The sequence below is a fragment of the Micromonospora sp. WMMD980 genome (genome assembly GCF_029626035.1).
GTDB lineage: Bacteria > Actinomycetota > Actinomycetes > Mycobacteriales > Micromonosporaceae > Micromonospora.
In genome coordinates, this window is the sequence record NZ_JARUBE010000003.1 from 3137918 (window position 1) to 3195588 (window position 57671).

Genomic DNA, 57671 nt, shown 5'->3' on the forward strand with positions numbered 1-57671 from the left:
CCATGACCTTCCCGGAGTACGTCCAGTTCTACGGGCTGTCCCGGTCCGAGGGCCTGGTGCTGCGTTATCTCGCCGACGCGTACAAGACGCTGCGGCAGACCGTGCCGGAGGACGCCAAGACCGAGGAGTTGGTCGACCTCATCGAGTGGCTGGGTGAGCTGGTCCGCCAGGTCGACTCCAGCCTGATCGACGAGTGGGAGCGGCTACGCAACCCGTCCGACGTGGCCGAGGTCGCCGCCTCGCTGGACGACCGGCCGCCGGCGGTCACCCGCAACGCGCGGGCGTTCCGGGTGCTGGTGCGCAACGCGCTGTTCCGCCGGGTCGAGCTGGCCGCCCTGCGCCGCTGGGACCTGCTCGGCGAGCTGGACTCCGGGGACGGCTGGCACGCCGACGCGTGGGCCGACGCGCTGGAGCCGTACTTCGAGGCGTACGACTCGATCGGGGTGGGGCCGGACGCGCGCGGGCCGGCACTTCTGATGATCGAGCAGGGCCGGGAGCGATGGACCGTACGTCAGATCCTGGACGACCCGGAGGGCGACCACGACTGGGGCATCAGCGCCGAGGTGGACCTGGCCGCCTCCGACGAGGTGGGCGCGGCGGTCGTCCGGGTCACCGACGTCGGTCAGCTCTGATCTGATCCGACCACACCGCGGGGGCGAGACCTGGCCGGTCCCGCCCCCGCGGTGTCACGCGGACTCTCGGTCAGTCGCGCGGAGCCTGGAACGCCAGTCGCCGGCGACGGAACACGACGAACAGCACCGCGCCGATCGCGAGCACGGCGGCACCCGTACCGGCCAGGGCGGCGGCCGGCGCGCCGGTGACCGGCAGGCCACCGCCGGAACCGCCGTCGCCGCCGCCCGCGCCACCCTCACCGGTGGTGATGACGATGCGGGCGGTGTTGTTCGCCGGCTTCGTCTCGGTGGACGACGTCGCGCCGTTGACCACGATGGTGCCGTCGGACCCCGGCGTCGACTTGATCTTCACCCGGACGCTGGTCTTGATCCGGCCGTAGCCGGACGCGACGCTCGGGAACTCGCTCTCGAAGTTGCACCGCAGCTTCGCCGACTCGGGCAGCGTCTTGCCGGGCTCGCCGTCGGTGTAGCACCACTCGTTGGGCAGCAGCACCGTGCCGCTCGGCGCGGTGATGACCACGCCGGGGCCACCGCCGTCGGAGGGGCCGTTGTTGACGATCTCGTAGCCGAGCTCGACGGTCTGCCCGACCGCGCCCTTGACCGGCGGCGCGGTGACCGCGACGTCGAGCGTGTTCTTCTTGCTCCAGAAGTGGAAGTCGGCGTAGTTGTCGAACTCGTCGATCTCCCGCTCCACGGCCGACCGCTTGGCGAGTCCCGCGCGTACCGCCTGGGCGTGCAGCTTCTCGGCGGCGGCGGCGAACGACGGGCCGGCGCCCTTGGCGGCCGAGACCTTCTTCGCCGCCTCAGCCTCCCCGGCCAGGGCGGTGCTGAAGGACGCCCAGTTCTCGTCCGGACCGGGCAGATTGCGGCCGAAGGTGATGTTGAACAGCGACGCGCCGGTCTCCTCGTCGAACAGCAGCAGGCCCTCACCCGGATTGAGCGTCAGCGGCACGGTGCAGGTGACCTGGCTCGGGCCGTAGACGTAGGGCAGGCCGATGTCGTTCGGGTAGTAGTCGACGTAGGTGCAGTCGCTGTACCGCTCGACGAAGGTCGCGCCGGTGGGCAGGTCGACCCGCACCGTGAAGTCGGTCGCCGGGCTGTCGCCCTCGTTGAGGACACCGCTGCGCAGCGGGACGCGGTCACCCCCGCCGACCGGGTGGGACTTGTCGTTCAGGTCCTCGGCGGCGGCGACCAGGTCGGGACCGGACGCGACGATCGTGACCGGGAAGGTGGTGGTGTTGTCGCCGGGGTTGGCGTCCTCCTCGGCCCCGGCGATGGTCACGGTCACCGCACCGGCGTCGCCGGGGGTGGCACCCGTGCGGCTGGCCAGGTCCACCGAATAGAGGTGGTCGGTCTGGCCGGCGGCCAGCCGGCCGACGGTGCAGGTGACCTTCTTCGCGGCGAGCTTGCAGGCGTCGTTCCACTCCGACACCGAGGGGGTCACGTCGGACGAGAGCTTGCTCAGGTCGAGCGTGACGGTCACCGCCGTCGCGTCGGCCTGGCCCCAGTTGTAGAGGTAGATGCCGACCGTGGTGCCGCTGTTGTCGATCTCCGCGACGGGATCGCGGTCGAAGGAGACCGACAGGTCGGGCAGCTCGTCGGCGGCGTGCGCCGGGGCCGACGGGGCGAAGAGCGCGGTCGTCGCCAGCAGCGCCACACCAGCGGCGAGGCGGGGCCAGCGGGCCGTGAGGGATCTCATGGTTGCTCCGGAAGAGAGGGTTGGAAGACCGCACTCTATTTCAAGATCAGGAACCCCGTTGTCCCGTGTGGTCCGGCTGGCCGATGCCGCTCCGGTCGTCCCGGCAGGGCCGGTGACGCGGCCTCGACGGCCAGCAGGCGGGCCAGCGCCGACGTGTCCGGTCGATCGTCACCGACCCCGAAGACGTTCTGCGCCATCCGCACACGCGGGCCCCTCAAGACCCTGGGCGATGTCAGACCCGTCGATTAGAATGTATGTACTAAACGAGCCGTTGACCTGGGAGGATGCTCGTGACTGCGCCCACCTCCGCCGCCCCTGTCACCCCCTACGCCACCCTTCTCGGGTTCACCCGCTACGTGGACCGCACCGGCCCCACCAAGGCCACGTTCGTCGGCGGTCTGCGCCGGCAGCGGGCGAGCCGGCACGGCTTCAACCCGCACGGCCAGTTCGTCAAGGCGCTCAAGGCCGACGTGGCCTTCCACACCGGCGGCACCCACCTGGCCCAGGTGGCCGACGTGGTCAAGCCACGGTGGCGCCCGCTCTACGAGGCGCTCGTGCCGGGCGCGACCCGCTGGTTGCAGTCGTTGGGCGAGCCGGCCGGCGTCCACCTGGCCCAGGCACGCGACGCCCTCGCGATGCTCGGCGATCTGCCCGTGAAGATCAATCCACAGTTCGGCGTGCGCTACGCCGACGGCCGGGCCGAGGCGATCCGGCTGCACTTCGACGAGGCGCCGCCGAGCGAGGAGGCCACCCTGGCCACCCTGCACCTGATGGCCCGACACATGGACGCCGTGCTGCCGCACGCCGAGCCGGTCCTCGTCGACGTGCGGCGCGGCGAGGCGCACCGGATGCCGGCCGACGCCAAGCCCGAGCAGATCGAGCAGTGGCTGGCCGGCGAGGCAGCCGCGTTCCGCGCCATCTGGTCCACCGCCGCCTGACCGCCACCGACCCCGGACGGCCGTCCCCGATCACGGGGGCGGCCGTCCGGCCGTGTGGAGGAGAGCGCGGACGAGACTCAGGCGGCCAGATACTTCTCCAGGTCGTCGAGGATCTTGTTGGCTGCGCCGACGCCGATGCCGGTCATCCACACCTCGTCGGAGACCACGTGCGCCTTGCCGGCCCTCACCGCGGACAGGCCCTTCCAGAGGCTCCCGGTGGTGACCTTCGCCTGCTCGGCGGCGGCCTTCTCGCCGTACGCGGTCACGAACACCACGTCGCCGTCGACCTCGTTGACCCGCTCGGCGCTGACCAGGTCGAAGCGCCTGTCCTCCTTGCCCTCCAGGCGCTGCCGCTCCGGGCGGCCCAGGCCGGTGTCGCCGACCACGATGCCGGAGAACGAGTCCGGGCCGTACACCCGGATGTTGCCCGGGATGAAGCGCACGATGGAGATCTTGCGCGCGTCCGCGTCGCCGAGCTTCGCGCCGAAGTCCCTCGCCCGCTTCTCGTACGCGGCCAGCAGGTCCTTGGCCTGCTGCTCCTTGCCGAGCGCCGCGCCGTCGAGGAGGAAGTTCTCCTTCCAGGTGACGCCGACCTTCTCGGTGAACACGGTCGGCGCGATGGCGGACAACTCGTCGTAGAACTTCTCCTGGCGGAACTTGCTGCCGAGGATCAGGTCCGGCTTGAGCGCGTTGATCGCCTCCAGGTCGGGCTCGGTGAGCACGCCGACCTCGGTGATGCCGGTGAGCTTCTCCGCGCCGAAGTAGGTGGGCCAACTCTTCGCCTCGCCGGCGGTGGCCGCGCCGACCGGGGTGACACCCAGCGACAGCGCAGTGTCGATCTTGTCGGTGTCGAGCACCACCACGCGCTTGGGCTCGACGGGCACCTTGGTGGCGCCCATGGCGTGGGTGATGTCCCGGGTCTCCCCGGCGCCGGCGCCGGCGACCGGGTCGCTCTCCCCGCAGGCGGTGAGGCCGACGCCGAGGGCGAGGGCGGTGGTGAGTACGGCGGCGAGGCGACGCATCAGGTTCCTTTCCGTGGTGCGGCTGCGGGCCGGCGCGCTCAGGCGTCGCCGACGGGGGCGCCGACCGGGGCCGGCGTGCCGGCCGGAGCGGCCGGGGAGTGGGTGCGTGCGGGCGGGGCGGCCGAGGTCTGGGTGCGGGCGGGCACCACGAGCGGGGCGCCGGTGACCGGGCAGGGCACGACCACGCAGCCGAGCCCGAAGACGTCGCGGACCAGGTCGGCGGTGAGGATCTCGCGTGGCGGGCCGGCCGCGACCACCGCGCCGTCGCGCATGGCGACCGGGTGGTCGGCGTACCGGGCGGCCTGGTTGAGGTCGTGCAGCACGGCCACCACGGTCCGGCCCCGCTCGGCGCGCAGCCGGTGCAGCAGGTCCAGCACCTCCACCTGGTGGGCCAGGTCGAGGAAGGTGGTGGGCTCGTCGAGCAGCAGCGCATCGGTGTCCTGGGCGAGGGTCATGGCGATCCACACCCGCTGGCGCTGCCCGCCGGAGAGCGTGTCCACCGCGCGGTCGGCCAGCCCGGTCACGTCGGCCAGCCGCATGGCCTCGTCGACGGCCCGGCCGTCCTCGGCCGACCACTGCCGCCACCACCGCTGGTAGGGCTGCCGACCGCGCCCGACCAGGTCGGCCACGGTGATCCCCTCGGGCACCAGCGGGCTCTGCGGCAGCACGCCGAGCCGTCGGGCCACGTCCCGGGTGGGCAGGTCGCGGATCTGCGCGCCGTCGAGCAGCACCGCTCCCCGGCGCGGGGTGAGCAGCCGAGCCATGGTGCGCAGCAGGGTGGACTTGCCGCAGGCGTTCGGGCCGACGATCACGGTGAACGCGTCGGCCGGCAGGTCGAGTTCCAACCCGTCCAGCACGGTCCGGCCCTCGTAGCCGACGACCAGGTCGCGGGTGGACAGCAACGCGGTCACGACCGCCTCCCTCGGGTACGCAGCAGCACGAAGATCAGGTACGGCCCCCCGATGGCGGCGGTCAGCACGCCGGCCGGCAGCTGGGTGGGCGCGAACAGGCGGCGACCGGCCAGGTCGGCGAGCACCAGCAGCAGCGCACCGAGCAGCGCGGCGCAGACCATCGGCGGGCGTTCGGCGCGGACCAGCCGGCGGGCCACCTGCGGGGCGACGAGCGCCACGAAGTCGACGGCGCCGACCTGGGCGGTGACCGCGGCGGCAGCGAGCACGCCGGTGCCGGCGAGCCCGATCCGGCGGGCCACCGGCCGCAGCCCGATCCCCCGGGCGGTGTCGTCGTCCAGGGCGGAGGCGCGCAGCGCCCAGCCGGCCCAGAGCAGCACCGGCAGCAGCGCGGCGAGCGTGCCGGCGATCCAGGCCGCCTCGGTCTACCCCTTGCCGGCGAGCGTGCCGATCAGCCAGAGCTGGGCGCGCAGCCCGCCGCCGGCGCCACCAGCACCGCCGCGGCGCCGCTGGTCAGCGCGACGGTGGCGGCCAACCCGGCACCCTGGGTGACGCCGATGACGTCGGGGCTGGCCAGCGGGTTGCGGGCCACGCTCTGGATCAGCGTGCCGGCCACGCCGAACGCCGCGCCGGCCAGCGCCGCCAGCACCGCGCGGGGCAGCCGCAGGTCGCGCACCACCAGGTCGTACGGGGTGCCCGCCCCGGAGAGCGACCGCAGCACGTCGCCCGGCGCCACGTACGGCGTCCCCAGCGACAGGCTGACCACCAACGCGGCCAGCAGCAGCACCGTCAGCACCCCCGCCACCACCACCGCCCGCCACCGGAACGGCACCAGCACCGGCCCGACCCGTAGCACCGCCTTCCCGGCCAGCGCCCCGCCCCCGCTCTGGTCGATCTTGCAGTTGCGGCCCGTCCGACGGGGTACTCGTCCGGTTCGTCGGGGCAGGAACTGCAAGATCGCGGGAGTGGGGGTGGAGGGAGGAGGTCATGCGGTCACGACCCTGGCTCGGCGGACCAGGACGGCGAGGAGGGGGGCGCCGACCAGGGCGGTGACGATGCCGGCCGGGATCTCGCCGGGCGGGGCGACCAGGCGACCGGCGACGTCGGCGGCGAGCACCAGGGTGGGGCCGAGCAGCGCGGCGACCAGCAGGGTCCACCGGTGATCGGCGCCGACCAGGGCCCGCGCCAGGTGCGGCACGGCCAGCCCGACGAACGCGATCGGGCCGGCAGCGGCCACCGCGGCGCCGGTCAACAGCACTCCCCCGCCGCCGGCGGCCAGCCGGACCAGGGCGACCCGGTGGCCCAACCCGCGTGCCACGTCGTCGCCGAGGGCGAGCGCGTCCAGGCCCCGGGCGGCGAGCGCGGCCAGCAGCACCCCGGCCAGCACGAACGGCAGCACCTGACCGGCCACGCCGAGCCGACGTCCCGGCCGGTGAGCCCGCCGACCACCCAGAAGCGGTACTCCTCGAAGGTGCGGGCGTCGATGCTGAGCAGCGCGTACACGATGGCGCCGAGACCGGCGTCGAGGGCGGCGCCGACCAGCGTGAGGGTGACCGGGCTGGCGCCCTCGCGGGTGCGGTTGGCCACGGCGAACGCCAGCATTCCGGCGAACAGCGCGCCGGCGATGCCGAACCAGACGTACCCGGCGAGCGTGCTCACGCCGAACACGGCGATGGCCAGCACCACGCCGAAGGACGCGCCGGCGCTGACGCCGAGGATGCGCGGCTCGGCCAGCGGGTTGCGGGTGACCGCCTGGAACAGCACCCCGGCCAGCGCCACGCCTGCGCCGGCTCGCCGAGCTGCACGCGGCCGACCGGGCGGGCGTCGAGGGCGTACGCCGGGACGCGGTCGCCGTGGTCCGGGAGGAGGTGGCCCCGGCGCTGGCCGCCGGCGTGGACCCCGGCCTCGCCCCGCGCCGATCCGGTCCTGGCCCGGGCCGCGGCCCGCTACGCCACTCTGTGCGGCCGGGCGGACGACGCCGCCCTTCGTGGACGCCTGCTCGACCGGCTGACGGCCGCGCACGATCCCCGGCGGGAGCGGTACGAGAACCTGCTCGCCGTGGTGAACGGGTGGCCGCCGGCCGAGAGCCTCGCGCCGGTGCTGGACTGGGCGATCCGCGCGTTGCGCGCCCGACCGGCCGGCTGACGCGGCGGGTCACTCCGCGCCCGTCACCAGGCCCTCGATGGTGTGCTCCGGTCCTGTCGGCCGCGAGGCCTGGCGTCAGCCCTCCGCGGACTGGCGGCTCCCGGGCACCACGGGCAGCGGCCACACGCCGGTGCGCGGGCCGGCCGGCACCTCGACCTGGTGGTCCGACCAGACGTACGTCTCGGGCAGCAGGTCGGACACCGGCACCGCGCGCAACCCGTCCGGCGGCCCGACGATCACCCGGATCGACGGGAAGTAGTCCAGCAGCACCTGCCGGCAGCGCCCGCACGGTGGGATGACCCCCCGGCCCCGGTCCCCCACCGCGACGATCGCCTCCAACTCGCCCGCGCCCTGGGTGGCGGCCGCGCCGAGCGCCACCACCTCGGCGCACGGGCCGCCGGTGAAGTGGTAGACGTTCACCCCGCTGAACACCAGCCCGTCGGTGCTGCGCACGGCCGCGGCGACGGTGTGGTTGTCGCTACGGCAGCGGAGCTTGGCGACGGCGGTCGCGGCCTGCACGAGCGCCCGGTCGGTGTCCCGCATGATCATCCCCGTCCCTCGTCGACCTCGTCGGCGGCAACTCTAGCCGCGCCGGAGCCCCGGCCCCGGACGGCACGCCAGCGGGCGGTAACCCGGGGGCGGTCCGCCGCGCGGCTGCCTATCCTTGGCGACGACATGCAGAATCCAGCCGTACCCGACGCTCCCGCCACCGCCCGCGACCTGCACCGCCGCCTCGCCGCCCTGATGTTCCGCGACCAGCGCCGCCTCCAGCGGCGAATCGACGGCGTGCGGAAGCTGCGGGATCCGCAGCGGCGGGAGTCGGCGCTCGCCGAGATCGCGACCGAGGTCACCCGCGCCGAGGCGCGGCTGGCCGCCCGGCGGGCCGCGGTGCCGGCGGTCACCTACCCGGCGCAGCTTCCGGTCAGCGAGCGCAGGGACGACATCGCCGCCGCGATCCGCGACCACCAGGTGGTGATCGTGGCCGGCGAGACCGGCTCCGGCAAGACCACCCAGCTCCCCAAGATCTGCCTGGAGCTGGGCCGCGGCGTCACCGGCCTGATCGGGCACACCCAACCCCGACGGCTGGCCGCCCGGACGGTGGCCGACCGGATCGCCGAGGAGCTCGGCACCGAGCTGGGCGGCGTGGTCGGTTACAAGGTGCGCTTCGCCGACCAGGTCGGCGACACCAGCCTGGTCAAGTTGATGACCGACGGCATCCTGCTGGCCGAGCTGCAGACCGACCGGATGCTGCGGCAGTACGACACGTTGATCATCGACGAGGCGCACGAGCGCAGCCTCAACATCGACTTCATCCTCGGCTACCTGCGGCAGCTCCTGCCCCGGCGGCCCGACCTCAAGGTGGTCATCACCTCGGCGACCATCGAGACCGACCGGTTCGCCAAGCACTTCGCCGACGCCGAGGGCAACCCGGCGCCGGTGGTGGAGGTCTCCGGCCGCACCTACCCGGTCGAGGTCCGCTACCGGCCGCTGGTCGAGGTCACCGAGGCCGAGGCGGAGGACGAGGCCGACGAGGAGAACGTCCGCGACCAGATCCAGGCGATCGGCGACGCGGTCGAGGAGCTGGCCGCCGAGGGGCCCGGCGACATCCTGGTCTTCCTCAGCGGCGAACGGGAGATCCGGGACACCGCCGACGCGCTGGGCAAGCTGGTGCAGAACAAGCGGTCCCTGCTCGGCACCGAGATCCTGCCGCTGTTCGCCCGGCTCTCCAGCGCCGAGCAGCACCGGGTCTTCGCCGCGCACAGCAACCGCCGGGTGGTGCTCGCCACCAACGTCGCGGAGACCTCGCTCACGGTGCCCGGCATCAAGTACGTGGTGGACCCGGGCACCGCCCGCATCTCCCGCTACTCCAGCCGGCTCAAGGTGCAACGGCTGCCGATCGAGCCGGTCTCGCAGGCCAGCGCCAACCAGCGCAAGGGCCGCTGCGGGCGCACCTCGGACGGCATCTGCGTCCGCCTCTACGACGAGGCGGACTTCGACTCCCGGCCGGAGTTCACCGACCCGGAGATCCTGCGCACCAACCTGGCCTCGGTCATCCTCCAGATGACCTCGATCGGGCTGGGCGACGTCGCGGCTTTCCCGTTCATCGACCCGCCGGACCGGCGCAACGTCACCGACGGTGTCAACCTGCTGCACGAGCTGGGCGCGCTGGACCCGGCCGAGACCGACCCGGCGAAGCGACTCACCCCGCTGGGCCGGCGGCTGGCCCAACTCCCGGTCGACCCCCGGCTGGCCCGGATGGTGCTCGAGGGCGAACGCAACGGCTGCGCCACCGAGGTGGTGGTGATCGCCGCCGCGCTCTCCATCCAGGACCCGCGCGAGCGTCCCGCCGACAAGCAGGCCCAGGCCGACCAGGCGCACGCCCGGTTCGCCGACAAGGACTCCGACTTCGTCGCGTACCTCAATCTCTGGCGCTATCTGCGGGAGAAGCAGCGGGAGCTGTCCTCCAGCGCGTTCCGCCGGATGTGCAAGGCCGAACACCTCAACTACCTCCGGGTACGCGAGTGGCAGGACATCGTCAGCCAGCTCCGACAGGTGCTGCGGGGCGGCGAGCGGGGCGAGGGCCGGCGCGGCGCCGGCGCCGACCTGCCGGAGGAGATCGACACCCCGAAGGTGCACCAGTCCCTGCTGCCCGGCCTGCTCTCGCACCTGGGGCTCAAGGACGCGCAGAAGCACGAATACCTGGGCGCCCGCGGCGCGAAGTTCGTGATCTTCCCCGGCTCGGCGCTGTTCCGGAAGCCGCCGCGCTGGGTGATGGCCGCCGAGCTGGTGGAGACGTCGCGCCTGTTCGGCCGGGTCGCCGGGCGGGTCGAGCCGGAGTGGGTCGAGCCGCTGGCCCAGCACCTGGTCAAGCGCAGCTACAGCGAGCCGCACTGGGAGAAGAAGCAGGCCGCGGTGATGGCCTACGAGAAGGTGACGCTCTACGGCATCCCGCTGGTCACCTCCCGCAAGGTCAACTTCGGGCGGATCGACGCGGGCCTGAGTCGGGAGCTGTTCATCCGGCACGCCCTGGTCGAGGGCGACTGGCAGACCCACCACCAGTTCTGGCGCGACAACCAGAAGCTCCTGACCGAGGTCGAGGAGTGGGAGAACCGGGTCCGCCGGCGCGACATCCTGGTCGACGACGAGACCATCTTCGGCTTCTACGACCAGCGGATCCCCGTCGACGTGGTCTCCGGCCGGCACTTCGACACGTGGTGGAAGAAGACCCGCCGGGATCAGCCGGACCTGCTCACCTTCACCCGCGAGCTGCTGGTCAACGCCGGCCGCGGTGGCGTGGCCGAGGAGGACTACCCGGACGAGTGGCGGGCCGACGGCGTCACCCTGCCGCTGACCTACACGTTCGATCCGACCGCGCCCACCGACGGCGTCACCGTGGACATTCCGCTGCCGCTGCTCAACCAGGTGCCGGCGGAGAGCTTCGACTGGCAGGTGCCGGGGCTGCGCGAGGAGCTGGTGATCGCGCTGATCCGGTCGCTGCCCAAACCCCTCCGGCGCAACTTCGTCCCGGTGCCCGACTACGCGCGCGCGGCGCTGGCCGCGATCACGCCGGGCGAGGAACCGCTGCTGGCCGCGCTGGCCCGGCAGCTACGCCGGATGACCGGCGTGACCGTGCCGCCCGACGCGTGGGACCTGGCGAAGCTGCCGCCGCACCTGCGGGTCACCTTCCGCGTGCTCGGCGACGACGACAAGCCGGTCGCCGAGGGCAAGGACCTGCCGGCGCTGCAACGCGAGCTGCGCCAGGAGGTACGCCAGGTCGTCGCCGCCGCCGCGCCGGACGTGGCCCGCAGCGGGCTGACCGGCTGGTCGATCGGCACCTTGCCGCGCACCATCGAGCAGGTCCGGGCCGGGTTCGCGGTGACCGCCTACCCGGCGCTCGTGGACGAGGGCGCCACCGTCGGGGTGCGGGTGTTCGACTCCGCCGGTGAGCAGGAGGCCGCACACTGGGCGGGCACCCGCCGGCTGCTCCGGCTGACGCTGCCGTCGCCGGCCAAGTTCCTCCAGGGCCGGCTGAGCAACGAGGCGAAGCTGGCGCTGTCACGCAACCCGCACGGCGGGGTGCCGGCGCTGATCGAGGACGCCACCGGCGCCGCCATCGACAAGCTCATGGCGGACGCGGGCGGCCCGGCCTGGGACGCCGAGGGCTTCGCCGCGCTGCGCGAACGCGTCCGCGCCGACCTGGTCGACACCGTGGTCGAGGTGATGGGTCGGGTGCGGCAGGTGCTGGCCGCCGGGTACGCGGTGGAGCAGCGGCTCGGCGCGACCCGCAACCTGGCCGTGGTGGCCGCCCTGGCCGACGTGCGCGCCCAGCTCGGCGGGTTGGTGCGCGCCGGCTTCGTCACCGAGGCCGGCTACGCCCGCCTGCCGGACCTGCTGCGCTACCTGACCGCGATCGAGCGCCGGCTGGACCGGCTGCCCGGCAACCCGCAGCGCGACAAGCAGCAACAGGACCGGATCGCCGTGGTGCAGAAGGAATATCAGGACATGCTGGCCGCGCTGCCCCCGGCGAAGCGCGCGTCCCCGGCGGCCCGGCAGATCCGCTGGATGATCGAGGAGCTGCGGGTGAACGTCTTCGCCCAGGCCCTCGGCACCCCCTACCCCGTCTCCGAGCAGCGCATCTACCGCGCCATGGACGACGCCGAGGGCCGCTGAGAGCGTCCGGCGGGCCGCGGCTCAGTCGGTCCCGGCGAGGCGCAGTTCCCGCTCGTTCCAACCGTCGCTGGCGCACCAGCCGCGCAGCCTGCACCGGTGCCGCTGCGCCCGCGCGACGGCTTGCGCGTACGCCTGCTCGTCACCGACCGGGATCCCGGTCTGGGCGAGGGTGGTCAGCTTCGGCGCGGGCAGCGGGCTCTCCACCGGCGGGATGAAGGTGTCCTCCAGCGTGTGCACCAGCTCCTGGAGGGCCCGCGACAGCGGCCCCACCGCGCCCGGGTCCGGCCGGTCTTCCGCCCGCACGCCGTGACGCAGCAGCAGCACGGCCCCGTCGAGCACCGAGACAGCGACCGGCGCGGACTTGGCGGCGACGCCGACGTGGAAGTAGTGCAGCACGGGAAACGCCAGGTGCCGCTCCCCGGTCCGGACCACCTCCGGGGTCAGGCTCGTCAGGTGCTGCTCGAACATGGAGGAGAACCGCTGCCCGGTCCACGCGCGCCGCAGGATGTCGACCGGGTCGTCGCCGAGGGCGGCGATGTGGCCGGCGATCGTCCGCTTGTCCACCACCGCCGCCACCACCTGCATCAGGTACGTGATGCCGAGGGTGACCAGGAACAGCCCGCTGAGCACCGCCAGGCTGGTGCATATCTGCGCGGCGGTGGTGCCCGGCACGTAGTCGCCGACACCGAGCGTGAAGATCGAGAAGCCGGCGAAGTAGAGCCGCGACCACGCCCCGGCCGGCCGGTTCAGCGGGTCGAGCACCGCGTCGGGGTAGGCGGTGAAGACCAGGAACCAGCCCAGCCACAGCCCGGCGATCCAGGCCAGGAAGGTCGTCAGGAGCACCAGCGGGCCCGTCCACCGCAGTACCCGGTGCCGGCGCGGCCCCTTCCCGGCCAGCCGGCACAGCACCCGCCACACGCCCTGCCCGAGTCGACCGGTCAGCGGGCCCGCCCCACCGGTCAGCGACAGGGCGGTCAGCGTGGTGTCCACCACGACCGCCGCGACGGCAAGCGTCCCCACGACGACCAGCAGCACTCCCGCCACGTTCTTCCCTCTCCGTCTCCCGGCGTCACCCTCCGCGGACGCGCGGCGGCGTCCACCTGCCAACGTCGGGTACGGCGACCGCCGCCGCAACCCGAGGGCCACCGCCGGCCGCGTTTCAGGCCAGCGGCTCCACGCCGGCCGGGAGCTGGTCGGCGGCGGTCGCGTCGTGCACGTACTCCAGGAGGATCCGGCGCAGCTCGCGGCCGGCGTGGGTGGGCACCACGTCACGGCGGCGGGCCACCGCGATGGTCCGGCGGACCCCGGGCGGGACGAGCCGGGTGACCCGGATGGCCGGACGGCGGGCCACCACGATGCCGGGGACCAGCGCGACGCCGAGACCGGCCTCGACGAAGCTGAGCACGGCGTCCATCTCCCCGCCGTCCACCGACAGGCTCGGCTCGAAGCCGGCCGCCCGGCACGCCTGGAGCGTGGCGTCACGCAGGTCGTAGCCCTCCCGGAACATCACCAGTGGCTGGTCGCGCAGGTCGGTGATGCGCAGTTCGCCGGCGGCGGAGGCGCCGGGCAGCGGGTCCACCGAGGCCACCACCAGGCTCTCCCGCAGGATCGGGTCGACGCGCAGCCCGGGGTCGGCGCCGCCGGACGGCATGATCACCAGCGCCAGGTCGAGGTCGCCGCGGAGCAGGTCGCGGACCAGGTCCTGGGAGCCGCCCTCCTCGACCCGCAGGTCGACGGTGGGGTGCGCGTCGCGGAATCGGCGCAGCACCGGCGGCGCGAGCGAGGTGGCCAGGCTCGGCGTGGCGCCGAGGCGGACCCGGCCGCGGCGCAGCCCGACCAGCTCCTGCACCTCGCGGGTCGCGGTGTCCACGTCGGCGAGGATGCGCTTGGCCAGCGGCAGCAGCACCTCGCCGGCTGCGGTGAGCGCGATGTTGCCCCTTACCCGCTCGAAGAGCGGAGCCCCCAGGTCGGTCTCCAGGGCGTGAATTTGCTTACTCAACGAGGGCTGGGTTATGCCGACGACATCGGCCGCCTGGGTGAAATGTCGTACTTCGGCGACCGCGACGAAGTACCGGAGCTGATGGAGCTGCATCTCTATAGCCTACGGCTATCAAGACTGTGATTTCGATGCATTGGACGCCTGATTGAACTGCTCCTAGCGTCGGTCAGGTGGTAATCACGAAAACTCGGTCGCCCATCCGCTCGAACGTCGGCCTCAAGGCCGTCATGGCGGTGACGGGCATCATCCTGGTGCTGTTCCTGATCCTGCACATGCTCGGCAACCTGAAGATCTTCACGGGCGAGACCTCGTTCGACCACTACGCGCACTGGCTCCGGGACATCGGCACGCCCCTGCTGCCCACCACCTGGTTCCTGTGGATCCAGCGCGCCGTGCTCACCGTCGCGGTGCTGGCGCACATCGGCGCGGCCACCGTGCTGGCCCTGCGCGCCCGGGCCGCCCGCCCGGTGGCGTACGCGCACCGCCGGAAGATCCACGTGAACTACGCGGCCCGCACCATGCGCTGGGGTGGTGTGATCATCCTGCTGTTCGTGATCTACCACATCCTGGACCTGACCACCGGTCACCTGAACCCGCAGGGCGACCCGGCGAACCCCTACGGCAACGTGGTCGCCGACTTCGCCCCGGAGCGCTGGTACGTCACCCTCTTCTACGCGCTGGCCGTCGTGACCCTCGGCTTCCACCTGCGGCACGGCGCGGCCAGCGCGTTCCGCAGCCTCGGCCAGCAGACGCCGAAGGGTGAGCGCCGGGCCCGCGCCGCCGCGCTCGTCTTCGCCGTCGTGCTCTGCGCCGGCTACCTGCTGGTCCCGTTCGCCGTACTCACCGGATTGGTGGCCTGACATGGATCTGTACACCGAGGGCGACCCGATCGCCGACACCCGGGCCCCGGACGGCCCGGTCGAGACCCGATGGGACCGGCACCGCTTCGACATGAAGCTGGTCAACCCGGCCAACCGCCGGAAGTTGACCGTGATCGTGGTCGGCACCGGCCTGGCCGGCGGCTCCGCCGCGGCGACGCTCGGCGAACAGGGCTACCACGTAAAGTCCTACTGCTACCAGGACAGCCCGCGCCGGGCCCACTCGATCGCCGCGCAGGGCGGCATCAACGCCGCCAAGAACTACCGCAACGACGGCGACTCGGTGCACCGGCTCTTCTACGACACGGTCAAGGGCGGCGACTTCCGCTCCCGCGAGTCGAACGTGCACCGGCTGGCCGAGGTCTCGGTCAACATCATCGACCAGTGCGTCGCCCAGGGCGTCCCGTTCGCCCGCGAGTACGGCGGCCTGCTCGACACCCGCTCCTTCGGCGGCGCCCAGGTGCAGCGGACCTTCTACGCGCGGGGCCAGACGGGTCAGCAGCTCCTGCTCGGCGCCTACCAGGCGCTGGAGCGGCAGATCGGCCTGGGCAACGTGGAGATGAACGCCCGCCACGAGATGCTGGAACTGGTGGTCGTCGACGGCCGGGCCCGCGGCATCGTGGTGCGCGACATGGTCACCGGCGAGATCAGCACCGAGATGGCGGACGCGGTCGTGCTGGCCTCCGGCGGCTACGGCAACGTCTTCTACCTCTCCACCAACGCCAAGGGCTGCAACGTCACCGCGTCCTGGCGGGCGCACCGCAAGGGCGCGTACTTCGCCAACCCCTGCTACACCCAGATCCACCCGACCTGCATCCCGGTCTCCGGCGACCACCAGTCGAAGCTGACCCTGATGAGCGAGTCGCTGCGCAACGACGGCCGGGTGTGGGTGCCGAAGGCCAAGGGCGACGACCGCGGCCCGCGCGACATTCCCGAGGACGAGCGGGACTACTACCTGGAACGGATCTACCCCTCCTTCGGCAACCTGGTCCCGCGCGACATCGCCTCCCGCGCCGCGAAGAACGTCTGCGACGAGGGGCGCGGCGTCGGCCCGACCGGCCTCGGCGTCTACCTGGACTTCGCCGACGCCATCGGCCGGCTCGGCCGCAAGGCCATCGAGGCCAAGTACGGCAACCTCTTCGAGATGTACGAGCGGATCACCGGCGAGGACCCCTACCAGGTGCCGATGCGGATCTACCCCGCCGTGCACTACACGATGGGCGGCCTCTGGGTCGACTACGACCTCCAGTCGACCATCCCGGGCCTGTTCGTGATCGGTGAGGCCAACTTCTCCGACCACGGCGCGAACCGGCTGGGCGCCTCGGCGCTGATGCAGGGCCTGGCCGACGGCTACTTCGTGCTGCCCAGCACGCTGGCGAACTACCTGGCCGCCAACCCGATGGAGAAGGTCGAGGCCAGTCACCCGGAGGCGGTCGCGGCGCGCACCGAGGTCGAGGAGCGGCTGCGCCGGCTGCTCGCGATCGACGGCGACCGCACGGTGGACTCGTTCCACCGGGAGCTGGGCCAGATCATGTGGGAGCACTGCGGCATGGAGCGCTCCGAGGCCGGGCTGCGCAAGGCGATCGACGAGATCCGCGCCCTGCGCGAGCAGTTCTGGCAGCGGGCCCGCGTCCCCGGTGACGGCGAGGGGCTCAACCAGTCGCTGGAGAAGGCCGGCCGGGTGGCCGACTTCTTCGAGCTGGCGGAGCTGATGTGCATCGACGCGCTGCACCGCGAGGAGTCCTGCGGCGGCCACTTCCGGGCCGAGCACCAGACCCCGGACGGCGAGGCCGAGCGCGACGACGACCGGTTCGCGTACGTCGCCGCCTGGGAGTACGCCGAGGCAGACGCCCCGGTGCTGCACAAGGAAGACCTGGTTTTCGAATACGTCCACCCCTCGCAGCGGAGCTACAAGTGAACCTGACCCTGCGCATCTGGCGCCAGACCGGCCCCGAGGACAAGGGTCGGATGGTGACCTACCCGGTGCCGGACGTGTCCCCGGACATGTCCTTCCTGGAGATGCTCGACGTCCTCAACGAGCGGCTGATCCTCGACGGCGAGGAGCCGGTCGCGTTCGACCACGACTGTCGCGAGGGCATCTGCGGCGCGTGCAGCCTCATGATCAACGGCGAGGCGCACGGCCCGCAGCGCGGCACCACCGCCTGTCAACTGCACATGCGGCAGTTCTCCGACGGCGACACGATCGACATCGAGCCCTGGCGAGCCCGCGCCTTCCCGGTCGTCAAGGACCTGGTGGTGAACCGGAACGCCTTCGACCAGATCATCGCCGCCGGCGGCTACGTCACCGCGCCGACCGGCAGCGCCCCGGAGGCGCACTCCACCCCGGTGGCCAAGGAGGACGCGGACGCCGCCTTCTCCGCGGCCGCCTGCATCGGCTGCGGCGCCTGCGTGGCGGCCTGCCCGAACGGCTCCGGCATGCTCTTCACCGCCGCCAAGGTCACCCAGCTCTCGCTGCTCCCCCAGGGCCAGCCCGAGCGCTACACCCGGGTGATCGGCATGGTGGACGCGCACGACGAGGCCGGCTTCGGCGGCTGCACCAACATCGGCGAGTGCACGTCGGCCTGCCCGAAGGGCATCCCGCTGAACACCATCGGCCGGCTCAACCGCGACTACCTCAAGGCCACCACGAAGCGCGCCGGCACCCCCGGCTCCTGAGCCCGCGGCGGGCCACCCGCCGCCTTCCACCACCGCCGCGCCCCGCAACCGGGGGCGCGGCGGTCGCCGTTGCGGGGGTACGCGCCGCGCAGCGGTCCGTCGACCCGCCGACCACCGTCACAGGGTCCACGGAAGTCGCTCCTCGACTGCCTTTGGAGCTGAGTCGTTCCTGATATCGCCCGCGAGTCGTTCCTGATGTCAGCTCGAAAGGCGGTGCCGGGAGGTACCTCTGACGCGTGTGTCACGCCGGACACGGCCCGGTCCGACGTCTCCGGTTCAACCCGTTCCTCGCGGGTAGCAGTCCCATGGACGGCACCGAGGAGGGACATTCAGGCATGAAGGCACTGACCTGGCAAGGCAAGCGTGACGTTCGGGTCGAGGACGTCCCGGACCCCCGCATCGAGGAGCCGACGGACGCGATCGTCCGGATCACCTCGACCGCCATCTGCGGTTCCGACCTGCACCTGTACGAGGTGCTGGGGCCGTACCTCAAGCCCGGCGACGTGCTCGGACACGAGCCGATGGGCATCGTCGAGGAGGTCGGGTCGGGGGTGACCCGGCTCAAGAAGGGCGACCGCGTGGTCGTCCCGTTCAACATCTCCTGCGGGCACTGCTGGATGTGCGAGCGGCAGCTCTACGCGCAGTGCGAAACCACGCAGGTCACCGCCGAGGGCAAGGGCGCGTCGCTGTTCGGCTACACCTCGCTCTACGGCTCGGTTCCGGGCGGCCAGGCCGAGTACCTGCGCGTCCCGCAGGCCCAGTTCGGGCCGATCAAGATCCCGGACACCGGGGCGGACGAGCGCTGGCTCTACCTCTCCGACATCCTGCCCACCGCCTGGCAGGCGGTGAAGTACGCGGACACCCCGCCCGGCGGCACCCTCGCCGTGTTCGGGCTCGGCCCGGTCGGGCAGTTCTCCGCCCGGATCGGCCGGCACCTCGGCGCCGGCCGGGTGATCGGGCTGGACCTGGTGCCGGAGCGGCTGGAGATGGCCCGCCGGCACGGCATCGAGGTGCTCGACGTGAGCCAACTCGACGACGTGCCCGGCGCGCTCATCGACCTGGTCGACGGGCGCGGCCCGGACGCGGTGATCGACGCGGTCGGGATGGAGGCGCACGGCGCGCCGGTCGGCAAGATCGCCCAGGCCGCCGCCGGTCTGCTCCCGGACAAGCTGGCCCAGCCGATGATCGACGCGGCCGGCGTGGACCGGCTGGTGGTGCTGCACGCCGCGCTCAAGGCGGTCCGTCGCGGCGGCACCGTGTCGATCTCCGGGGTGTACGGCGGCGAGCAGGACCCGATGCCGCTGATGGAGATGTTCGACCGGGGCATCCAACTGCGGATGGGGCAGTGCCACGTACGGCGCTGGGTGGACGAGATCATCCCGTTGCTGGAGGGCGACGACGACCCGCTGGGCGTCGAGGACCTGCGGACCCACCGGCTGCCGCTGGCGCAGGCGCCGCAGGCGTACGAGATGTTCCAGAAGAAGTCCGACGGCTGCGTCAAGGTCGTGCTCGCACCGTGACCCGGACGGTGGTCGTCACCGGCGCGACCAGCGGGATCGGCCGGGCGGCGGCCCGGGAGTTCGCGGGCCGCGGGGACCGACTGGTCCTCGCGGCCCGCGCCCCCGAGACCCTGGCCCAGGTACGCCGGGAGTGCGTCGACGCGGGCGCCACCGACGTGCGCGTCGTGCCCACCGACGTCACCGAGCCAGGCGCGCTCGACGCACTGGCGGCCACCGCGCTCGCCGAGTTCGGGAAGATCGACGTCTGGGTGCACACCGCGGCGGTGATGGCGTACGGGCGCTTCGAGGAGATCCCGGCGCACGTCTTCGAGCAGGTGGTCCGCACCGACCTGCTGGGCTCCGCCGGGGTGGCACGGGTGGCGCTGCGGCACTTCAGGGAGGCCGACGCGGGCACCCTGATCCTCACCGGTTCCGTGCTCGGTCACATCACCGCGCCCTACATGAGTGGATACGTCACCAGCAAGTGGGGGCTGCACGGCCTGGCGCGGGCGTTGCAGCAGGAGTCCCAGGACCTGCCCGGGGTGCACGTCTGCCTGGTCACCCCCGGCAGCGTGGACACACCGGTCTACCAGCAGGCGGCGAACTACCTCGGGCGGATCGGCCGACCGCCGCTGCCGATCACCACCCCGGAGCGGGTGGCCCGGGCCATCGTCCACTGCGCCGACAAGCCCCGCCGGGAGATCTCGGTGGGGCGGGTCAACCTGCTCATGCGGGTCGGCTTCACCGCGCTGCCGGCCGTCTACGACGTCCTGGTCGGTCCGCTGATGCGGCTCGGTGGGCTGACGAATCGGCCGACGCAGCCGAACCCGGGCGTCGTGTTCACCCCGAACCCGGCCGGCGAGGCGGCGCGGGGCGGGTGGTTGCCCGACCTGGTCGGGCTGGCCCGGTCGATCGGCGGTTCGGCGGGCTCGACCGTCCGGCACGGACTGCGAATGGCGCTCCTGGCGGCCCGGCCCGGGTCGACCGGGGAGTGACCGCTCGCCCACGCGAATCGCGACGGCGGGATTCGCGTGGGCGGGTGGTGGGGTGCGTGACTACCGTGTAGAACGCGGAACACGGCGGAGGGCGGAAGCGATGCGGGAACCGGTGGAACGGGACGTCGAACGGGCCGGCGGCGGGCGGGGGTGGCGGATCGCCGGGCTGGCCGCGGTCGCCGGGCTGGCGTGGGCGGCGCGGGACGTGCCGGCGCAGCTCGGCGGGCGGCTGACCGGCGCGCGGGCGGAACGGGCAGCCCGGTCGCCGCGGTTCCGCGACGGCACGTTCCACAACCCGACCGGCAGGAACGCCACGATGGTCGCCGACCCGGGCCGCAACCTGGTCCGCGAGCTGATCTTCGGCAAGCAGAAGCGGCGACCGGGCAGCGCGGTGCCGCTGCTGTGCCCGGCCGACGCCGCGCCGGCCGACCCGGCCCGCGAGCTGAACGTGATCTGGTACGGCCACGCCTCCACGCTCGTGGAGATCGAGGGGCACCGGGTGCTGCTCGACCCGGTGTGGAGCGACAGGTGCTCGCCCTCGACGCTCGTCGGCCCGCGCCGCATCCACGAGCCGCCGGTCCGCCTGGACGAGCTGCCCCGGCTCGACGCCGTCCTCATCTCGCACGACCACTACGACCACCTGGACATGGCGACCGTCCGCGGGCTCCGCACGCACCAGTCCGCGCCGTTCGTGGTGCCGCTCGGCGTCGGCGCCCACCTCGAACGGTGGGGGGTGCCGGAGGACCGCATCGTCGAGCTGGACTGGTCGGAGAGCCACCGCGTCGGCGGGCTGACCCTCACCGCCACCGCCGCGCAGCACTTCTCCGGGCGCGGGCTGCGCCGCGACGGCACGCTCTGGAGCTCCTGGGTGGTCGCCGGGGCGACGCGGAAGGTCTTCTACACCGGCGACTCGGGCTACTTCGACGGCTACGCCGGCATCGGCGTCGAGCACGGCCCGTTCGACGTCACGCTCATGCAGATCGGCGCGTACGACCGGGCCTGGCCGAACATCCACATGTTCCCGGAGGAGGCGGTCGCCGCCCACCTCGACGTTCGTGGCGAACTGCTGGTCCCGGTGCACTGGGGCACGTTCAACCTGGCCCTGCACGACTGGTCGGAGCCGGTGGACCGGCTCTGGGCCGAGGCCAAGGCACGCGACGTCCGGCTCGCCGTGCCCCGCCCCGGCGAGCGGGTGGTGGTCGACGAGCCGCCGGCGGTGGACGGGTGGTGGCAGGCGATCGCCTGAGCCACACCGAAAAAACCGGACAAGGCTTTCTTCTGCGGATATTTGCGTACTCTGTTCTCCGACGAGTCACCGGCCGGAGGACAACATGCAGGTTCGCCTCTCCCCAGGCGTGGAAGATCCCTCGACAACGCGTTCGCGAAGCGACGGCCGCGCGGCGGTCAAACGGGGCGTCGACGTCGTCGTCGCACTGACGGCCCTGCTGGTGGCAGCACCGGTCCTGGCCGCGGTCGCGGTCGCGGTGCTCGTCGGCCTGGGACGACCGGTGCTCTTCCGGCAGCGGCGGATCGGCCGCTACGGCCGGGAGTTCACCATCCTCAAGTTCCGCTCGATGACGGGCGGCAGCGGCACCTTCTCCCCCGGCGACGACCAGGCGCGGCTGACCCCGTTGGGGCGGTGGCTGCGGGCCACCAGCCTGGACGAGCTGCCCAGCCTCTGGAACATCCTGCGTGGCGACATGAGCCTGGTGGGGCCCCGCCCGTTCCCCACCGGCTATCGCGACCTCTACACGCCCGAGCAGTTCCGCCGGCACGACGTCCGGCCGGGGCTCACCGGACTCGCGCAGGTCAACGGCCGCAACGAACTCGACTGGGCGGAGCGGTTCGCCTTCGACCTCCGCTACGTGGACACCTGGAGCCTCCGCCTCGACGCCCGCATCCTGGCGCGGACCGCGGTGGCCGTACTCCGCCGGCAGGGCATCAGCGCGCCGGGCGCCGCCACCGCGCACGAGTTCCGCGGTGCCGGCGACCGACCGGTCCCGGTCGCCGCGGGACGCGGGTCCCGGTGAGCCTCGACCTCGTGATCGTCGGCTGCGGCGGCCACGGACGGGAGATCGCCCAGATCGTCGCGGCGGTCAACGACGCCTCCGCCCGGCCTCCCTGGCGGCTGGTCGGCTTCGTGGACGACAACCCGTCGGAGCGGAACCGCAAACGCGCGGAGTCGACAGGCGTCGGATACCTCGGGACGGTGGCGGCGCTCGGGCAACTGCCGCCCGGGACCCACGTCGTCCTCGGCCTCGGTGACCCACGGGTACGGCGGACCGTCGGCGCGCGGGTCGACACGTACGGCAGGCCGGCGGCGAACCTGGTCCACCCCGACGCGACGGTCGGTCCGGACCTGGTGTCGGCCGAGGGTCTGGTGGTGTTCGCCGGGGGCCGGATCACCACCAACGTCACCGCGGGTCGGCACCTGCACGTCAACCAGAACGCCACCCTGGCCCACGACTGCGTGGTCGACGACTACGTCTCCCTGCACCCGCTCGCGGCCGTGTCGGGCGACTGCCGCCTCCACACCGCCGCGCTGATCGGCGCGGGCGCCGTGGTGCTGCCTGGCCTGCGGGTGGGAGCCGGCGCGACGGTCGGCGCCGGGGCCTGTGTGGTGCGCGATGTCCCGCCGGACGTCGTGGTCAAGGGCGTACCCGCCCGCTGAGCCGGCCTCAGAGCACGAAGGCGTCCGTCCACAGGGCCCCCGACCGGCCGGAGAGGGCGTCGAGCATCGCCACCGCCTGGCCGTCGGTGAGCTGGGCGACGAAGTCGACGATGGCCCGCCCGCGGGCCCGACCGATCCGGTCCGGGGTACGCGGGTGCAGCTCCGCCTCGGCCAGCTCGACCAGGTCGTGCAGCCGCCGGGGCAGCCGGGACTCCTCCTCCGGGTCCAGCAACCACTCCCAGAGCGCCTCGACGAGCGTGTCCAGCAGCCGGGCCTGGCCGCGCTGGTGCAGGGCCAGGTCGGGGCGAGCCAGCACGAACCGGTGGTGCACGAACTTGAGCACCTGCACCTCGTGCCACTGCGCCTTGCCGAGCAGCACGTAGCCGGAGCGCATGTCCGGCTCCGGGGTCACCGTGATGGCGTCCACGAAGCGGGTGGACCAGCGGGCGGAGAACCGGGCGACGTACTGCTCGGCCTCGATCGAGCCGTCGAAGGGCAGCGCCAGCAGCCCCTCCACCAACTCCTCGCGGACGTGCTCGACCGCCGCGGCGAACGCCTCGTCGTCGGCGATCCAGCCGTCCTTGCGATGCAACTGGCGGCGCAGCCGCTCGATCGCCGCGCCCGGTCGCCGGCCCGCCGTCTCCAGCGCCGAGGCGGTGATCGACCGCAGGTGGCCGCTCTCGCGTTGCCAGGCCATCAGCTCGGCCGCCACCGCGCCCTGCTGGAGCACCCCGACGCGATAGAAGTCCTCCACGTCGTGGATGGCGTACGCGATGTCGTCGGCGGTGTCCATCACGGACGCCTCCGGCGTCTGCTGCCAGTCAGGGACGCGCCCGGCGAACGGCTCCCGGGCCTGCCGCAGGTCGTCCACCTCGGTCCGGTACGCGCCGAACTTGACCGACCCGCTCTCCGGGTCGTCCAGCGGCGGCGCCGCGCCCCGCGGCGCCGGGTCGAGATGCCGCGGGTGCGGGTCGGGATGGTCCAGCCGGGTCCAGGGGTATTTCAGCATCGCCGCCCGGACCGCGGCGGTCAGGTCCAGCCCGGTGGTCGCCGCGCCACGGATCTCGGTGCTGGTGACGATCCGGTACGACTGGGCGTTGCCCTCGAAGCCGTCCGGCAGCCCGAGGCGTTGCCGGGCCAGCCGGTCGAGCACCCGCTCCCCCAGGTGCCCGAACGGCGGGTGCCCGAGATCGTGGGCGAGCGCGGCGGCCTCCACCACGTCCGGGTCGCAGCCGCCCAGCTTCTCCAGCACCTCCCGGTGGACCGGGTCGGCGGTCAGCCGCTCGGCGATCGCGCGGGCCACCTGGGCCACCTTCAGGCTGTGGGTGAGCCGGTTGTGCACCAGCAGCCCGGAGCCGCCCGGGCTGATCACCTGGGTGACGCCGTTCAGCCGGGCGAAGAACGGCGACGAGACGATCCGGTCCCGGTCGGCCCGGAACGGGCCGGCGGCCAGGTCGCCGAGCGCCCGGGCGCTGCCCCCGAACAGCCGCCGGGCCCGCGGATCCGCAGGTACCTCCATGATCGCCACGCTAGCGCAGCCGGCGGCGGCCGGGGCGAGGTGTGTCTAGAGCCGCTCCACCGCCGGGCCGGAGCAGCGGTTCCGGGCGTCGAAGACGTAGCGGGCCCGACGGGCGACCATCTCGTAGTCGAGGACGTCGTGGTCGGTCGCCACGATCACCGCGTCGGCGGCGTCCACCTCCTGCTCGGTCAGCGGCACCACCAGCACGCCGGCCGGAACGTGGTGCGGCTCGGCGTACGGCTCGGCGGCCCGGACGTCCGCGCCGAGGTCGCACAGCCTCCGGGCGACGTCCACCGCCGGCGAGTCCCGCATGTCCCCGGTGTTCTTCTTGTAGGCGAGGCCCAGCATCAGCAGCCGGGCGCCGTTGACGGCGCGGCCGGTCCGGTTCAGCCCGGCCATGACCCGTTGCGCCACGTGCTCGGGCATCTCGTGGTTGACGTCGTTGGCCAGCTCGATGAACCGGAACTGGCGGCCCAGCCGCCGCTTCACCTGCCAGGACAGGTAGCAGGGGTCGATCGGGAGGCAGTGCCCCCCGACGCCGGGACCCGGCCGGAACGGCATGAACCCGAAGGGCTTCGTCTCGGCGGCGTCGATCGCCTGCCAGACGTCGATGCCCATGTGGTGCGAGAGCATCGTGAGTTCGTTGATCAGGCCCAGGTTCACCTGGCGGAACGTGTTCTCGATCAGCTTGGTCAGCTCGGCGACCCGGGTGGAGGAGACCGGCACGGTCCGCTCCACGATCCGGCGGTAGAACCCGTCCACCCGCTCCAGCGAGGGCGCGTCCACGCCGGAGACCACCTTGGGGGTGTTCTCCAGCCGCCAGGTCGAATTGCCCGGGTCGATGCGCTCCGGGCTGTACCCGAGGTGGAAGTCAGCAGGCGCGTGCAGCCCGCTGGCCGACTCCAGGAGCGGACAGAGCAGCTCCTCGGTCGTGCCCGGGTAGGTGGTCGACTCGAGCACCACGGTGGCGCCGGGCCGCAGGTACGGCCCGATGCCCCGCCCGGCCTGCTCCACGTAGCTCAGGTCCGGCGTGCCGTCGCGCAGCGGGGTCGGCACCGTGATGACGCAGACGTCGAAGTCGCGGGCGTCGGCGTACTCGGTACTCGGCAGGTAGCGGCCGCTGCCGAGGGCCCGGCCCAACCGGTCGGCCGGGATGTCCTCCACGAACGACTCGCCGGAGGCCAGCCGCTTGATGCGATCGGCGTCGACGTCCAGGCCCACCACGTCGAAGCCGGCCTCGACGGCCCGCATCGCCAGCGGGAGGCCGACGTAACCCTGGCCGATGACGACTACCTTCTCCGCGCTCACCCGGGCTCCAGACACGTAGGAAATCACCTGATTGGAGGCTAGAGGGGTTTCTGACGCCGGAAGTCCGTTTTCGGGATATCGGTCCGTCCCGGCGTCGGCGCGGAAGCGGCGCGGTGCGGGGCTCCGGACCGGAGCGGGCACAATGCACCACGGAACCCACCGGAGAAGGCGGATCAGATCGTGACCCAGTCTGTGCACCAGCGGATCGCCGAGGAGCTCGGCGTCGCCGAACGTCAGGTGCGGGCGGCCGTCGAGCTGCTCGACGGCGGCGCCACCGTGCCGTTCATCGCCCGCTACCGCAAGGAGGCCACCGGCACCCTCGACGACGCGCAGCTGCGCACGCTGGAGGAGCGGCTGCGCTACCTGCGCGAGCTGGACGAGCGGCGCGCCGCGGTGCTGGAGTCGATCCGGGGCCAGGGCAAGCTCGACGAGGCGCTGGAGGCGCAGATCCTCGCCGCCGACTCGAAGTCCCGGCTGGAGGACATCTACCTGCCCTACAAGCCGAAGCGGCGGACCCGCGCGCAGATCGCCCGCGAGGCCGGGCTGGAGCCGCTCGCCGACACGCTGCTCGCCGACCCGACGCGGGACCCGCGCGCCACCGCGGCCGACTTCGTCGACGCGGGCAAGGGCGTCGCCGACGCGGCTGCCGCGCTGGACGGGGCGCGGGCCGTCCTGATCGAACGCTTCGCCGAGGACGCCGACCTGATCGGCACGCTGCGGGAGCAGATGTGGTCGCGGGGCCGGCTGGTCTCCCGGGTACGTGAGGGCCGGGAGTCCGCCGGCGCGAAGTTCGCCGACTACTTCGACTTCGCCGAGCCGTACCCGAAGCTGCCGTCGCACCGGATCCTCGCCATGTTGCGGGGCGAGAAGGAGGGCGTGCTGGAACTGACCATGTCCCCCGAGGCCGACGGCGACGCCGACCCGGCCACCGGGCCCAGCCGCTACGAGGCTGCCGTGGCCGGCCGGTTCGGCGTCAGCGACCAGGGCCGGCCGGCGGACCGGTGGCTGGCCGACACGGTGCGCTGGGCCTGGCGTACCCGGATCCTCATCCACCTCGGCGCGGACCTGCGGATGCGGCTCTGGCAGGCGGCCGAGGAGGAGGCCGTCCGGGTCTTCGCCACCAACCTGCGCGACCTGCTGCTCGCCGCGCCCGCCGGCGCGCGGCCCACCATGGGCCTCGACCCGGGCCTGCGCACCGGGGTCAAGGTGGCGGTGGTCGACGCCACCGGCAAGGTGGTCGCCACCGACACCATCTATCCGCACGAGCCGCGCCGGCAGTGGGACGCGTCGCTGCACACGCTCGCCACGCTGGCCTCGGCGCACGGCGTCGAGCTGGTCGCGATCGGCAACGGCACCGCCAGCCGGGAGACCGACAAGCTCGCCGGTGACCTGATGAAGCAGCACCCCGAGCTGAAGCTGACCAAGGTGGTGGTCTCCGAGGCCGGCGCGTCGGTCTACTCCGCGTCCGCGTACGCCTCGCAGGAGCTGCCCGGCCTCGACGTGTCGCTACGCGGCGCGGTCTCGATCGCCCGCCGCCTCCAGGACCCGCTCGCCGAGCTGGTGAAGATCGACCCGCGCTCGATCGGCGTCGGGCAGTACCAGCACGACCTGTCCGAGGTGAAGCTCTCCCGCTCCCTCGACGCGGTGGTCGAGGACTGCGTGAACGCGGTCGGCGTGGACGTCAACACCGCCTCCGCGCCGCTGCTCACCCGGGTCTCCGGCATCGGCGCCGGGCTGGCCGAGAACATCGTGCTGCACCGCGACGCCAACGGGCCGTTCCGCACCCGGGGCGAGCTGAAGAAGGTGGCGCGGCTCGGGCCGAAGGCGTTCGAGCAGTGTGCCGGCTTCCTGCGCATCCCCGGCGGGGACGACCCGCTCGACTCGTCAAGCGTGCACCCCGAGGCGTACCCGGTGGTGCGCCGCATCCTCGCCACCACCGGGCAGGACCTGCGGGCGCTGATCGGCCGGTCGGCCATCCTGCGCGGCCTGCGGGCCACCGACTTCGTCGACGACACGTTCGGCCTGCCCACGGTCACCGACATCCTGGCCGAGCTGGAGAAGCCCGGCCGGGACCCGCGGCCGGAGTTCAGGACGGCCACGTTCGTGGAGGGCGTCGAGAAGATCTCCGACCTGACGCCGGGAATGGTGCTGGAGGGCGTGGTCACCAACGTGGCCGCGTTCGGCGCGTTCGTCGACGTGGGCGTGCACCAGGACGGCCTGGTGCACGTCTCGGCCATGTCGCACACCTTCGTCAAGGACCCGCGCGACGTGGTGAAGTCCGGCGACGTGGTCAAGGTCCGGGTGCTCGACGTGGACGTGCCGCGCAAGCGGATCTCGTTGACCCTGCGACTCGACGAGGAGGCGCCGACCGGGGGCGGGCGTCCAGCCGGCGGTGACCGCCGGCGTGACCCGGCCAGCCAGGGCGGCGGGCCGCGTGGCGGCGGTCAGGTCCGGGGCGGTCAGGGCGGCAGCCCACGTGGCGGCGGTCAGCGCGATGACCGGGGTGGCGCACGCGGCGGTCCCCAGCAGCGGCAGAGCCGGGGCGGCGGGGCGCCCGCACCGGTCAACGACGCCATGGCGGAGGCGCTGCGCCGGGCCGGCCTGGCCTGACCTCGCCGCGGCCTGTCGAGCTGACGTCACGAACGGCTCAGCCCGACAGCGTCCGCCGGGGAGCCGACGGGAAGTCCGCGTCCCGGTGACGGGCGGCCCGGCACGGCGGTGCGCCGCGACCGCGCGGTGCACGGATACCGTCCCGCGCGGGGCCGGCCCGAGGCCGGCGGCGAAGCGTCGGCGTACCCTCCACGGTGTGGGCCGCGAGGACGACGCACGATGGCGGGAGCGGCACCGTCACGCGGTGCGGGCGCACGCGCAGGCCGACGCGCGGGAGCGCGCGGCGGAGCAGTCGCAGGCCGCGGAGTTGGTCGCCCGGTTCGCCGCCGAGGCGCTGCGGCGCGGGTTGCGGCCCGATCGGTTGACGGCCACCGGCCACGACGGGCGAGGCCGGTACCGCACCCGGCTCACCGGCTGGTACGTGGACCGGGCGGGTAGCCGGGCGGTGGACACCAAGGGGCGGTTCTATCTGCTCACGGTGCCGCCGAGCCTGCGGTCCCGGCTGCTCGGGGCGGATCCACCACCCAGCGCGCCGTCGCTGGTCGTCGGGCGGGGCGGCCGGGACGGCGAGTCGGTGCCGCTGGCGACGCTGCTCAGCCGCCGCCTCGAAGCCGGCGACGACTGGCGCTGACCGACGCCGGGCCGCTGTCGTCCCGCTGACGCGGCAGCGCACGCCCGGCCCGCCGCGCCACGTGCCGCCACCAGCACCGCTGGACGACCAATGTGAGCAGGCCGGCGAGCACGATGGCGACCAGGTTGATCGCCAGTTGCAGGGCCGAGCCGGCTGCCTCGTGCCACACCCCGTATGCCGCCGCGACGGCCACGTTCGCGGCCGCCGGCACGGTGGTCACCGAGATCAGCACGCCGACCAGCGAACCGGACTTCTTCGACGTCAGCGAGAGCATCCCGGCGACGCCGGCGAGCAGCCCGACCACCCAGGAGAGCGCGTCCGGGCGCCAGATGAAGTCGGTCAGCGGTCGCTCGGCCAGCAGCATGTCCCGGCCGACCAGGCCGGCCGCGGTGAGGGCCCAGGTGCTCAGCACGGTGGCGACCATGGCGGCGAGGAAGCCGACCGTCAGGGCATGCACCGACCGGCCGACGACCGGCGGCTGCCGCCGGAGCAGCGCCACGCTGAGCGCGGCGAGCGGCCCGAATTCGGGGCCGACGACCATCGCGCCGACGATCAGGATGGGCTGGTCCAGGAGCACGCCGATGCCGGCGATCATGGTGGCGACCACGATCAGGGCGAGGAACGTGCCGGTGAGCACCGTCTGCTCGCCGGTCTTCGCGGCGATCTCGTCCCAGACGACGGCGTCCTCGCCGTTGCCGGGTGCCTCATCGGCGGCCCGTTCGGCCGCCTTGGAGAGGGACAGCTCGACGTCCTCGGCGGCGATCGCGCCTCGCGCGTCCACGCCGAGGTCGTGCAGTCGTCGCAGGACGTGGTCCGCGCTCTCGCGGACCACGTCGCAGAGGATCAGATCGCCGGCAGGCTCACGCGCGACGCCGGGTACGACGGCCAGATGGGTGACGCCCGGCTCGTCGGCGAGGAGGTCCGCCACGGTGGATGAGCGGTCGTCGGGCGCAATGATCCGCAGGTGCAGCATCCGTCCCCCTCTCCGGCGTGTCGGGCACCAACCCTAGTGGGCGGACGCCCGCCGGTGCGGGTCCGGGCATCAAGGCGAGCGATCGGCGAACCCTCGGCGGTCTCCCCGTCGTTGTTCCGCAGCGAAGGCAGAAACCGGACCTTGCCCCCAGGGCTCCGCATAAGCGGAGCAAAGCTCCCATTCCGGGTAGGACAATGACGCAGACAGCAAGTCGGCCCACGGCCGCCCCGCCCCGGGGAACGCCCTTTCGAGGCGACATCGAAGGGCTCCGTGCCCTCGCCGTCATCATGGTGCTGGTCGGCCATGCCGGAAGCCAGTTCGTTCCTGGCGGTTTCGTCGGTGTGGATGTCTTCTTCGTCATCTCGGGCTTCCTCATCACCGGTCTGCTCGTCGAGGAACTCGACCGCACCGGGCAGATCTCGCTGGTCGGGTTCTACGCCCGACGCGCCAAGCGACTGTTGCCGGCCGCATGCCTGGTGCTACTGGTAACCCTGCTGCTCACCTACCTGTTCCTGCCACGGGTCCGCTTCGCCAACACCGCCTGGGACGTGGTGAGCAGCGCCCTCTACGTGATGAATTGGCGGCTCGCGGCCCAGTCCGTGGACTACATGTTCGTCGATCAGGCGCCGAGCATCCTCCAGCACTACTGGTCGCTCAGCGTCGAGGAGCAGTTCTACCTGTTCTGGCCCCTGCTGCTGCTCGGCTTGGCCGTGCTCGGCGGACGACGACGTCGCGGCGTGCTGATGATCGGCTTCGCCGTGGTGGCCCTCCCGTCGTTCGTCTGGTCGATCCACCTGACGTCGGCCGACCCCGCACCGGCGTACTTCGTCACCACCACCCGGCTCTGGGAACTCGCGCTCGGCGGAGCGGTAGCCATCGCCGGCGGCCTCCTGCACCGGACGCCGCGGCCGCTGGCCGCCCTGCTGGCCTGGTCCGGCCTCGCTGCCGTGATCGCCTCCGCGTTTTTGCTGAGCTCCGCGTCGGCCTTCCCCGGATACGTCGCGCTCCTGCCCACCGGTGGCACAGCGGCAGTCATCGCGTTCGCGGTCGCGGCTGGTCGCGCCGGCCCGGCGGCGCTGCTCGGCCTACACCCGATGCGTCTGGTGGGCGCGCTGTCCTACTCGCTCTACCTGTGGCATTGGCCGTTGCTGATCATCGCCGACTACCAATTCGGCGAGTTGGCTCCGACCGCCCGGCTAGCCGTGGTGGCGGCCTCGGCCGTACCGGCCGCGCTCACCTACCGCTTCGTGGAGAACCCGATACGCCGTTCGTCGCGCATGCAATGGGAGCCCGAGCAGGCTTTGAAACTCGGCGCGGTGTGTACCGGCGGCGCACTGATCGCGGGCCTCATCTTCCAGCTCACCGTCTGGCCGGCGGCGCAACCGCCCACTTCGGCCGTGGCTCGTCCGCCGAGCGTCCCGAGCGGCGCGTCGGCGAGCAGCACACCATCCGAACCCGCCGGGCCGCTCGGCGCCGCGGTCCTGCGCGCCGACCCCCGCGACGATCCGGCCGGCAGACCGGTGGACCGGGTTCCCGCCATCACCCCGGATCCACTGGTCGCCGCGAAGGATCAACCGGAATCCGCGCTCACCGGTTGCCACGTCCAACAAAGCAGCAGTGAGCCGCTGGACTGCGTGTACGGCATACCCGAGGCGAGCTACACGGTCGTGCTCGCCGGTGACTCGCACGCGGCGCAGTGGCTGCCCGCCCTGCAGGAGGTCGCGGCCAAGCGGAAGTGGCGCATCGTGTCACACACCAAGTCCTCCTGCCCCTTCCTCGCCATGGAGGTGGCACTGGCCGGCCGGCCATACCGCACGCGTACGGAGTGGAACCGGCGGGTGCGCGAGCAACTCCGGGCGGACCCGCCGGACCTCCTGGTGGTCAGCAATTCTCTCTACCTGGCGGTACGCGACGGCAAGCCGGTGACGGAGCGGGTCGACGAACTGCTGGCCGACGGTCTCCGTGCCACCTGGCGAGAGATGACCGATGTCAAGATCCCGGTTGTGGTACTTCGCGACACGCCGTACCACCGACGCGACCAGGTCGAGTGCGTCTCCGCCAATCCCGACCGGCTCACCCGCTGCGCCTCGTCCCGGGACGCCGTGCTGTCCGCCGGCGGCGGCGCCGCGCAGGAGCGGGCGGCGCAGGGACAGTCCGGGGTGCATCTGGTGAACCTCAATGACGCGATCTGCCCGACGGACCGATGCGCGGCGGTCATCGGCGGTGTGCTGGTCTATCGCGACAGCAACCACCTGACCGCCACCTATGCCCGCACCCTGGCCCCGCGGCTCGACCGCGCACTCATGGCGGTGAGTCCCCGGGGCACGTGACGGAAGTGAACGGCAACCTGAGTGGAAGGTAGGCAGGTATGACGGACATCGAAGATCCACGGCGCCAGCCGGCGGCGGCCACGTTGCCGGGCAGGCCCCGATGACGACCAACGTGCATCTTTCCCCGCCTGACATCGGTCCGTTGGAGGAGTCGTATCTCCTCGCCGCCCTGCGTTCCGGCTGGGTCGCGCCCGTCGGACCCGACCTCAGTGCCTTCGAGACCGAGATCGCGGCGCGCGTCGGCACCAGGGGCGCGGTGGCCGTCAGCTCGGGCACCGCGGCGCTGCACCTGTCGCTGCTCGGCGTCGGCGTCATGCCCGGTGACGTCGTCGTCGTCCCGACGCTCACGTTCGTCGCCACCGCGAACGCGGTCCGCTACACCGGTGCCCGGCCGGTCTTCGTCGACTGCGACGGGCGAACCGGCAACATCGACGTCCCGCTACTGAGCGAACTGTTGCGCCGGCTGCGCGCCCAGGGTGAGCGGGTCGGCGCGGTCGTGCCGGTCGACATGTTCGGCAGCTGCGCCGACTACACGGCACTGCTCCCGGTGTGCCAGGACGCCGGGGTGCCGGTGGTCGAGGACGCCGCCGAGGCGCTCGGCGCGGCTCACGGGGGGCGCGCGGCCGGAGCGTTCGGCCACGTCGGCGTACTGTCGTTCAACGGCAACAAGATTATGACGACCTCGGGCGGCGGAATGGTCGTCTCCGACGACCTGTCGCTGTTGGCTCGGGCCCGTCATCTCGCCACGCAGGCGCGGGAGCCAGCGGTGCACTACGAGCACCGGGAAACCGGCTACAACTACCGCCTGAGCAACTTGCTGGCCGCGCTGGGTCGCGCTCAACTCGTTCGGCTCGAGGAGATGATGGGCCGCCGGCGCCTGCTGCGGGAACGGTACGCGAAGCTCTTCGCCCCGGTTTCCGGAGTGGAACTGGTCGGCGCCGAGGACACGGAGTCCAACTGTTGGCTCACCGTGATCCGGGTGCGGGAGCGGAGCTGTGGGTGGCGGGCCGCCGACCTGGCCGCGCACCTTGCCGCGCGGGACATCGAGACACGACCGGTGTGGAAGCCGATGCACCGACAACCGGCGTACGCCGACGCGGACAACCTGCTCACCGGGGCGGCCGACGGCCTCTTCGCCGAGGGACTCGCGCTGCCCAGCGGCAGTGCCCTCACCGAGCCACAGGTCGGCGGCGTGCTCGGGGCCATCGACGAGTTTCTCACGGCCTGCTCCGCTCCGGCATCGCGCTGAGTGATGAGGCAGGCACGGAGGTGCCGGCTGCGTGCGGTCACGCAGCCGGCACCGTCCATCAGTGCCGAATGCCCGCCCAGTCGTGGTGCCTGCGGACGGTGGACAGGATGAAGTCGACCACCCGACGAGAGGTGTCCCGGACCTGGTAGTCGACCGGGCAGGGCACTCCGTCCACCCGGACCTGGTCGACGGTCAGTGCGACGGCCTCGACCACACCGTCCGGGTCGAGGCCGGTCATGATGATGCCGCCGACGTCCAGCGCCTCCGGCCGCTCGATCGACTCGCGCAGGGTCACCGCGGGGAAGTTGAGGATCGCCGCCTCCTCGCTGATCGTGCCGCTGTCCGACAGCGTGCAGTACGCCTTCGTCTGGAGTTGCACATAGTCGAGGAGCCCGAACGGCTCGTGGAAGGCGATGCCGTCGAGCGCTGTCGCGTCCAGGGCCAGCGATTCCAGCCGGCCACGGGTGCGTGGATGGGTCGACACCAGCACCGGGAACTGCCAGCGGTCACGGACCGCGCGCAGGCACTCGAGCAGGCGGGCCAGCCGGTCCGGCCGATCGACGTTCTCCTCCCGATGCGCGCTCACCATGAAGTACCGGCCGGGCATCAGCCCCAGGTCACGCAGGATCGTCGAGGCGCCGATCTCCGCCCGGTAGTGCTCCAGCACCTCCCGCATCGGTGAGCCGGTGTGCAGGACACGACGCGGATGCAGACCCTCGGCCAGCAGGTTCCGCCGGGCGTGCTCGGTGTAGACGAGATTGAAGTCGGCCACATGGTCCACCAGACGCCGGTTCGTCTCCTCCGGCACGTTGAGGTCGAAACACCGGTTGCCCGCCTCCATGTGGTAGACGGGCACCCGCATCCGCCGGGCCATCAGCGCGGCGATGCAACTGTTGGTGTCGCCGAGCACGAGCAGGGCGTCCGGGCGCAACTCGGTGATGGCGTCCTCCATGCCGGTCAGGACGCCGCCCAGCACCCGACCGAGCGAGGAGGTGTCCACCCGCAGGAACCGGTCGGGCTCCCGGACACGCAACTCCTTGAAGAACACGTCGGACAACGAGCTGTCCCAGTTCTGACCGGTGTGGATCAGGACGTGGTCCACCGCGTCGTCGAGCCTCGCGATCACCCGGGAGAGCCGGATGATCTCCGGTCGGGTGCCCACCACCGTCATCACACGGGTCATGGCCGTCCTCTCTGCGTTGCTGCCTTCGTCAGGATGTCCTCGAACTGGTCGACGCCGACCCGTAGGCCCATCCGCTCCTCGTAGGTCCGCCGGGCCCGACCCGCCATCGCGGCGCGCTCCGCGGCGGACGTCCGCGCCGCCCGCCGGAACAGGTCCGCGAGCGCGGCACCGTCCCCGGGCGGGCACACGAGGCCCGAGCCGGTCGAGGCGACAACCGCGGCGGCGTCCCCGGCCAGCGCGGCGATCACCGGAGCGCCGCAGGCGAGCGCCGCCTGGAGTTTCGACGGGACGGTGCCGCGCAGGGCGGGCAGGTCCCGCAGACAGACCAACTGCCAGTCCGCCGCCGCGTAGAGGTCGGCCATCTCCTCCGGCGGACGGCGGCCGAGGAACCGGACGTTGTCGGCGCCGATCTCGGCGGCGAGGCGGCGGGCCGCGTCCTCGTACGCTCCCGATCCGACCAGGACCAGGTCCATCCGGTCCCGGACGACGGCCGCGGCGCGGATCGCCGTGTCGACGCCCTGGAGCAGGCCGATGTTACCGGTGAACATGACGGTGCAGCGGTCCCGCCGGCCGAGTGCCGCCCGTGCCGCGTCGGTCGCCGGCACCGGCCGGAACAGGAGGTCGTCGGTCCAGTTCCACACCACCCGGACCCGATCGGGATCGGCGCCCCGTTCCACCACGAGGTCCGCCATCCCGGGTGAGATCACCACGACCGCGGACGCCAGCCGGTACGCCGTGCGCATCAGGGCGTCCAGCCCTCGGGCCAGTGTCCGGCCGGCGACTCCGGTCGGGGCCATCCCGGACTGGAGCACCGATTCCGGCCACATGTCCTGGACGTGCAGGACGATCGGGACCCGCCGGGCGACCCGGATCAGCGCGGCAGCAGCCACCGTGGTCGGCGGCGGATGGTAGACGTAGGTGACGTCCACCCCGCCGAGCCATCCGGGTGCGGCAAGCGCGCTGGTCACGCCGAACGAAAGGTGGCTGGCCGCGCGTCGCAGCGCCGAGGTGTCGTGGCTCGGGTAGGCGGGAACCCGTCGCACCGCGACAGACCCCTGTCGTTCGACCTGTCGCCAGCGTTGCCGCCAGCCGGGGTAGAGCCGACCGTAGGGATAGCTCGGATAGGTCGTCAGCACCCGGACGTCGTGGCCGCGCGCCGCCAGGCGCTGGGCCAGGTTCCCCGGGATGAAGACACCTTCGGGCGGGTACCACTGACTGACCAGGCCGACCCTCACGCGAGGGCCGCCGCGGGTCGCGGCACGGTCGCCTCGACCGGCTCCGCCCAGGTGTCCGGACGCGCCGGGTCGAACAGCTCGTTCGTCCAGAACAGGGTGAGAAGCTCTTCGTCGCCGGTGTTGACGATCTTGTGTACCCACATCGTCGGCATGTCCACGAGCACGGGCTCGGCGCCGGTGACGTCGAAGCGCACCACGTCGGTGTGGCCCACCTGGCGCAGGCAGATCTGCGCGCTGCCGCGCAGCACCACGAACCGCTCCACCTTCGCCAGGTGGAAGTGTTCCCCCCGGGTGACTCCGGACCGGGTCGTGGAGCAGAAGGTCTGGCCGGTCCCGCCGTACGCCTTGACCGTCTCGACCAGTTCGCCTCGGGCGTCGGCTCGCCGGGGAAGGGCCATCGGGTAGCGCGCCGGGAAGCAGTGCGACCGGTACGTGTTGAAGAGACGCACGATGTGCCGGTCCGGCAGGGCCGGGATGTCGCCGGTGCGGTAGATGGCGGCCAACTCGGACAGCTGATCGGCGAGTTCGCGCACTCCCACCCGAAGCGCCGGCATGCCGGCGTCCCAGCTACCGACCGACGGCACGCCCGCGAGGCGGGCCGCGGCGTCGGTGACGTGCACCAGCGCGATTTCCCGATCGCCGTGGACAGCGGGCCGCCCGCCCTCGGCGAGCACCCGGCAGAACGTCGCGACTACCGAATTGTAGTGCGGGCGGCCGTGCTCGCCGTAGAGATTGGGCAGCAGCACATCCTCCAGCGGCAGACCGGTGTCGGCGAGGATCCGCGCAGCGCCCGCCTTCGCGTCGCCGTACGGGCTGCCGTTGCCGGCCTGGGTGGAGTTCGCATACACCACGCTGGCCGGCGCGACCGGGGCGGCGCGCAGACCTGCGGCGAGCTGCGTGGCGGCGCGCAGGTTACCAGCCACAACCCGCGCGGGGTCGCCACGGTTGACGCCGGCCAGGTGCAGCACGCGGTCGACGCCAGCCACCTTGGCGCCGACGGTCTCCGGATCCTCAAGGTCGGTCCGGGTGAGGACGATCGGCTCCGGCCAGCCGAGGGCCCGCAGCAACACCCGCACGTGCCAGCCCAGGAAGCCCTCGGCGCCGGTCAGCGCCAGCCTCAGCACGCCAGCACCGGATCCCGCAACGCCAACTCCGCGCGGACCTCCGGCAACCGCGTCAGCAGCGCGACGATCTCCGGTACGCCCAGCCGCGGCGCATTGGACGAGTTGAAGTCCGGCATGGCTCCGTCGTCGAGTTCGCCCTCGGAGACGTAGAGCGAGTAGTTGAGGTCGCGGGCGTCCAGCGGCACCCGCAGGAAGTCGCCGAAGTCGTCGGCCTGGGTCAGTTCCTCGCGACTCGCGAGCGTCTCGGCGAGCTTCTCCCCGTGCCGGACCCCGATGACGTCCAGCTTCGGCGGCACATCGAAGAGCTGGCAGACCGCACGGGCCAGGTCCCCGACGGTGCAGGCGGCAGCCTTGCGGATGAAGATGTCGCCCGGACGGGCGTGTTGGAAGGCGTGTTCCACCAGCTCCACCGACTCGTCCAACGACATCAGGAAGCGGGTCATCGACGGATCGGTCACGGTCGGCGCTCGCCCGGCCTTGATCTGCTCGATGAAGAGCGGGATCACCGAGCCACGCGAATACATCACGTTTCCGTACCGCACACAGGAGACGGTGGTGGCGCTGCCCGGATTGCCGCGCGCGTGGGCCTGCGCGACCTTCTCCATCATCGCCTTGCTCATGCCCATCGCGTTGACCGGGTAGACGGCCTTGTCCGTGCTCAACACCACGACCGAGCCGACGCCGTTGCGCTCGGCCGCCTCGACGACGTTCGCACTGCCGAGAATGTTCGTCCGCACGGCTTCGAGGGGGAAGAACTCGCATGACGGCACCTGCTTGAGCGCGGCCGCGTGGAAGATGTAGTCGATTCCGCGGCTGGCGCGCAACACCGAGTCGTAGTCGCGCACGTCCCCGACGTAGTAGCGGACGCGCTCGTCGCCGAGCAGCCGGCGCAGGTCGTCCTGCTTGGCTTCGTCCCGGCTGAACACCCGGATCTCAGCAACGTCCCGGTCGAGAAGCCGACGGGTCATGGTTCGACCGAACGAGCCCGTCCCGCCCGTGATCAGCACACGTCGTCCAGTGGTCAAGAAAGTCACTGCCGCTCCGTTCGTTGCGGTGTCTCGCGACAGGCCGATCGCACTCGGCGATTCCGGTGGCCGCATTCGGCCCAACGAACAAGGGCGCGGTTTGAAACGTCACCAAAGGGACTAATGTCCAAATACCGGAGGATCCGGATCAGCGGCCGGCGCCCCGAACGTCGGCAAGCGCCGGTTCCGGCACGCCCGCCCCGGGCGCCCCGTCAGCGGCGCGCCGCTGACGCCGGACCAGGCGCAGCGCGTAGACGCCGAGCAGTGCCGTCAGCGCGAGCTGAGCCACCCCGTACGCCCACGCGGCCCCCCGGGCGCCGGCGGTCAGCCACACCCCGGCAAGTTGCAGCGCAACCGTGCCGACGGTGCACGTACCCACCACCTTCTCGTGCCCCCGGGACTGCAGGAACGTCGCGAGCGGCTGGTTCACCACGACCACCGCGGCGCCGATCGCGAGAACGGTCAACACGCCGGCGGACTGCCGGTAGGTGTCCCCGAGCACGAGGGAGACCGCAGCGGGTGCCAACGCGACCAGAGCGGCGCAGCTGACGACCGCCCCGCCGAGCAGCCAGAGTGACCGTCGTACCGCGTCCCACGCGGCCCGGGACGACGATGCCTGCGCGATGGCCGGTGCCGCGGCGGACGAGTAAGCCTGCGCGAAGAACTGTACGGGCTGGGTCCACCGGGACACGGCGCTGTAGATGCCCGCCTGGGTGCTTCCGCCGGTCGCCGCGAGCAGGGTGACGTCCAGCGAGGTGGCGCTGACCGCGAGCGAGAACCGGCCGTACCCCCCGGTCGCCCGCCACGGATCGGCCAGGCCCGTCCGCATCCACCGCGGCCGGGGAGGGTCGCCGACAAACACACCGGTCGTGACGGCCACCAGCCCGCCGGCAGCCAGCGCCCACCACAGCACCGTCACCGCGCTGACGGTGCTCGTCGCGAGGAGCGCCATCGCGAGAGTGAGGGCCGCCAGACGCTCCAGGAGGAAGACCACGGCGACCTTCACCACCCGGCGGGCGGCCCGCAGCGGAACCGCCACACCGTTGACCGCGGTCCTGCTGAGCAGTACCAACGCGGCCATCAGGCCGAGGTCCGAGCGCCCGATCGCCACGCCCGTGATCACGATGACCAGCGCGACGCCGATCGTCACGGCGAACAACACCCGCAGCCGGTTCCAATAGATCTGCCGAGAGATCCTTCCGGCCGCCAACTCGCGGACCGAGAACGCGTTGAACCCGTAGTCGACCACTCCGACCAGCGTGCCCCCCACCCCCATCGCACCGGCTGCCATGCCGAACGCAGCAGGTCCCGCCCGGCCCGCCACCAACGCGACGAGCACGACGTACAGCGCCTGGGAGCCGGCTCCCGCGACGATCAGAACGACGGTCTGCGCCGCCAAGCCGCGGCGGCGGGTCACGGTCGGAACGCTTCGACGAACGCGCCGCTGTCCAGGTCGGTGCGGGGTAGGGGCGACGGCGCGCCGGTCGCCTTCTCCAGCAGCCCGGTCAACGATTCCTCGGTCAGTGGCCCGCACAGGTTCACCCCGAGGTTCCGCGCCCACCCGATCAGCCGATCCGATCCGGCCACGACCACCCGACGTCCGGCCCGGACACCCTTGGCCATCATCGAGTTGATCTGATCACTGGAATAGGCCACGACCACGCAGTCGCTGGCCTGTACCGCCCGGTTGAGGCCGTGGTCGGTCTGCACCCGATCGTGCAGGACCACCGGTAGACCGGCGGCCCTGGCCCGACTCAGCAGCGGCTCCACCTCCGCCCGCACCACCGGGTCCACCTGGCCGCACACGAACAGGGCCACCGGCTGGTCCGCCAGCCGCAGCACACACCGCAGCACCAGAGGCAGATTCTTCCGAGCCGACACCTTTCCCGCGACGAGGAAGACGAATCGGTCCTCCGGTAGGCCGAACTCCCGCCGCAGGGCACGGGGCTCCAGCTCCGCGACGTCGAAGAACACCGGGTCGGGTGCCACCGCCGGACGAGCTCGTCGGCCCGCTTCGGAGTGATCCGACAGATACAGCAGCCGGACCCGACGCAGCCGTCCGGCGCGGAGCAGGAGGAGATCCTTCAACCACAGCCGCGCCCGCAGCGGAAGCCGGCGGTCGGTGTTCCATCGCGGGTCCTGGGTGACCAGTGCGACGACCGGCGGGCCCGCCGGCCAGCCACGCAGGCCGAGCCGGACGGCGAACCGATCGCCGTCCGGTACCAGGACCTGGGTGCAGCCGTGGCGCACAGCCCGCCGGTGCAGGTCGGTCACGGCCAACGGTGGGCCGCCGAGCGTCATCTGCCGACACCTGTCGGCTATCCCGTCGAGGTGTAGCCGGAACTCCTCCGAGCTGAATCCGGCCGGTGTGAGGGCGAGCACCACCTCGTCGCCACGGTCCAAGGCCGCGCCGGCGAGGAGCCGGACATACATCAGACGGTGTCCCTCGTGGTCCTGGGACACGATCAACACACGCTCGCCCATGTCCGGAGCCTCCTTCCGCGCGCGGAGCACTAGCGGACGTCGTCCGTCCCGGACGCCGTGGGCACCATCCACGAGTTGAAGTCACGGCTGAAGATGGTCGTGCACGCGTCGATGCCCAGTCCCGGCTTGAAGCCCCAGAAGTCGAGCCGGCCGAAGCCCTGGTCGGTGAGGCTCTGGTCCGCGGGTCGTGTGGTGGGCCGGTCGGTGTCGTCGAGCACCACCAGCCCGGCGGGCGTGAGATGGCGCGGGGCGAGCCGGGCGCAGGTGGTACGCGCCATGCCGTCGATGATGATCACGTCCCAGGGCCGGCCCGCCTCGACGGCGCGGACGTAGGGCGCATCCTCGTCCGCGTCCCACCACGTCCCGTCGCAAGGCACGTGCAACACCTGACCGTCGCCCCGCTGCCGCAGCCGGCGCGCCCAGTCGGCGTCATGCTCGACGGCCACGATCTCCCGTACGCGCAAGGCGTCAGCGAACCATCGCGTCGACGAGCCCGCGCCGTACTCGAACACCCGATGCCGGCTGCCGACGTAGGTGGCGAGCCAGTTCATGGCCGCATAGGTCAGCCACGGACGAGGAGCGCCGTCGGGGCCGCTCGGCGCCCCGCCCGACACCGAACGGTGCCATCCCTTGGCACGCAGCGTGGACAACACCTGCAGCGAGGTCAGTACCTCCCGTCCGCTGCGCGGCATGCCCGGCACCCGCGCGCGAACCCTGTCCAGGACCGATGGACGTCCCATCGCACTCAACACCTCTCGTTCTCCTATCCGATGACTTCGGCGCCCAGGTCCGGGCGGGCGACCCCCGCCGCCCGTCGCGCACCCCTGGCCAGCAGGTCGGCCGCCATCGCGGCCCCCACATTGAGCGCGGGCGCGGCCGGCACCCGGATCCGACCGGCTCTCCACAACGCCCGCGCCTCGGTGAACACCTCGGTGAGGCGACCGGCGTGACCCACCGGGAACACCCAGCCGTTCTCCGCCGTGACCCGGTCGGCATGACACCCCACGACGTCGCTGACCGCGACCCGCAACCCGTTGGCCTGAGCCTCGGCGACGACCAGTCCCCACGGCTCGTACCACGAGGGCAGGACGAAGAGGTCGGCCGCCGCATACGCGCAGCCGAGCTGGTCCTGCGGCAACGCGCCGAGGACGCGCACCCGCGGGTCCGCGACGGCGGCCCCGGTCGACGAGCGGCCGTTGCGGGCCTTGTCCCACGAGCACCACCCGGGCAGCCGGGTCGTCGAACGCGGCGAACGCGCGGAGGAGGGTATCCAGTCCTTTGGCGTGTGTGAGCCGTCCCACGAACAGGATGACGAAACCGCTGCCGAGGTCGTGCCGCGTCCGGAACGCCACCCCCCGCTCCGGGCCGGCGACCGGCGGCCGCGGCAGGCCGAAGGGGATCAGGTGCCGGTCGGTGAACCCGTACTCCGCCCAGTACCTGTCGTTCTGGACACCCACTGTCCACACCCGGGCCCGTCGGCCGAAGATCGCACGCAGCACCAGCCGCTTGAGCCCACGCCGGAGACGAGGGCGTCGTCGCTCGTCGAGCCAGTTGCTGTCGGACCGGATCACCACCCGGGCGCCCCGCATCCGCGCGACGACCACGGCGACGACGTTCGCCACCCGGGCGTAGCCGAAGCAGCAGACGACCCGCAGCTCGGGACGGAGCGCGGCACCTACCAGAGCGATGACCCTCGCCCAGTGGCCGGTGTCGAGGATCAGGTGGGGATGGGCGGGCGTCGCGGAGCCCCAGCCGCGTCCCGCGTCGTCGCGGTGGTAGATCGCGAACACGTCCAGGCCCGCCCGGTGCACGTCGTCCAGGACGGGATTCCGGTACGGCGTCGGAACCTCCACGATGAAGAGCACCTCTGCCACTGCGCTCGTCCCCTCTCCCGTTCCCCGGCCGCCGTGCTATCGGTACACACGCCCGGTCGCCCGACCGGGCGAGCCGACGAACGCTTCCGCGCGCACCAGGTCCAGCACTCCCGGCTTGTCGTCCGCGGCCCGCCAGGCCCGGTACGCCGCGCCGGCGCGCACCCGCTGGTTCCACCATTCGGCCGGGCCCCCGGCGACCATGTCACCGATCACCCGGATCAGCTCCGCCGCCGACGTCTCGGGCAGAACGACACCACCCCCGCCGGTCAGGACCTCGGTCCACGGAGTGTCCGCGGAGCAGATCACGGCACAAGAGGCCGAGAGACTTTCGGCGATGACGTGGCCGAAGTTCTCGCCCCGGGTCGGCAGGACCAGGGCGTCGTAGCGCGCCAAGGTCTCGCGCACCTGACCGGGACGCAACACCCCGCGGTAGCGGACGCGCGTGCCGGGGGCGAGGTCGTCACACAGCCGTTGACACTCCCGCCAGTACGGGGGGTCGTCGATCGGTCCGTAGATGTCGAGGGTCAGCGGACCGGTCACCGACCGGAGCGCGCGCAGCACCAGATCCAGGTTCTTCATCGGCGTGATCCGACTGAGGAATACGAGCCGGAGATGGTCGGCGCCGTGGTCCACCGGAGGTGTCGGATCCGCCGGGAGCAGCGTCTCGTTCTCCCGTACGACGATCCGCGTGGCCCCGACAAGTTCCTGGATCTGCGTCGCCTCTCGGTCGTTCGAGGCATGCCAGACGACGTCCAGCCGGTCGAGCACTCGACGCCACAGCGCGAGGAACATGCGCTTCTTGCGCGACCGGATGCCCAGCGCGCCCGGGGAGAATTCGCCGCGCGGGGCGATCAGGACACGCCGGACCGCGACCAGCCGCAGCGCGGCCGCCATCACCGGGAGCAGGGAGAAGACCGGCTGCCAGACACTGTTGACGTACAGCAGGTCGAACGGCCCCGCCTGCCGCTGATACCGCCAGATTCGGAGCCATTGGGCCGGGCTCCGACGGTCGAGGTAGAAGACGTTGGACCGGGACCGGGTGACCCACTGGCCGGACAGCCCGGGATAGGGCGTGCGACATCCGAGATCCCGGTCACTGGTCACCATCGTTAGGCTCACGTCCGCGGAGGCGCGCTTCACGAGCGCCGTCAGGGATCGGACCGGGCCGCCCGCCCGAAATCCCGGTTCGAAATAGGCCGACGCCACCAGCACCCGGTAGGGCTGGGACGCGCCGTCCGCCGGATCAGCAGCCATGTGACGTGAGGTCGATCGCACGGCCGGACACCCGGAGGATGGCCACCGGGCGCCTGGCGAGGAGCTCGGTGCCGCCCCGTTCGATCGTCCGCTGATCGGCGACCTCCTCCGGATGCCGCTCGGCGACTGACTCGAACGTGCACGGACGGCCTGGCATGGGTACTCCCGTAAGGGATCGGCGGACGGCTGAAGCGGCGTCGGCGGGCGCCCGGGACAGAGCCGGCGGGCTGACTGCGTGTCGCGAAGCAGGCCGTGACGGGCCACCCGCAATGACAGAACGATCTCGCGAACGATCGGTTACTTCCGCATCCGTTCCACCGCCACGCGTCGGTCGAACGCATCCGGGCCGAAGCGCCGATCGGCGGCCTCCAGCGGCATCGGGCGGCGGGTCAGCCACGCCGTCGTCACGACCAGCAGAGCCAGCACCAGCAACCGGGGCCCGGTCCTGGTCATGTAGGTGAAGCCGCCCACCCAGACGAGATCGAACAGGCCGACGGCGGCGAGGACGGCGGCGACGTAGCACCCGAGCGCCCTCGGCGTCGTCAGGGGCCGGGCCGAGGCGCGGGCGAGGAACCAGTCGATGCCCCGGACGGCGAGACCCGTGACCGGGATCATCACCACCATCCCCGCCACGCCGAAGTTGAACAACCACTCGCCCTGCCAGAGCGCCGCCACCGAGTGGCCGGTGCCGGCCAGTTGGGGCGCGAGGTACGACACCAGTTCGTACCCGAATCCGGCTGGTTTCTCCGGCCACAGACCGCGCGGGACCAGCGCGACCAGGCTGGCGAAGAAGGTGCCCCCCGAGCTGTGCGGCAGGGTGCCGCCGGCGTTCATCTGCCAGAGCTGCGCGAACGCCGACATGGGACTCACCGCAGACCCGAAACCATCGCTGTCCACTGTTGACTCCGCCCCGCCGGCCCGGAGCGCGGCGAGGAACAGCAGGACCGGCGCCGCACCGACGATCACGAGCGTCTTGCTGAGCGGTCTCCGATCCCCATGGGCGAGGATGACCAGCAGTGCCAGTGCCAGTGTTCCGATGACGATGCGCCCGAACCCGTCGAACAGGTAGAAGAAGTAGATGGTGAAGGTGACGGCGCAGACCGAGCCACACAACACCGTCCAGCGTCCCATCGGTCCGCGCAGCAGCCCGGTGGCCACCAGCACGACGCCGACGAAGCCCACCGGCCGGACAGTGAAGACGCTCTGCGGGGCGGCGAGCGAGGCCACGACGGCGATGGCGAGCAGCACCAGCCCGAAGGTGACCGCCCAACCCGCGGTGCCCGCGTCGGCTCGGGCCGCGTCCGAGCGAGGCGCAGCGGGCGCACCGGTTCCCCAGAAGAGCATCCAGGTGAGCACGTGACTGAAGAAGCAGACGGCGACGGTGGTGAGCAGGGGGATGCCGGGGTCCGTCGTGACGTTCTTGAGACCGTGGTACAGACCGCCGAACCCGATGAAGACCGCGAAGGCCAGATTGTAGACGGCCACCGCGGTGATCCGGGGCCCTCCGTGTCGCCAGAAGACCCAACCACCGAAGGCGATGGCGAGACCGCTCAACGCCACCAGCGCGTTGTTGTCCCACTCCCCGGGCAGCGCGTGGTCGAGGGTGAAGCAGGCACCACCGGCGATCAGCCAGGCCATGCCGACGACCAGGCTGTGCAGGTACCGAGGCAGGTCGTTCCGCCGTGCGCCGGCGTCCGGAGCCGGACGGGCGGATGGGGCATGCAGGATCGCCATAGCAGCGCAGCGTATCCGACCGAATACCCACAGGTCGGGGATTCACGTTCGCAAGTCGGAATGACCTCGGTGGATCCCCGTCCGCCGGTGCCGCACCCGTGCCGTCCGCACGCCGCCCGACCAGAAATGTGGTGAGCTGTACCGGTGGCGGGCTACGTGTTCGGGCTGGTGTTGCATCCGAGCCGGGACGTCTCCGAGGTGGTGGAGATGATCGCGAGCTGGGCCGCCCGGCACGGCAAGACCCTGGCCGTCCGCGCCGAGGACCGGCACCGGGTGCCGGCGTCGGTGGAGGCGGTGCCCGCCGACGAGTTGGCCGCCCACTCCGACGCGCTGATCAGCATCGGCGGGGACGGCACCATGCTCGGCGCGCTGCGGCTGGCCGTACGGGATCCGAAACCGGTGCTCGGGGTGCACCTGGGCCGGGTGGGCTTCCTGGTCGAGGTGCAGCCGCCGGACCTGCCGCGGGCGTTGGAGCGGCTGGTGTCGCACGACTTCACCGTCGAGTCGCACGCCTGCCTGGCGTGCGACGTGTGCGGCGACGACGTGGTGGCGTTCAACGACATCGCGCTCGTCCGCCAGCCGGGCGCCGGGTTCGTCACCGCCACCCTGGCGGTGGACGGCCAACGGTACGGCTACTACCGGTGCGACGCGCTGGTGGTGAGCACGCCGACCGGCTCGACCGCGTACAGCTACGCCGCCGGCGGCCCGCTGATCTCACCGGCGACGGAGGCGCTGGTGGTGACGCCGTCGGCCCCGATGGCCGGGATCTCCCGCTCGGTGCTGCTGTCCCCGCACGAGAGCGTGCACCTGGAGCTGCGTCCCGACTCGGCGCCGGTGGCGGTGGAGATGGACGGGCTGCTGATCCGCGAGGCGGCGGTCGGCGGCTCGGTGCACGTGCGCTACGTCCGCGACGCCGGTCAGGTGGTCCGCCTCGACCCGCGCCGCTATCAGGAACGCAACCAGCTCAAGCTGAGCCTGCTGGATCTGCCGCTGCTGCCCGACCAGCTCCGTGAGCTGCTGCCCGACGGGTTGCGGGAGCAGCTCAACCGCCGTGAGCTGCCCCCGCCCCGGTGACGCGTCAGGTGCCGAGCACGCCGTCGACGAGCGACTTGGCCTCATCCTGGATCCGGGCCAGGTGCTCCGGACCCTGGAACGACTCGGCGTAGATCTTGTAGACGTCCTCGGTGCCGGACGGCCGGGCGGCGAACCAGCCCGACTCGGTGGTCACCTTGAGCCCGCCGATCGCGGCGCCGTTGCCCGGCGCGCTGGTCAGCACCGCGGTGATCGGCTCGCCGGCCAGCTCGGTCGCGCTCACCTGCTCCGGCGACAACTTCGCCAGCACCGCCTTCTCCGCCCGCCCGGCCGGCGCGTCGATCCGCGCGTAGGCCGGCGCGCCGAACTTCCCGGCCAGCTCGGCCCAGTGCTCGCTGGGCGTGCGCCCGGTGGTGGCGATGATCTCGGCGGCGAGCAGGCAGAGCAGGATGCCGTCCTTGTCGGTGGTCCAGGTGCTGCCGTCGCGGCGCAGGAAGGACGCGCCGGCGCTCTCCTCGCCGCCGAAGCCGACCGAGCCGTCGAGCAGGCCGGGCACGAACCACTTGAACCCGACCGGCACCTCCAGCAGCGTCCGGCCCAGGTCGGCCGCGACGCGGTCGATCATCGAGGAGGAGACGAGCGTCTTGCCCACCGCCGCGGCCGGGCTCCACCGGTCCCGGGTACGGAACAGGTGGCCGATCGCCACCGCCAGGTAGTGGTTGGGGTTCATCAGCCCGCCGTCCGGCGTGACGATGCCGTGCCGGTCGGCGTCGGCGTCGTTGCCGGTGGAGACCTGGAACCTGTCGCGGGCGGCGATCAACGAGGCCATCGCGTTCGGCGAGGAGCAGTCCATCCGGATCTTGCCGTCACCGTCGAGCGTCATGAACCGCCAGGTCGGGTCCACCTCCGGGTTGATCACCGTGAGGTCGAGGCGGTGCCGCTCGGCGATCTCCCCCCAGTAGGCCACGCTCGCCCCGCCCATCGGGTCGGCGCCGATGCGCACCCCGGCGTTCCGGATCGCGTCGATGTCCAGCACGGCGGGCAGGTCGTCGACGTAGTGGGCGAGGAAGTCGTACTCCCCGGTGGTGTCCGCGGCGCGCGCCCGCGCGTACGGGATGCGCTTCACCTCCTTGAGCCCGGCGGCGAGGATGGCGTTCGCGCGGTCCTGGATCCACTTCGTGACGTCGGTGTCGGCGGGGCCGCCGTTGGTGGGGTTGTACTTGAACCCCCCGTCGGACGGCGGGTTGTGCGACGGGGTGATCACGATGCCGTCGGCGAGCCCGGAGGTGCGGCCCCGGTTGTGGGTGAGGATGGCGTGCGACGCGGCCGGGGTGGGGGTGTAGCCGTCGCGGCTGTCGCGCAGCACGGTGATCCCGTTGGCGGCGAGCACCTCCAGCGCGTCCGCCTCGGCCGGCGCGGAGAGCGCGTGGGTGTCCCGGGCCAGGAACAGCGGCCCGTCCAGGCCCTGCTCCCGCCGGTAGTCGCAGAGCGCCTGGGTCACCGCGAGGATGTGGTCGGAGTTGAAGGCGTTGCGCAGGCTCGACCCGCGGTGCCCGGAGGTGCCGAAGGAGACCTGCTGCGCCGGGTCGCTCGGGTCCGGGTGCTCGGCGTAGTAGGCGGTGACCAGCCGGGGCACGTCGACCAGGTCGGCGGGCTCGGCGGGCTGCCCGGCACGGGGGTGGGCCACTGCGGGATCCTCCTCGGAGATGGATGGGTGGGGCCGGTCAGGGCTCGACGCGCTGACCCTTGCCGATGACGACGATGCCGTTGTCGGAGACGGTGTAGCGCTGGCGGTCCTTCTCCAGGTCGACGCCGATCTCGGCGCCCTCCGGGACGTAGACGTTCTTGTCCAGGATCGCCCGCCGGACGACCGCGTGCCGGCCGATCTCGACACCCTCCATCAGCACCGCGCCGTCGACGTGCGCCCAGGAGTGCACCTTGACCTTTGGCGAGACGACCGAGTTCTCCACCAGCGAGCCGGAGATCACCGCCCCGGGCGAGACCATCGAGCCGACCGCCCGCCCCACCCGCTCGCCCCACTGGTGGACGAACTTGGCCGGCGGGTACGGCGGCTGTTCCGTGTAGATCGGCCAGTCGAAGTTGTAGAGGTTGAACACCGGGTGCACGTTGATCAGATCCATGTGCGCGTCGTAGAACGAGTCAAGCGTCCCCACGTCGCGCCAGTAGCCGCGGTCGCGGTCGGTGCTGCCCGGCACGTCGTTGTCCTTGAAGTCGTAGACGTTCGCCTCGCCGCGCTCGACCAGCATCGGGATGATGCTGCCGCCCATGTCGTGCTTGCTGGTCTTGTCCTCCGCGTCACGCTCGACCGCCTCGCAGAGCGCCCGGGTGCTGAACACGTAGTTGCCCATCGAGGCGTAGATCTCACCGGGCGAGTCGGACAGGCCCACCGCGTCGGTGGGCTTCTCCCGGAACGCCCGGATCCGCTTGCCGTCCTCGCCGACCTCGATCACGCCGAACTGGTCGGCCATCGACAGCGGCTGGCGGATGCCGGCCACGGTCACCCCGGCGCCGGAGGCGATGTGGTCCTCCACCATCTGCCGGGGGTCCATCCGGTAGATGTGGTCGGCGCCGAACACGATGACGTGGTCCGGCTGCTCGTCGTTGATCAGGTTGAAGCTCTGGTAGATCGCGTCGGCCGAGCCGGCGAACCACCACGGGCCGCGGCGCTGCTGCGCCGGCACCGGCGTGACGTAGTTGCCGAGCAGCGTCGACATCCGCCAGGTCTTGGTGATGTGACGGTCCAGCGAGTGGGACTTGTACTGGGTCAGCACGACGATCTTGAGAAAGCCGGCGTTCGCCAGGTTGGAGAGGACGAAGTCGACCATGCGGTACATCCCGCCGAAGGGGACGGCCGGCTTCGCCCGGTCGGTGGTCAGGGGCATGAGGCGCTTGCCCTCCCCGCCGGCCAGGACGATCGCGAGCACCTTGGCAGCCATGGTCAGACGCTATCCACCCCGCAGCGACTTCACCACTCGGACGGCACACTTGCGCACCCGGTGCGATCCGGCGCGCTGCACTAGGGTGCGGGGCATGGCACCGTTGCGCGTCGACCTGCTCACCCGTGAATACCCGCCGGAGGTCTACGGCGGCGCCGGGGTGCACGTGGAATACCTGGCCCGTGAGCTGCGCCGGCTCGCCGAGGTGCGGGTGCACTGCTTCGGCGCGCCGCGCGACGAGCCGGGCGTCACCGCGTACCCCGAACCGGCCGGGCTGGCCGGCACGAACGCCGCGCTGCGGGTGATGGGCGTCGACCTGGAGATGGCCGCCGGCACCGCCGGCACCGACGTGGTGCACAGCCACACCTGGTACGCGAACCTGGCCGGGCACACCGCGAAGCTGCTGCACGGGGTGCCGCACGTGGTGAGCGCGCACAGCCTGGAGCCGCTGCGCCCGTGGAAGGCCGAGCAGCTCGGCGGCGGCTACGCGCTCTCGTCCTGGTGCGAACGCACCGCGTTCGAGGCCGCCGACGCGATCATCGCGGTGAGCGCGGGCATGCGCCGCGACGTGCTCACCGCCTACCCGCAGGTGAACCCGGACCGGGTCCGGGTGGTCTACAACGGCATCGACACCGCGCAGTACGCCCCGGACCCGGGCACCGACGTGCTCGACCGGCTCGGCATCGACCCGGCCCGGCCCAGCGTGGTCTACGTCGGGCGGATCACCCGGCAGAAGGGCCTGCCCTACCTGCTGCGGGCGGCCCGCGAGCTGCCCGCCGACACCCAGCTCGTGCTGCTGGCCGGCGCGCCGGACACGCCGGAGATCGGCGCGGAGGTGGAGGAGCTGGCCGCCGAGCTGCGGGCGACGCGCTCGGGCGTGGTCTGGGTGGCGGCGATGCTGCCCAAGCACGAGGTGATCCAGGTGCTCACCCACGCCACGATCTTCGTCTGCCCCTCCGTCTACGAGCCGATGGGCATCGTCAACCTGGAGGCGATGGCCTGCGAGACCGCCGTGGTGGCCACCGCCACCGGCGGCATCCCCGAGGTGGTCGCGGACGGCGAGACCGGGCTGCTGGTGCCGATCGAGCAGGCCGGCGACGGCTCCGGCACGCCGCTGGACCCGGAGCGGTTCGTGGCCGACCTGGCCGCCCGGATGAACGAGCTGTTGGCCGACCCGGCGCGGATCGCCGCGTTCGGCGCTGCCGGCCGCCGCCGCGCGGTGGAGCACTTCTCGTGGTCGGCCATCGCCGACCAGACGCTCGCCGTCTACGAGTCGGTGAAAGGAGGGGCCCCCGCTTAACGCCTCTGGTAGAGGCGGGGCCCCCTTTTAACAGGTGTCGCCCGGCGGCGTGTTCGACCTGACGCCGCTGTCGGCATCCCGCAATACTGGATCGTGGAGCAGGACCCGGCGCAGACGGTCGCCACGCATCGCCTCGACGACGAGCGCTACGACGTACGGGCGACCATGCCGCTCGCCTGGGTCCTCAACACCAGCCCGGCCGAGTACGACCTCGGCTGATCCCGCCCGCGACGCTCGCCACAGCAGATCTTGGAAGCAGACGGCCCTCAGAAGGGCCGAAATCTTCCAAGATCTCGGCGCAGTCGACACCAACCGCGTCGAACTCGGTCGCTGGGATGCGTCGCACTGGATTGCTTCCCCGGATGCCTGACGCGATCTTCGCCCATCCGCGCCTCGCCGCCGTCTACGACGCGTTCGACGGCGACCGGGACGACCTCGCCGCCTACCTGGCGGTCGCGGACGAGCTGGGCGCGCGCACGGTGCTCGACGTCGGCTGCGGGGCCGGGTCGCTGGCGGTCCTGCTCGCCCGGCACGGCCGCACGGTCGTCGGCGTCGACCCGGCCGAGGCGTCCCTCGACGTCGCACGGGCCAAGGACCACGCCGGCCAGGTCCGCTGGCTTCACGGCGACGCCACGACGCTGCCGGCGCTCGACGCCGACCTGGCCACCATGACCGGGAACGTGGCGCAGGTCTTCCTGACCGACGCCGACTGGACGCGGATGCTCCGGGGCGTCCACGCCGCGCTCCGCCCGGGCGGGCACCTCGTCTTCGAGACCCGGCGACCCGAACGTCGCGCCTGGGAGGAGTGGGCGGCCGAGACCGGCCCGGAGACCCGGGACGTGCCCGGCGTCGGTCGGGTGGAACGGCGTTCCCAGGTTACCGTCATCGACCTGCCACTCGTTTCCGTCCGCCTCACGTACCGGTTCCTCGCCGACGGCGCGATGCTCAGCTCGGACTCGACGCTGCGGTTCCGCGACCGCGACGAGATCGAGTCGAGCCTCGTCGCCTCCGGCTACCGGGTGCGCGACGTGCGCCAGGCACCCGACCGCCCCGGGCGGGAGTTCGTGTTCGTCGCGCAGCGGGCGGGCTAGACGTTCCACCCACCGACGGCAACGGCAACCGACGGCAACGGCAACCGACGGCGCGATCCGGTGCTTCGGCGGTTGCCGCCGAGCGCGAGAGGATCTCGCGCAGTAGGTTGAGCGGGTGACTGGACGGTTCCCGATCGAAGACGTCTCCCCCGTCGTCGCCTGCGGTCGCTACCCGGCCAAGGCGGTGGTCGGCGAGGTCGTGCCGGTGTCGGCCCGGGCCTACCGCGAGGGCCACGACGCGCTCGGCTGCAACGTGGTCTGGCTCGGCCCGGACGGCGCGGCCCGCCCGTTCACCCGGATGCGCCCCGGCGAGCCCGGCCAGGACCGCTGGCACGCCACCATCACCCCGGACGCGGTCGGCGAGTGGCGGTTCGCCGTCGAGGCGTTCCAGGACCCCTATCTCACCTGGCAGAACGCGGTGACCAAGAAGCTCGCCGCGGGCCAGGGCCCGGCCGAGCTGGCCAACGACCTGGCCGAGGGCGCGCGGGTGCTGACCGCCGCGCTCGACCTGGTGCCGAAGGCCGACCGCGATCGGGTACGCGAGGCCGCGCGAGCGCTGACCGACGACGCCCAGAGCCTGCCGCGTCGGGTCAGCGCGGCGCTCGACCTGGCCCCGCTGCTCTGGGCGCACCCGGTGCGCGAGCTGGTCACCACCGGCGACGAGCGCACGCTCTGGGTGGACCGGCCGCGCGCGCTCTTCTCCGCCTGGTACGAGTTCTTCCCCCGATCCGAGGGCGCGGTCGCGGCCACCGCCGACGCGCCGGCCCGCTCCGGCACGTTCGTCACCGCGCTCGACCGCCTCCCCGGCGTCGCCGCGATGGGCTTCGACGTGCTCTACCTGCCGCCGATCCACCCGATCGGCCGGGTCAACCGCAAGGGCCGCAACAACGCGCTCACCGCCGGGCCCGACGACGTCGGCTCGCCGTGGGCGATCGGCGCCGACGAGGGCGGCCACGACGCCATCCACCCCGACCTGGGTACGCCGGAGGACTTCCGCGACTTCGTCGCCGCCGCCGCCGAGCAGGGCCTGGAGGTGGCGATGGACCTGGCGTTGCAGTGCGCGCCGGACCACCCGTGGGTGACCGAGCACCCGGAGTGGTTCACCACCCGGGCCGACGGCAGCATCGCCTACGCGGAGAATCCCCCGAAGAAATATCAGGACATCTATCCGCTGAACTTCGACAACGATCCGGAGGGCATCCGCGCCGAGGTGCTGCGGGTGGTGCTGCACTGGGTCGGCGAGGGCGTGAAGATCTTCCGGGTCGACAACCCGCACACCAAGCCGTTCGACTTCTGGCACTGGCTGATCGCCGAGGTGAAGAGCGTCGATCCGGACGTGCTGTTCCTCGCCGAGGCGTTCACCCGCCCGGCGATCATGCACGGGCTCGGCAAGATCGGCTTCACCCAGTCGTACACCTATTTCACCTGGCGCACGACGGCCGCCGAGATGCGGGAGTACTGCGAGGAGCTGGTCGCCTCCGCCGACTGGATGCGGCCGAACTTCTGGCCCAACACGCCCGACATCCTGCACTCGTCGTTGCAGCACGGCGGGCCGCCGATGTTCAAGATCCGGGCGGTGCTGGCGGCGCTGCTCTCCCCCTCCTGGGGCATGTACGCGGGCTTCGAGCTGTTCGAGCACGTCGCCCGTCCCGGCGCGGAGGAATACCTGGACAACGAGAAGTACGAGCTGCGCCCCCGCGACTGGGACGCCGCGCTGGCGCGCGGGCGGTCGCTGGCGCCGTTCGTCACCACTCTCAACCGGGTCCGCAACGAGAACCCGGCCCTGCACCGGCTGCGCAACCTGCGTTTCCACGACATCGACAACCCGGCGCTGCTGTGCTGGTCGAAGCACGACGTCCAGACCGGCAACACGGTGATCGTGGTCTGCTCGTTCGACTCCCGCGCCGTGCAGTGGGGCAACACCACCCTGGACATGCCGGCGCTCGGCTTCGACTGGCACGAGCGGTTCACCGTGCGCGACGAGCTGACCGACGCGGAGTACGACTGGGGGCAGCGCAACGCGGTGCGCCTCGACCCGTACCTGCAACCGGCGCACGTGCTCACCGTGCGCCGCCCGGCGCCGCCGGCCGCACCCGAGCCGGCGCACCCGGCCACGCCCGACCTGACCGTGGAAGACGTGCCCGCCGACCTCTCCGGCGGCACCGCACCCACCGCACCGGCCGAGAAGGACGACGCACGATGGACCAGCTGATCGCCGGCGAGGCGTACGACCCGCACGCCGTGCTCGGCGCGCACCCGGCCGACGGGAGCACCACGATCCGGACGCTGCGCCGGGGCGCGGGCGAGGTGACGCTGCTGGTCGACGGCGAGCGACACCCGATGAAGCGGGTGCACGACGCCGGCGTGTTCGAGGCGGTGCTCCCCGGCGAGGTGCTCGACTACCGGGTCGAGGTGGACGGCGCCACGCTCGACGACCCGTACCGTTATCCGCCCACGCTCGGCGAGCTGGACCTGCACCTGATCGGCGAGGGACGCCACGAGCGGCTCTGGGCCGCGCTCGGCGCCCGGGTCTTCGACGAGGGCGTGGCGTTCACCGTCTGGGCGCCCAACGCGCGCGGCGTGCGGGTGGTCGGCGACGCCACCGGCTGGGGGCCGGACGACGGCTGGCCGATGCGCTCACTCGGCTCCAGCGGCGTGTGGGAGATCTTCGTGCCCGACGTGCCGGCCGGCAGCCGCTACAAGTACCGCATCCTCGGCGCGGACGGGCGATGGCGGGACAAGGCCGACCCGATGGCGACGCGCACCGAGGTCCCGCCGGCCACCGCGTCGGTGGTGCACGACTCCCGGTACGAGTGGGACGACGCGGGCTGGCTGGAACGCCGGGCGGCGCGGCAGCCGCACGAGGAGCCGATGAGCGTCTACGAGGTGCACCTCGGCTCGTGGCGCCCCGGCCTCGGCTACCGGGAGCTGGCCGAGCAGTTGACCGCCTACGTCACCGAGATGGGCTTCACCCACGTGGAGTTCCTGCCGGTGATGGAGCACCCGTTCGGCGGCTCCTGGGGCTACCAGGTCACCGGCTACTACGCCCCCACCGCCCGCTTCGGCGGCCCGGACGACTTCCGCCATCTGGTCGACCGGCTGCACGCCGCCGGCATCGGGGTGATCCTCGACTGGGTGCCGGCGCACTTCCCCAAGGACGAGTGGGCGCTCGCCCGCTTCGACGGCACCCCGCTCTACGAGCACCCCGACCCACGCCGCGGCGAGCACCCCGACTGGGGCACGTACGTCTTCGACTTCGGCCGCAACGAGGTGCGCAACTTCCTGGTCGCCAACGCGCTCTACTGGCTCGACGAGTTCCACGTCGACGGGCTTCGGGTCGACGCGGTCGCCTCGATGCTCTACCTCGACTACTCCCGCTCCGACGGGCAGTGGGCCCCGAACGTGCACGGCGGCCGGGAGAACCTGGAGGCCATCGCGCTGATCCAGGAGGTCAACGCCACCGTCTACCGGCACCACCCGGGCGTGCTGATGATCGCCGAGGAGTCCACCGCCTGGCCCGGGGTGACCCGGCCGACCTCCGACGGCGGGCTGGGCTTCGGGCTCAAGTGGAACATGGGCTGGATGCACGACACCCTGCTCTACACCTCGAAGGACCCGATCTACCGCCAGCACCACCACCACCAGCTCACGTTCTCCCTGGCGTACGCGTGGAGCGAGAACTACGTGCTGCCGATCAGCCACGACGAGGTGGTGCACGGCAAGGGATCCCTCGCGGGCAAGATGCCCGGCGACACCTGGCAGCGGCTGGCGACGGTGCGGGCGCTGCTGGCGTACATGTGGGCGCACCCCGGCAAGCAGCTGCTCTTCATGGGCTGCGAGCTGGCCGACGACCGCGAGTGGAGCGAGGAGCGCGGCCTCGACTGGTATCTCACCCACGACCCGGCCCGCGCCGGCGTGCAGCGTCTGGTCGCCGATCTGAACCGCGCCTACCGGGACACCCCGGCGCTGTGGGCGCAGGACACCGACCCGGCCGGCTTCCGCTGGATCGCCGGGGACGACGTCGCCAACAACACCGTGTCGTTCATCCGGATCGCCCCCGACGGCCGGACCCTCGTGTGCGTGGCGAACTTCTCCGCGGGGCCGCTGGAGGAGTACCGGATCGGCCTGCCGGCCGGCGGGACGTGGACCGAGGCGTTGAACACCGATGCTCACCACTACGGCGGGTCGGGGGTGGGCAACCTGGGCGCGGTGCACGCGGAGAACGTGCCGTGGCATGGGATGCCGGCGTCGGCGGCGCTGCGGGTGCCGCCGCTGGGCGTGCTCTGGCTCTGCCAGGACTGACACGTCCCGTCAGCGCGGTTCGACGACACATCACTTGTGGCCGGTATACCTCTGAGGCATATTTATGCCTCAGAGGTATAACCCCCCCGGGTTTCTTCTCCCTGGCGCATCACCCAACGTGACGTCGTTCGCGGTTCTCGCTCACCTCCGGCAAAGCCACCCGCTGACCCGAGCCCCACCCGGCCACCCGACCACCCCACCGGCCGGCGCGGGGCGGGAGGGGGGTCAGACGAGGTCGGCTTCGCGGAGGAGCTTCCAAAGGCCGGCGCCGTCGGGGGCGCTCAGCCACTTCTGGCCCACCGGGCCGGACGAGGAACGGCCCGCCGGCGCGGGCAGGCTGCCGGCGAGCACCGACTGGGTCGGCGACAACCGCCGGATCGCCACACCCGCCACGTTGTCCGGGTGGGCGGCGGCGAACTCCCGGTAGATCTCCTGGTCGTGCTGCCCGTCGTCGCCGATGAGCAGCCAGCGCACCTCGGGAAACTCCCGGGCCAGCCGGGCCAGCGTGGCCCGCTTGTGCTCGCGGCCGCTGCGGAACCAGCGGTCGGCGGTCGGCCCCCAGTCGGTGAGCAGCAGCGGCCCGGCCGGATAGAGGTGCCGGGACAGGAACCGGGTCAGCGTCGGCGCGACGTTCCAGGCGCCGGTGGAGAGGTAGAAGACCGGCGCGCCGGGGTGGGCGGTGGCCAGGCGCTCGTAGAGCACCGCCATGCCGGGCACGGCGGTGCGGGCGTGCTCGTCGAGGACGAACGTGTTCCACGCGGCGAGCATCGGCCGGGGCAGCGCGGTCACCATGACCGTGTCGTCGATGTCGGAGAGGATGCCGAAGCGCACGGTGGGGTCGAGGATGCGGACCAGCGCCTCGACCGGCTCGGCGTCGGCCACGGCGAGGCGCACGCAGCCCCAGCCGGGGGTGAAGTCGCCCTTGACGACGGTGTCCACGAAGCCGCTCCGGTCCGCCGTCACCTCTTGGCGGACGCCGTTGACCTCGATGCTGACCTGGGCGTGCTTGGCCGGGAGGGTGGCGAAGCTACGCCAGCCGCGCACCTTCTCCAGCCGGTCGCGGCGGTCCGGGCGGCCCAGCAGCACCCGGCAGAGCACCCGCGCCCAGCCGGGGGCGCCGTACCCGGCGTACGCGATGATGTTGGGCTGCCATCCGGTGCGCCGCAGCCGGCGCTCGACCAGGCCGTGCAGCGCGTCCTCGATGCGCGCGGCCCGGTGCAGCGGGGGCACGGCGAGCTGGTCCGGTGGTGTGGGTGGCACGTAGCAACACTGCCACAACCGGCGGAGCCCGGCCACGCGAGTGATCTGGACCGATCCACCCCGACACCGGGTCACCCGCGTGTCACACTGCGTTCGCAGGCGACGACGGGGGCGTGGGTCGTGTCGACAGCAGGGCGCAACCCGGACCGCCCGGCGCTGGTGGCGCTGCTGATGGGCGCGGCGGGGGTCGGCTACCGGCTGGTGCTGACCCTGCTCACGGTGCCCGCCTCGAACAGCGACGAGGCGACGTTCGGCCTGGCCGCCCTGCACATCGCCGGCGGCCACGAACGGCCGGTCTTCCTCTACGGGCAGCACTACATGGGCGTGCTGGAGTCGTATCTGGCCGCACCGCTGGTGGGCGTCGGCGGGGCGAGCTGGCCGCTGCTGCGGCTGCCGCTGCTCGCGCTGTACGCGGCCTTCCTGTGGCTGGCGTACCGGCTGACCCGGCGGCTCTTCTCCGGAT

General features: G+C 72.3%; 48 protein-coding genes (2 of these 48 running past the window's edge). 22 read left to right on the forward strand and 26 right to left on the reverse strand.

The features are described 5' to 3' along the window. On the forward strand, nt 1-632 hold the 3' portion of the coding sequence (locus tag O7618_RS14695; RefSeq protein ID WP_278106656.1) for a DEAD/DEAH box helicase. 1873 nt of this gene lie to the left of the window's left edge; 632 of the gene's 2505 nt are visible here — the last part of the coding sequence; its start codon lies beyond the left edge, outside the window; the stop codon is at nt 630-632. Between the two features lie 70 nt (nt 633-702). On the opposite strand, the gene O7618_RS14700 is transcribed toward O7618_RS14695, so the two are convergent. Next, a complete protein-coding gene (locus O7618_RS14700) occupies nt 703-2331 on the reverse strand; it encodes a peptidase (protein ID WP_278106657.1) in 1629 nt (542 codons plus the stop codon). A 290-nt stretch (nt 2332-2621) separates the two neighbouring features. On the opposite strand from O7618_RS14700, the gene O7618_RS14705 reads away from it, so the two are divergent. Then, nucleotides 2622-3269: a hypothetical protein gene (locus tag O7618_RS14705; RefSeq protein WP_278106659.1), complete on the forward strand. Its 648-nt coding sequence runs from the start codon at nt 2622-2624 to the stop codon at nt 3267-3269. Nucleotides 3270-3346: 77 nt separating this feature from the next. Here the strand turns inward: O7618_RS14705 and O7618_RS14710 are convergent, their stop codons facing one another. The 7 genes from O7618_RS14710 to O7618_RS14740 form a co-directional block, all read right to left on the reverse strand. After that, nucleotides 3347-4291: an iron-siderophore ABC transporter substrate-binding protein gene (locus O7618_RS14710; protein WP_278106661.1), complete on the reverse strand. Its 945-nt coding sequence runs from the start codon at nt 4289-4291 to the stop codon at nt 3347-3349. 38 nt (nt 4292-4329) lie between these two features. Continuing rightward, nucleotides 4330-5202, reverse strand: coding sequence for an ABC transporter ATP-binding protein (locus O7618_RS14715; RefSeq protein WP_278106662.1), 873 nt, complete (start codon nt 5200-5202; stop codon nt 4330-4332). After that, nucleotides 5199-5579, reverse strand: a complete 381-nt coding sequence (locus tag O7618_RS14720) for an iron chelate uptake ABC transporter family permease subunit (RefSeq protein ID WP_278106663.1) — start codon at nt 5577-5579, stop codon at nt 5199-5201. The genes O7618_RS14715 and O7618_RS14720 overlap by 4 nt, the downstream gene beginning before the upstream one ends. 71 nt (nt 5580-5650) lie before the next feature. After that, the gene (locus tag O7618_RS14725; protein WP_278106664.1) at nt 5651-6154 is read right to left on the reverse strand and encodes an iron chelate uptake ABC transporter family permease subunit; all 504 of its coding nucleotides are present in this window, start codon (nt 6152-6154) and stop codon (nt 5651-5653) included. A gap of 30 nt (nt 6155-6184) precedes the next feature. Beyond that, entirely contained in the window at nt 6185-6544 is a 360-nt protein-coding gene (locus O7618_RS14730) for an iron ABC transporter permease (RefSeq protein WP_278110012.1), read from the reverse strand. Continuing rightward, a complete protein-coding gene (locus tag O7618_RS14735; protein ID WP_278106665.1) occupies nt 6448-6978 on the reverse strand; it encodes an iron chelate uptake ABC transporter family permease subunit in 531 nt (176 codons plus the stop codon). Before O7618_RS14735 ends, O7618_RS14730 begins: the two co-directional genes overlap by 97 nt. Nucleotides 6979-7419: 441 nt before the next feature. Further along, nucleotides 7420-7887 (reverse strand): cytidine deaminase, encoded by a 468-nt coding sequence (locus O7618_RS14740; protein ID WP_278106666.1) that lies wholly within the window; start codon nt 7885-7887, stop codon nt 7420-7422. 132 nt (nt 7888-8019) lie between these two features. On the opposite strand from O7618_RS14740, the gene hrpA reads away from it, so the two are divergent. Next, nucleotides 8020-12015, forward strand: a complete 3996-nt coding sequence (gene hrpA / locus O7618_RS14745; RefSeq protein WP_278106667.1) for an ATP-dependent RNA helicase HrpA — start codon at nt 8020-8022, stop codon at nt 12013-12015. Between the two features lie 21 nt (nt 12016-12036). Here hrpA and O7618_RS14750 read toward each other — a convergent pair whose 3' ends face one another. Further along, nucleotides 12037-13059: a potassium channel family protein gene (locus tag O7618_RS14750; RefSeq protein ID WP_278106668.1), complete on the reverse strand. Its 1023-nt coding sequence runs from the start codon at nt 13057-13059 to the stop codon at nt 12037-12039. Between the two features lie 115 nt (nt 13060-13174). Continuing rightward, on the reverse strand, nt 13175-14113 hold the full coding sequence (locus O7618_RS14755) for a LysR family transcriptional regulator (RefSeq protein ID WP_278110013.1): 939 nt from the start codon (nt 14111-14113) through the stop codon (nt 13175-13177). 77 nt (nt 14114-14190) lie between these two features. On the opposite strand from O7618_RS14755, the gene O7618_RS14760 reads away from it, so the two are divergent. From O7618_RS14760 to O7618_RS14795, 8 genes are all read left to right on the forward strand, one after another. After that, nucleotides 14191-14874, forward strand: coding sequence for a succinate dehydrogenase cytochrome b subunit (locus tag O7618_RS14760; protein ID WP_278110014.1), 684 nt, complete (start codon nt 14191-14193; stop codon nt 14872-14874). 1 nt (nt 14875) lies between these two features. Next, on the forward strand, nt 14876-16810 hold the full coding sequence (locus O7618_RS14765) for a fumarate reductase/succinate dehydrogenase flavoprotein subunit (RefSeq protein WP_278106669.1): 1935 nt from the start codon (nt 14876-14878) through the stop codon (nt 16808-16810). Next, a complete protein-coding gene (locus O7618_RS14770) occupies nt 16807-17568 on the forward strand; it encodes a succinate dehydrogenase/fumarate reductase iron-sulfur subunit (RefSeq protein WP_278106670.1) in 762 nt (253 codons plus the stop codon). Before O7618_RS14765 ends, O7618_RS14770 begins: the two co-directional genes overlap by 4 nt. Before the next feature lie 335 nt (nt 17569-17903). Then, entirely contained in the window at nt 17904-19088 is a 1185-nt protein-coding gene (locus O7618_RS14775) for a zinc-dependent alcohol dehydrogenase (protein ID WP_278106672.1), read from the forward strand. Further along, on the forward strand, nt 19085-20062 hold the full coding sequence (locus O7618_RS14780) for an SDR family NAD(P)-dependent oxidoreductase (protein ID WP_278106673.1): 978 nt from the start codon (nt 19085-19087) through the stop codon (nt 20060-20062). Before O7618_RS14775 ends, O7618_RS14780 begins: the two co-directional genes overlap by 4 nt. A 100-nt stretch (nt 20063-20162) precedes the next feature. Further along, on the forward strand, nt 20163-21308 hold the full coding sequence (locus O7618_RS14785; protein ID WP_278106674.1) for an MBL fold metallo-hydrolase: 1146 nt from the start codon (nt 20163-20165) through the stop codon (nt 21306-21308). Nucleotides 21309-21393: 85 nt separating this feature from the next. Next, the gene (locus O7618_RS14790) at nt 21394-22092 is read left to right on the forward strand and encodes a sugar transferase (protein ID WP_278106676.1); all 699 of its coding nucleotides are present in this window, start codon (nt 21394-21396) and stop codon (nt 22090-22092) included. Next, nucleotides 22089-22733 carry a NeuD/PglB/VioB family sugar acetyltransferase gene (locus O7618_RS14795; protein WP_278106677.1) on the forward strand — a complete coding sequence of 215 codons (645 nt, stop codon included), beginning with the start codon at nt 22089-22091 and terminating at the stop codon, nt 22731-22733. The genes O7618_RS14790 and O7618_RS14795 overlap by 4 nt, the downstream gene beginning before the upstream one ends. A 7-nt stretch (nt 22734-22740) precedes the next feature. On the opposite strand, the gene dgt is transcribed toward O7618_RS14795, so the two are convergent. Together dgt and O7618_RS14805 are read right to left on the reverse strand one after the other, a co-directional pair. After that, nucleotides 22741-24252, reverse strand: coding sequence for a dGTP triphosphohydrolase (gene dgt / locus O7618_RS14800; RefSeq protein WP_278106678.1), 1512 nt, complete (start codon nt 24250-24252; stop codon nt 22741-22743). Between the two features lie 45 nt (nt 24253-24297). Beyond that, nucleotides 24298-25560, reverse strand: coding sequence for a nucleotide sugar dehydrogenase (locus O7618_RS14805; protein ID WP_278106679.1), 1263 nt, complete (start codon nt 25558-25560; stop codon nt 24298-24300). A 180-nt stretch (nt 25561-25740) separates the two neighbouring features. Between O7618_RS14805 and O7618_RS14810 the strand changes: the two genes are divergently transcribed. Beyond that, a complete protein-coding gene (locus tag O7618_RS14810; protein ID WP_278106680.1) occupies nt 25741-28170 on the forward strand; it encodes a Tex family protein in 2430 nt (809 codons plus the stop codon). Nucleotides 28171-28366: 196 nt separating this feature from the next. Continuing rightward, the gene (locus O7618_RS14815) at nt 28367-28801 is read left to right on the forward strand and encodes a hypothetical protein (protein WP_278106681.1); all 435 of its coding nucleotides are present in this window, start codon (nt 28367-28369) and stop codon (nt 28799-28801) included. Here O7618_RS14815 and O7618_RS14820 read toward each other — a convergent pair. Beyond that, nucleotides 28764-29774: a DUF389 domain-containing protein gene (locus O7618_RS14820; protein WP_278106682.1), complete on the reverse strand. Its 1011-nt coding sequence runs from the start codon at nt 29772-29774 to the stop codon at nt 28764-28766. The two genes, O7618_RS14815 and O7618_RS14820, sit on opposite strands and share 38 nt — an antisense overlap. Before the next feature lie 17 nt (nt 29775-29791). Here O7618_RS14820 and O7618_RS14825 point away from each other — a divergent pair, with 17 nt between their 5' ends. Together O7618_RS14825 and O7618_RS14830 are read left to right on the forward strand one after the other, a co-directional pair. Next, nucleotides 29792-32104 carry an acyltransferase family protein gene (locus O7618_RS14825; RefSeq protein ID WP_278106683.1) on the forward strand — a complete coding sequence of 771 codons (2313 nt, stop codon included), beginning with the start codon at nt 29792-29794 and terminating at the stop codon, nt 32102-32104. A 100-nt stretch (nt 32105-32204) separates the two neighbouring features. Beyond that, nucleotides 32205-33353, forward strand: a complete 1149-nt coding sequence (locus O7618_RS14830) for an aminotransferase class I/II-fold pyridoxal phosphate-dependent enzyme (protein ID WP_278106684.1) — start codon at nt 32205-32207, stop codon at nt 33351-33353. Nucleotides 33354-33411: 58 nt separating this feature from the next. Here the strand turns inward: O7618_RS14830 and wecB are convergent, their stop codons facing one another. The 10 genes from wecB to O7618_RS14880 all read right to left on the reverse strand — a co-directional run bounded on the left by wecB (nt 33412) and on the right by O7618_RS14880 (nt 45266). Beyond that, nucleotides 33412-34536 carry a UDP-N-acetylglucosamine 2-epimerase (non-hydrolyzing) gene (wecB, locus tag O7618_RS14835; protein ID WP_278106685.1) on the reverse strand — a complete coding sequence of 375 codons (1125 nt, stop codon included), beginning with the start codon at nt 34534-34536 and terminating at the stop codon, nt 33412-33414. Next, a complete protein-coding gene (locus O7618_RS14840) occupies nt 34533-35771 on the reverse strand; it encodes a glycosyltransferase family 4 protein (protein ID WP_278106686.1) in 1239 nt (412 codons plus the stop codon). Before O7618_RS14840 ends, wecB begins: the two co-directional genes overlap by 4 nt. Further along, the gene (locus tag O7618_RS14845) at nt 35768-36895 is read right to left on the reverse strand and encodes an NAD-dependent epimerase/dehydratase family protein (RefSeq protein WP_278106687.1); all 1128 of its coding nucleotides are present in this window, start codon (nt 36893-36895) and stop codon (nt 35768-35770) included. The genes O7618_RS14840 and O7618_RS14845 overlap by 4 nt, the downstream gene beginning before the upstream one ends. Next, on the reverse strand, nt 36889-37929 hold the full coding sequence (locus tag O7618_RS14850) for a polysaccharide biosynthesis protein (RefSeq protein WP_278110015.1): 1041 nt from the start codon (nt 37927-37929) through the stop codon (nt 36889-36891). Before O7618_RS14850 ends, O7618_RS14845 begins: the two co-directional genes overlap by 7 nt. Nucleotides 37930-38068: 139 nt before the next feature. Next, on the reverse strand, nt 38069-39337 hold the full coding sequence (locus tag O7618_RS14855) for a hypothetical protein (RefSeq protein WP_278106688.1): 1269 nt from the start codon (nt 39335-39337) through the stop codon (nt 38069-38071). Then, nucleotides 39334-40404 carry a hypothetical protein gene (locus tag O7618_RS14860; protein ID WP_278106689.1) on the reverse strand — a complete coding sequence of 357 codons (1071 nt, stop codon included), beginning with the start codon at nt 40402-40404 and terminating at the stop codon, nt 39334-39336. Before O7618_RS14860 ends, O7618_RS14855 begins: the two co-directional genes overlap by 4 nt. A 29-nt stretch (nt 40405-40433) precedes the next feature. Then, entirely contained in the window at nt 40434-41144 is a 711-nt protein-coding gene (locus tag O7618_RS14865; RefSeq protein ID WP_278106690.1) for a class I SAM-dependent methyltransferase, read from the reverse strand. A 23-nt stretch (nt 41145-41167) separates the two neighbouring features. Further along, on the reverse strand, nt 41168-41560 hold the full coding sequence (locus O7618_RS14870; protein ID WP_278106691.1) for a glycosyltransferase: 393 nt from the start codon (nt 41558-41560) through the stop codon (nt 41168-41170). A 754-nt stretch (nt 41561-42314) separates the two neighbouring features. Further along, the gene (locus O7618_RS14875) at nt 42315-43382 is read right to left on the reverse strand and encodes a glycosyltransferase family 4 protein (protein ID WP_278106692.1); all 1068 of its coding nucleotides are present in this window, start codon (nt 43380-43382) and stop codon (nt 42315-42317) included. A 447-nt stretch (nt 43383-43829) separates the two neighbouring features. Continuing rightward, nucleotides 43830-45266 carry a hypothetical protein gene (locus tag O7618_RS14880; protein WP_278106693.1) on the reverse strand — a complete coding sequence of 479 codons (1437 nt, stop codon included), beginning with the start codon at nt 45264-45266 and terminating at the stop codon, nt 43830-43832. Nucleotides 45267-45410: 144 nt separating this feature from the next. Between O7618_RS14880 and O7618_RS14885 the strand changes: the two genes are divergently transcribed. Then, nucleotides 45411-46340, forward strand: coding sequence for an NAD(+)/NADH kinase (locus O7618_RS14885; RefSeq protein ID WP_347405376.1), 930 nt, complete (start codon nt 45411-45413; stop codon nt 46338-46340). A 4-nt stretch (nt 46341-46344) separates the two neighbouring features. Here the strand turns inward: O7618_RS14885 and pgm are convergent, their stop codons facing one another. Both pgm and glgC read right to left on the reverse strand, forming a co-directional pair. After that, on the reverse strand, nt 46345-47985 hold the full coding sequence (gene pgm, locus O7618_RS14890) for a phosphoglucomutase (alpha-D-glucose-1,6-bisphosphate-dependent) (RefSeq protein ID WP_278106694.1): 1641 nt from the start codon (nt 47983-47985) through the stop codon (nt 46345-46347). 37 nt (nt 47986-48022) lie between these two features. Continuing rightward, nucleotides 48023-49255, reverse strand: a complete 1233-nt coding sequence (gene glgC, locus O7618_RS14895) for a glucose-1-phosphate adenylyltransferase (protein WP_278106695.1) — start codon at nt 49253-49255, stop codon at nt 48023-48025. Nucleotides 49256-49349: 94 nt separating this feature from the next. On the opposite strand from glgC, the gene glgA reads away from it, so the two are divergent. The 5 genes from glgA (at nt 49350) to glgB (ending at nt 55948) form a co-directional block, all read left to right on the forward strand. Next, nucleotides 49350-50555, forward strand: coding sequence for a glycogen synthase (gene glgA, locus O7618_RS14900; protein WP_278106696.1), 1206 nt, complete (start codon nt 49350-49352; stop codon nt 50553-50555). 93 nt (nt 50556-50648) lie between these two features. Next, nucleotides 50649-50774 carry a hypothetical protein gene (locus O7618_RS14905; protein ID WP_278106697.1) on the forward strand — a complete coding sequence of 42 codons (126 nt, stop codon included), beginning with the start codon at nt 50649-50651 and terminating at the stop codon, nt 50772-50774. Between the two features lie 143 nt (nt 50775-50917). After that, nucleotides 50918-51646: a class I SAM-dependent methyltransferase gene (locus O7618_RS14910; RefSeq protein WP_278106698.1), complete on the forward strand. Its 729-nt coding sequence runs from the start codon at nt 50918-50920 to the stop codon at nt 51644-51646. 115 nt (nt 51647-51761) lie between these two features. Then, nucleotides 51762-53858, forward strand: a complete 2097-nt coding sequence (locus tag O7618_RS14915; protein WP_278106699.1) for an alpha-1,4-glucan--maltose-1-phosphate maltosyltransferase — start codon at nt 51762-51764, stop codon at nt 53856-53858. Beyond that, nucleotides 53846-55948: a 1,4-alpha-glucan branching protein GlgB gene (gene glgB, locus O7618_RS14920; protein ID WP_278106700.1), complete on the forward strand. Its 2103-nt coding sequence runs from the start codon at nt 53846-53848 to the stop codon at nt 55946-55948. Before O7618_RS14915 ends, glgB begins: the two co-directional genes overlap by 13 nt. A gap of 225 nt (nt 55949-56173) precedes the next feature. Here glgB and O7618_RS14925 read toward each other — a convergent pair whose 3' ends face one another. After that, nucleotides 56174-57208, reverse strand: coding sequence for a phosphatase domain-containing protein (locus O7618_RS14925; RefSeq protein WP_278106701.1), 1035 nt, complete (start codon nt 57206-57208; stop codon nt 56174-56176). 171 nt (nt 57209-57379) lie between these two features. On the opposite strand from O7618_RS14925, the gene O7618_RS14930 reads away from it, so the two are divergent. Then, nucleotides 57380-57671: the 5' portion of a hypothetical protein gene (locus O7618_RS14930; RefSeq protein WP_278110017.1), read on the forward strand. Its footprint extends 1247 nt past the window's final position; 292 of the gene's 1539 nt are visible here — the first part of the coding sequence; the start codon lies at nt 57380-57382; its stop codon lies beyond the right edge, outside the window.

What these genes read in the sequence shown, in the direction of transcription:
- O7618_RS14700 (WP_278106657.1), bottom strand. Translation starts at nt 2,331, where the DNA reads ATGAGATCCCTCACGGCCCGCTGGCCCCGCCTCGCCGCTGGTGTGGCG.
- O7618_RS14710 (WP_278106661.1), bottom strand. Translation starts at nt 4,291, where the DNA reads ATGCGTCGCCTCGCCGCCGTACTCACCACCGCCCTCGCCCTCGGCGTC.
- O7618_RS14740 (WP_278106666.1), bottom strand. Translation starts at nt 7,887, where the DNA reads ATGCGGGACACCGACCGGGCGCTCGTGCAGGCCGCGACCGCCGTCGCC.
- hrpA (WP_278106667.1), top strand. Translation starts at nt 8,020, where the DNA reads ATGCAGAATCCAGCCGTACCCGACGCTCCCGCCACCGCCCGCGACCTG.
- O7618_RS14765 (WP_278106669.1), top strand. Translation starts at nt 14,876, where the DNA reads ATGGATCTGTACACCGAGGGCGACCCGATCGCCGACACCCGGGCCCCG.
- O7618_RS14775 (WP_278106672.1), top strand. Translation starts at nt 17,904, where the DNA reads ATGAAGGCACTGACCTGGCAAGGCAAGCGTGACGTTCGGGTCGAGGAC.
- O7618_RS14785 (WP_278106674.1), top strand. Translation starts at nt 20,163, where the DNA reads ATGCGGGAACCGGTGGAACGGGACGTCGAACGGGCCGGCGGCGGGCGG.
- O7618_RS14790 (WP_278106676.1), top strand. Translation starts at nt 21,394, where the DNA reads ATGCAGGTTCGCCTCTCCCCAGGCGTGGAAGATCCCTCGACAACGCGT.
- dgt (WP_278106678.1), bottom strand. Translation starts at nt 24,252, where the DNA reads ATGGAGGTACCTGCGGATCCGCGGGCCCGGCGGCTGTTCGGGGGCAGC.
- O7618_RS14820 (WP_278106682.1), bottom strand. Translation starts at nt 29,774, where the DNA reads ATGCTGCACCTGCGGATCATTGCGCCCGACGACCGCTCATCCACCGTG.
- O7618_RS14830 (WP_278106684.1), top strand. Translation starts at nt 32,205, where the DNA reads ATGACGACCAACGTGCATCTTTCCCCGCCTGACATCGGTCCGTTGGAG.
- wecB (WP_278106685.1), bottom strand. Translation starts at nt 34,536, where the DNA reads ATGACCCGTGTGATGACGGTGGTGGGCACCCGACCGGAGATCATCCGG.
- O7618_RS14860 (WP_278106689.1), bottom strand. Translation starts at nt 40,404, where the DNA reads ATGGGCGAGCGTGTGTTGATCGTGTCCCAGGACCACGAGGGACACCGT.
- O7618_RS14865 (WP_278106690.1), bottom strand. Translation starts at nt 41,144, where the DNA reads ATGGGACGTCCATCGGTCCTGGACAGGGTTCGCGCGCGGGTGCCGGGC.
- O7618_RS14880 (WP_278106693.1), bottom strand. Translation starts at nt 45,266, where the DNA reads ATGGCGATCCTGCATGCCCCATCCGCCCGTCCGGCTCCGGACGCCGGC.
- glgC (WP_278106695.1), bottom strand. Translation starts at nt 49,255, where the DNA reads ATGGCTGCCAAGGTGCTCGCGATCGTCCTGGCCGGCGGGGAGGGCAAG.
- glgA (WP_278106696.1), top strand. Translation starts at nt 49,350, where the DNA reads ATGGCACCGTTGCGCGTCGACCTGCTCACCCGTGAATACCCGCCGGAG.
- O7618_RS14910 (WP_278106698.1), top strand. Translation starts at nt 50,918, where the DNA reads ATGCCTGACGCGATCTTCGCCCATCCGCGCCTCGCCGCCGTCTACGAC.
- glgB (WP_278106700.1), top strand. Translation starts at nt 53,846, where the DNA reads ATGGACCAGCTGATCGCCGGCGAGGCGTACGACCCGCACGCCGTGCTC.